General features: G+C 67.3%; 58 protein-coding genes and 2 pseudogenes (2 of these 60 running past the window's edge). 29 read left to right on the forward strand and 31 right to left on the reverse strand.

Annotation, left to right across the window (positions count from 1 at the left end; all coding sequences use genetic code 11):
• A protein-coding gene (locus J2853_RS38465) for an MFS transporter (protein ID WP_307566054.1) crosses the window boundary here: on the reverse strand, nucleotides 1-523 show its 5' end (the start). It extends 755 nt beyond the left edge of the window; the window shows 523 of its 1,278 coding nt (coding positions 1-523); its start codon is at nucleotides 521-523; its stop codon lies off the left edge, out of view.
• 76 nt (nucleotides 524-599) lie between these two features.
• Here J2853_RS38465 and J2853_RS38470 point away from each other — a divergent pair, with 76 nt between their 5' ends.
• Nucleotides 600-1,154, forward strand: coding sequence for an ArsR/SmtB family transcription factor (locus J2853_RS38470; RefSeq protein ID WP_307566056.1), 555 nt, complete (start codon nucleotides 600-602; stop codon nucleotides 1,152-1,154).
• A 271-nt stretch (nucleotides 1,155-1,425) separates the two neighbouring features.
• Entirely contained in the window at nucleotides 1,426-1,842 is a 417-nt protein-coding gene (locus J2853_RS38475; protein WP_307566058.1) for a hypothetical protein, read from the forward strand.
• 155 nt (nucleotides 1,843-1,997) lie between these two features.
• On the opposite strand, the gene J2853_RS38480 is transcribed toward J2853_RS38475, so the two are convergent.
• The 6 genes from J2853_RS38480 to J2853_RS38505 form a co-directional block, all read right to left on the reverse strand.
• Complete coding sequence (locus J2853_RS38480) at nucleotides 1,998-3,071, reverse strand: LCP family protein (RefSeq protein ID WP_307566059.1); 1,074 nt, start codon at nucleotides 3,069-3,071, stop codon at nucleotides 1,998-2,000.
• 2 nt (nucleotides 3,072-3,073) lie between these two features.
• Nucleotides 3,074-3,613, reverse strand: a complete 540-nt coding sequence (locus J2853_RS38485; protein WP_307566060.1) for an RNA polymerase sigma factor — start codon at nucleotides 3,611-3,613, stop codon at nucleotides 3,074-3,076.
• Between the two features lie 227 nt (nucleotides 3,614-3,840).
• Entirely contained in the window at nucleotides 3,841-4,758 is a 918-nt protein-coding gene (locus tag J2853_RS38490) for an oxidoreductase (protein ID WP_307566062.1), read from the reverse strand.
• On the reverse strand, nucleotides 4,759-5,271 hold the full coding sequence (locus J2853_RS38495) for a hypothetical protein (RefSeq protein ID WP_307566064.1): 513 nt from the start codon (nucleotides 5,269-5,271) through the stop codon (nucleotides 4,759-4,761).
• A gap of 222 nt (nucleotides 5,272-5,493) precedes the next feature.
• Nucleotides 5,494-6,105, reverse strand: coding sequence for a TetR/AcrR family transcriptional regulator (locus tag J2853_RS38500; protein WP_307566065.1), 612 nt, complete (start codon nucleotides 6,103-6,105; stop codon nucleotides 5,494-5,496).
• A 90-nt stretch (nucleotides 6,106-6,195) separates the two neighbouring features.
• The gene (locus J2853_RS38505; RefSeq protein ID WP_307566067.1) at nucleotides 6,196-7,422 is read right to left on the reverse strand and encodes an MFS transporter; all 1,227 of its coding nucleotides are present in this window, start codon (nucleotides 7,420-7,422) and stop codon (nucleotides 6,196-6,198) included.
• Nucleotides 7,423-7,954: 532 nt separating this feature from the next.
• On the opposite strand from J2853_RS38505, the gene J2853_RS38510 reads away from it, so the two are divergent.
• Nucleotides 7,955-8,737 carry a neutral zinc metallopeptidase gene (locus J2853_RS38510; RefSeq protein ID WP_307566069.1) on the forward strand — a complete coding sequence of 261 codons (783 nt, stop codon included), beginning with the start codon at nucleotides 7,955-7,957 and terminating at the stop codon, nucleotides 8,735-8,737.
• A gap of 200 nt (nucleotides 8,738-8,937) precedes the next feature.
• Here the strand turns inward: J2853_RS38510 and thrS are convergent, their stop codons facing one another.
• The 3 genes from thrS to J2853_RS38525 form a co-directional block, all read right to left on the reverse strand.
• Nucleotides 8,938-10,068: a threonine--tRNA ligase gene (thrS, locus tag J2853_RS38515; protein WP_370879485.1), complete on the reverse strand. Its 1,131-nt coding sequence runs from the start codon at nucleotides 10,066-10,068 to the stop codon at nucleotides 8,938-8,940.
• Nucleotides 10,069-10,174: 106 nt separating this feature from the next.
• Nucleotides 10,175-11,041, reverse strand: a complete 867-nt coding sequence (locus J2853_RS38520; RefSeq protein ID WP_307566071.1) for a hypothetical protein — start codon at nucleotides 11,039-11,041, stop codon at nucleotides 10,175-10,177.
• Nucleotides 11,038-11,589 (reverse strand): RNA polymerase sigma factor, encoded by a 552-nt coding sequence (locus J2853_RS38525; protein ID WP_307566073.1) that lies wholly within the window; start codon nucleotides 11,587-11,589, stop codon nucleotides 11,038-11,040. The genes J2853_RS38520 and J2853_RS38525 overlap by 4 nt, the downstream gene beginning before the upstream one ends.
• Nucleotides 11,590-11,954: 365 nt before the next feature.
• On the opposite strand from J2853_RS38525, the gene J2853_RS38530 reads away from it, so the two are divergent.
• The 4 genes from J2853_RS38530 (at nucleotide 11,955) to J2853_RS38545 (ending at nucleotide 14,131) form a co-directional block, all read left to right on the forward strand.
• Nucleotides 11,955-12,608, forward strand: coding sequence for a TetR/AcrR family transcriptional regulator (locus J2853_RS38530; RefSeq protein ID WP_307566075.1), 654 nt, complete (start codon nucleotides 11,955-11,957; stop codon nucleotides 12,606-12,608).
• Entirely contained in the window at nucleotides 12,596-12,889 is a 294-nt protein-coding gene (locus J2853_RS38535; RefSeq protein ID WP_307566077.1) for a DUF6204 family protein, read from the forward strand. The genes J2853_RS38530 and J2853_RS38535 overlap by 13 nt, the downstream gene beginning before the upstream one ends.
• Before the next feature lie 104 nt (nucleotides 12,890-12,993).
• Entirely contained in the window at nucleotides 12,994-13,254 is a 261-nt protein-coding gene (locus tag J2853_RS38540; protein WP_307566079.1) for a hypothetical protein, read from the forward strand.
• 25 nt (nucleotides 13,255-13,279) lie between these two features.
• Nucleotides 13,280-14,131 carry an LLM class flavin-dependent oxidoreductase gene (locus J2853_RS38545; protein WP_307566080.1) on the forward strand — a complete coding sequence of 284 codons (852 nt, stop codon included), beginning with the start codon at nucleotides 13,280-13,282 and terminating at the stop codon, nucleotides 14,129-14,131.
• A gap of 20 nt (nucleotides 14,132-14,151) precedes the next feature.
• Here J2853_RS38545 and J2853_RS38550 read toward each other — a convergent pair whose 3' ends face one another.
• Nucleotides 14,152-15,048, reverse strand: coding sequence for a glycoside hydrolase family 16 protein (locus J2853_RS38550; protein WP_307566081.1), 897 nt, complete (start codon nucleotides 15,046-15,048; stop codon nucleotides 14,152-14,154).
• Between the two features lie 737 nt (nucleotides 15,049-15,785).
• Between J2853_RS38550 and J2853_RS38555 the strand changes: the two genes are divergently transcribed.
• Nucleotides 15,786-16,535: a GNAT family N-acetyltransferase gene (locus J2853_RS38555; RefSeq protein ID WP_307566083.1), complete on the forward strand. Its 750-nt coding sequence runs from the start codon at nucleotides 15,786-15,788 to the stop codon at nucleotides 16,533-16,535.
• Nucleotides 16,536-16,555: 20 nt separating this feature from the next.
• Here the strand turns inward: J2853_RS38555 and J2853_RS38560 are convergent, their stop codons facing one another.
• Nucleotides 16,556-17,068, reverse strand: a complete 513-nt coding sequence (locus tag J2853_RS38560; protein ID WP_307566084.1) for an ATP-binding protein — start codon at nucleotides 17,066-17,068, stop codon at nucleotides 16,556-16,558.
• A 1,126-nt stretch (nucleotides 17,069-18,194) separates the two neighbouring features.
• On the opposite strand from J2853_RS38560, the gene J2853_RS38565 reads away from it, so the two are divergent.
• On the forward strand, nucleotides 18,195-19,418 hold the full coding sequence (locus J2853_RS38565; RefSeq protein ID WP_307566086.1) for a helix-turn-helix domain-containing protein: 1,224 nt from the start codon (nucleotides 18,195-18,197) through the stop codon (nucleotides 19,416-19,418).
• 62 nt (nucleotides 19,419-19,480) lie between these two features.
• Here J2853_RS38565 and J2853_RS38570 read toward each other — a convergent pair whose 3' ends face one another.
• The 4 genes from J2853_RS38570 to J2853_RS38585 all read right to left on the reverse strand — a co-directional run bounded on the left by J2853_RS38570 (nucleotide 19,481) and on the right by J2853_RS38585 (nucleotide 22,757).
• A complete protein-coding gene (locus J2853_RS38570) occupies nucleotides 19,481-20,251 on the reverse strand; it encodes a transposase family protein (protein ID WP_307554833.1) in 771 nt (256 codons plus the stop codon).
• A 361-nt stretch (nucleotides 20,252-20,612) separates the two neighbouring features.
• On the reverse strand, nucleotides 20,613-21,191 hold the full coding sequence (locus J2853_RS38575) for a hypothetical protein (RefSeq protein ID WP_307566089.1): 579 nt from the start codon (nucleotides 21,189-21,191) through the stop codon (nucleotides 20,613-20,615).
• The gene (locus tag J2853_RS38580) at nucleotides 21,191-22,168 is read right to left on the reverse strand and encodes a ParB/RepB/Spo0J family partition protein (protein ID WP_307566090.1); all 978 of its coding nucleotides are present in this window, start codon (nucleotides 22,166-22,168) and stop codon (nucleotides 21,191-21,193) included. The genes J2853_RS38575 and J2853_RS38580 overlap by 1 nt, the downstream gene beginning before the upstream one ends.
• 37 nt (nucleotides 22,169-22,205) lie before the next feature.
• Entirely contained in the window at nucleotides 22,206-22,757 is a 552-nt protein-coding gene (locus J2853_RS38585; protein WP_307566092.1) for a hypothetical protein, read from the reverse strand.
• Between the two features lie 1,198 nt (nucleotides 22,758-23,955).
• Between J2853_RS38585 and J2853_RS38590 the strand changes: the two genes are divergently transcribed.
• Nucleotides 23,956-24,732, forward strand: a complete 777-nt coding sequence (locus tag J2853_RS38590; protein WP_307566094.1) for an HNH endonuclease — start codon at nucleotides 23,956-23,958, stop codon at nucleotides 24,730-24,732.
• Between the two features lie 547 nt (nucleotides 24,733-25,279).
• Here J2853_RS38590 and J2853_RS38595 read toward each other — a convergent pair.
• A complete protein-coding gene (locus J2853_RS38595; protein ID WP_307566095.1) occupies nucleotides 25,280-26,548 on the reverse strand; it encodes a DNA cytosine methyltransferase in 1,269 nt (422 codons plus the stop codon).
• Between the two features lie 94 nt (nucleotides 26,549-26,642).
• On the opposite strand from J2853_RS38595, the gene J2853_RS38600 reads away from it, so the two are divergent.
• The 4 genes from J2853_RS38600 (at nucleotide 26,643) to J2853_RS38615 (ending at nucleotide 28,755) form a co-directional block, all read left to right on the forward strand.
• Nucleotides 26,643-27,140, forward strand: coding sequence for a very short patch repair endonuclease (locus tag J2853_RS38600; RefSeq protein WP_307568960.1), 498 nt, complete (start codon nucleotides 26,643-26,645; stop codon nucleotides 27,138-27,140).
• 121 nt (nucleotides 27,141-27,261) lie between these two features.
• Nucleotides 27,262-27,606, forward strand: coding sequence for a hypothetical protein (locus J2853_RS38605; RefSeq protein ID WP_370879486.1), 345 nt, complete (start codon nucleotides 27,262-27,264; stop codon nucleotides 27,604-27,606).
• A 106-nt stretch (nucleotides 27,607-27,712) separates the two neighbouring features.
• Entirely contained in the window at nucleotides 27,713-27,952 is a 240-nt protein-coding gene (locus J2853_RS38610) for a hypothetical protein (RefSeq protein WP_307566096.1), read from the forward strand.
• Nucleotides 27,953-28,044: 92 nt separating this feature from the next.
• Complete coding sequence (locus J2853_RS38615) at nucleotides 28,045-28,755, forward strand: HAD hydrolase-like protein (RefSeq protein WP_307566098.1); 711 nt, start codon at nucleotides 28,045-28,047, stop codon at nucleotides 28,753-28,755.
• Nucleotides 28,756-28,762: 7 nt separating this feature from the next.
• Here the strand turns inward: J2853_RS38615 and J2853_RS38620 are convergent, their stop codons facing one another.
• Both J2853_RS38620 and J2853_RS38625 read right to left on the reverse strand, forming a co-directional pair.
• Nucleotides 28,763-29,245 (reverse strand): anthrone oxygenase family protein, encoded by a 483-nt coding sequence (locus J2853_RS38620; protein ID WP_307566099.1) that lies wholly within the window; start codon nucleotides 29,243-29,245, stop codon nucleotides 28,763-28,765.
• Between the two features lie 358 nt (nucleotides 29,246-29,603).
• Nucleotides 29,604-30,011 (reverse strand): hypothetical protein, encoded by a 408-nt coding sequence (locus J2853_RS38625; RefSeq protein ID WP_307566101.1) that lies wholly within the window; start codon nucleotides 30,009-30,011, stop codon nucleotides 29,604-29,606.
• A gap of 182 nt (nucleotides 30,012-30,193) precedes the next feature.
• On the opposite strand from J2853_RS38625, the gene J2853_RS38630 reads away from it, so the two are divergent.
• Entirely contained in the window at nucleotides 30,194-32,050 is a 1,857-nt protein-coding gene (locus J2853_RS38630; RefSeq protein ID WP_307566102.1) for an RICIN domain-containing protein, read from the forward strand.
• Between the two features lie 54 nt (nucleotides 32,051-32,104).
• Here the strand turns inward: J2853_RS38630 and J2853_RS38635 are convergent, their stop codons facing one another.
• Nucleotides 32,105-32,431: a hypothetical protein gene (locus J2853_RS38635; RefSeq protein WP_307566103.1), complete on the reverse strand. Its 327-nt coding sequence runs from the start codon at nucleotides 32,429-32,431 to the stop codon at nucleotides 32,105-32,107.
• Nucleotides 32,428-32,751 (reverse strand): hypothetical protein, encoded by a 324-nt coding sequence (locus J2853_RS38640; protein WP_307566104.1) that lies wholly within the window; start codon nucleotides 32,749-32,751, stop codon nucleotides 32,428-32,430. Before J2853_RS38640 ends, J2853_RS38635 begins: the two co-directional genes overlap by 4 nt.
• A gap of 497 nt (nucleotides 32,752-33,248) precedes the next feature.
• Between J2853_RS38640 and J2853_RS38645 the strand changes: the two genes are divergently transcribed.
• From J2853_RS38645 to J2853_RS38660, 4 genes are read left to right on the forward strand one after another with little or no spacing between them, the layout of a single operon-like run.
• Nucleotides 33,249-33,614: a YbaB/EbfC family nucleoid-associated protein gene (locus J2853_RS38645; RefSeq protein ID WP_307566105.1), complete on the forward strand. Its 366-nt coding sequence runs from the start codon at nucleotides 33,249-33,251 to the stop codon at nucleotides 33,612-33,614.
• Nucleotides 33,611-33,922 carry a hypothetical protein gene (locus J2853_RS38650; protein ID WP_307566106.1) on the forward strand — a complete coding sequence of 104 codons (312 nt, stop codon included), beginning with the start codon at nucleotides 33,611-33,613 and terminating at the stop codon, nucleotides 33,920-33,922. Before J2853_RS38645 ends, J2853_RS38650 begins: the two co-directional genes overlap by 4 nt.
• A gap of 9 nt (nucleotides 33,923-33,931) precedes the next feature.
• Nucleotides 33,932-38,146, forward strand: a complete 4,215-nt coding sequence (locus J2853_RS38655; RefSeq protein WP_307566108.1) for a WXG100-like domain-containing protein — start codon at nucleotides 33,932-33,934, stop codon at nucleotides 38,144-38,146.
• Between the two features lies 1 nt (nucleotide 38,147).
• The gene (locus J2853_RS38660) at nucleotides 38,148-38,837 is read left to right on the forward strand and encodes a hypothetical protein (protein WP_307566110.1); all 690 of its coding nucleotides are present in this window, start codon (nucleotides 38,148-38,150) and stop codon (nucleotides 38,835-38,837) included.
• A 105-nt stretch (nucleotides 38,838-38,942) separates the two neighbouring features.
• Here J2853_RS38660 and J2853_RS38665 read toward each other — a convergent pair whose 3' ends face one another.
• Both J2853_RS38665 and J2853_RS38670 read right to left on the reverse strand, forming a co-directional pair.
• Nucleotides 38,943-40,100 (reverse strand): sensor histidine kinase, encoded by a 1,158-nt coding sequence (locus J2853_RS38665; protein WP_307566112.1) that lies wholly within the window; start codon nucleotides 40,098-40,100, stop codon nucleotides 38,943-38,945.
• 173 nt (nucleotides 40,101-40,273) lie between these two features.
• Nucleotides 40,274-40,915 (reverse strand): annotated as a pseudogene (locus tag J2853_RS38670) (response regulator transcription factor); the annotation flags it as partial.
• A gap of 236 nt (nucleotides 40,916-41,151) precedes the next feature.
• Here J2853_RS38670 and J2853_RS38675 point away from each other — a divergent pair.
• The 4 genes from J2853_RS38675 to J2853_RS38690 are packed head-to-tail and all read left to right on the forward strand — an operon-like array spanning nucleotide 41,152 to nucleotide 44,541.
• On the forward strand, nucleotides 41,152-41,664 hold the full coding sequence (locus J2853_RS38675) for a hypothetical protein (RefSeq protein WP_307566113.1): 513 nt from the start codon (nucleotides 41,152-41,154) through the stop codon (nucleotides 41,662-41,664).
• A complete protein-coding gene (locus J2853_RS38680; protein WP_307566115.1) occupies nucleotides 41,661-42,707 on the forward strand; it encodes a peptidoglycan-binding protein in 1,047 nt (348 codons plus the stop codon). The genes J2853_RS38675 and J2853_RS38680 overlap by 4 nt, the downstream gene beginning before the upstream one ends.
• Nucleotides 42,704-43,363, forward strand: a complete 660-nt coding sequence (locus J2853_RS38685; protein WP_307566117.1) for an ABC transporter ATP-binding protein — start codon at nucleotides 42,704-42,706, stop codon at nucleotides 43,361-43,363. Before J2853_RS38680 ends, J2853_RS38685 begins: the two co-directional genes overlap by 4 nt.
• Complete coding sequence (locus J2853_RS38690) at nucleotides 43,360-44,541, forward strand: ABC transporter permease (RefSeq protein WP_307566119.1); 1,182 nt, start codon at nucleotides 43,360-43,362, stop codon at nucleotides 44,539-44,541. The genes J2853_RS38685 and J2853_RS38690 overlap by 4 nt, the downstream gene beginning before the upstream one ends.
• Before the next feature lie 4 nt (nucleotides 44,542-44,545).
• On the opposite strand, the gene J2853_RS38695 is transcribed toward J2853_RS38690, so the two are convergent.
• Entirely contained in the window at nucleotides 44,546-44,698 is a 153-nt protein-coding gene (locus tag J2853_RS38695) for a hypothetical protein (RefSeq protein ID WP_307566120.1), read from the reverse strand.
• A gap of 161 nt (nucleotides 44,699-44,859) precedes the next feature.
• On the opposite strand from J2853_RS38695, the gene J2853_RS38700 reads away from it, so the two are divergent.
• Nucleotides 44,860-45,777 carry an NADP-dependent oxidoreductase gene (locus J2853_RS38700; RefSeq protein WP_307566122.1) on the forward strand — a complete coding sequence of 306 codons (918 nt, stop codon included), beginning with the start codon at nucleotides 44,860-44,862 and terminating at the stop codon, nucleotides 45,775-45,777.
• Nucleotides 45,778-45,894: 117 nt separating this feature from the next.
• Here J2853_RS38700 and J2853_RS38705 read toward each other — a convergent pair whose 3' ends face one another.
• Nucleotides 45,895-46,392: a P-loop nucleotide/nucleoside kinase family protein gene (locus tag J2853_RS38705; protein WP_307566123.1), complete on the reverse strand. Its 498-nt coding sequence runs from the start codon at nucleotides 46,390-46,392 to the stop codon at nucleotides 45,895-45,897.
• A 288-nt stretch (nucleotides 46,393-46,680) separates the two neighbouring features.
• On the opposite strand from J2853_RS38705, the gene J2853_RS38710 reads away from it, so the two are divergent.
• Both J2853_RS38710 and J2853_RS38715 read left to right on the forward strand, forming a co-directional pair.
• Nucleotides 46,681-47,241, forward strand: coding sequence for an RNA polymerase sigma factor (locus J2853_RS38710; protein WP_307566124.1), 561 nt, complete (start codon nucleotides 46,681-46,683; stop codon nucleotides 47,239-47,241).
• Nucleotides 47,234-48,226, forward strand: coding sequence for a CU044_5270 family protein (locus J2853_RS38715; RefSeq protein WP_307566126.1), 993 nt, complete (start codon nucleotides 47,234-47,236; stop codon nucleotides 48,224-48,226). The genes J2853_RS38710 and J2853_RS38715 overlap by 8 nt, the downstream gene beginning before the upstream one ends.
• A gap of 43 nt (nucleotides 48,227-48,269) precedes the next feature.
• On the opposite strand, the gene J2853_RS38720 is transcribed toward J2853_RS38715, so the two are convergent.
• Nucleotides 48,270-49,478 carry a metal-dependent hydrolase family protein gene (locus J2853_RS38720; protein WP_307566128.1) on the reverse strand — a complete coding sequence of 403 codons (1,209 nt, stop codon included), beginning with the start codon at nucleotides 49,476-49,478 and terminating at the stop codon, nucleotides 48,270-48,272.
• 105 nt (nucleotides 49,479-49,583) lie between these two features.
• The gene (locus tag J2853_RS38725) at nucleotides 49,584-50,039 is read right to left on the reverse strand and encodes a hypothetical protein (RefSeq protein ID WP_307566130.1); all 456 of its coding nucleotides are present in this window, start codon (nucleotides 50,037-50,039) and stop codon (nucleotides 49,584-49,586) included.
• 849 nt (nucleotides 50,040-50,888) lie between these two features.
• Here J2853_RS38725 and J2853_RS38730 point away from each other — a divergent pair.
• A complete protein-coding gene (locus J2853_RS38730) occupies nucleotides 50,889-51,542 on the forward strand; it encodes a helix-turn-helix transcriptional regulator (protein ID WP_307566131.1) in 654 nt (217 codons plus the stop codon).
• Nucleotides 51,539-52,063 (forward strand): hypothetical protein, encoded by a 525-nt coding sequence (locus tag J2853_RS38735; protein ID WP_307566132.1) that lies wholly within the window; start codon nucleotides 51,539-51,541, stop codon nucleotides 52,061-52,063. The genes J2853_RS38730 and J2853_RS38735 overlap by 4 nt, the downstream gene beginning before the upstream one ends.
• A 166-nt stretch (nucleotides 52,064-52,229) precedes the next feature.
• On the opposite strand, the gene J2853_RS38740 is transcribed toward J2853_RS38735, so the two are convergent.
• Nucleotides 52,230-52,496 carry a hypothetical protein gene (locus J2853_RS38740; protein ID WP_307566134.1) on the reverse strand — a complete coding sequence of 89 codons (267 nt, stop codon included), beginning with the start codon at nucleotides 52,494-52,496 and terminating at the stop codon, nucleotides 52,230-52,232.
• Between the two features lie 144 nt (nucleotides 52,497-52,640).
• Here J2853_RS38740 and J2853_RS38745 point away from each other — a divergent pair, with 144 nt between their 5' ends.
• Nucleotides 52,641-53,828 carry an ISAs1 family transposase gene (locus tag J2853_RS38745; protein ID WP_307566136.1) on the forward strand — a complete coding sequence of 396 codons (1,188 nt, stop codon included), beginning with the start codon at nucleotides 52,641-52,643 and terminating at the stop codon, nucleotides 53,826-53,828.
• On the opposite strand, the gene J2853_RS38750 is transcribed toward J2853_RS38745, so the two are convergent.
• From J2853_RS38750 to J2853_RS38760, 3 genes and pseudogenes are all read right to left on the reverse strand, one after another.
• Complete coding sequence (locus J2853_RS38750) at nucleotides 53,804-54,889, reverse strand: ISAs1 family transposase (RefSeq protein WP_307566138.1); 1,086 nt, start codon at nucleotides 54,887-54,889, stop codon at nucleotides 53,804-53,806. The genes J2853_RS38745 and J2853_RS38750 overlap by 25 nt on opposite strands.
• A 223-nt stretch (nucleotides 54,890-55,112) precedes the next feature.
• Nucleotides 55,113-55,313: a transposase family protein gene (locus J2853_RS38755; protein WP_307568961.1), complete on the reverse strand. Its 201-nt coding sequence runs from the start codon at nucleotides 55,311-55,313 to the stop codon at nucleotides 55,113-55,115.
• A 58-nt stretch (nucleotides 55,314-55,371) separates the two neighbouring features.
• Nucleotides 55,372-55,491: pseudogene (locus J2853_RS38760) on the reverse strand (transposase family protein) (its annotated part continues 87 nt past the right edge of the window); the annotation flags it as partial.

Raw genomic sequence — 55,491 nt, forward strand, 5'->3', positions numbered from 1 at the left:
CGCCCAGGGGCGGGCCCACGAACTGGTTCGCGGCCAGCTCGGCGGCGTGCAGGTGTCCGTTGGCACGCGACAGCAGGTCGCGCGACACGACCTGCGGCAGGATCGACTGCGCCGAGGTGTCGTAGACCGTCTCGGCGACGCCGACGCAGATCGCGATGATGTACAGCGCCCAGATCGAGCCGATGCCGACCACGACGGTCAGCGTGAGCGCGGCGAGCAGCACCGCCCGGACGGTGTTGGCGCAGAGCATCGCCCGGCGGCGGTCGAGCCGGTCGGCGAGCGCGCCGGCCTGCAGCGCGAAGAGCAGCCAAGGGAGCGTCAGCGCGAAGGTCAGTCCCGCGATCAGCGTGGGGGAGTCCGTGAAGCGGATGGCCACCAGCGGCAGTGCGATCTTGAAGATTCCGTCGGCCAGGTTGGACAGGCCGGACGACGTCCACAGCCGCCAGTAGGCGATTCCCAGAGGGGGTGGGCCGGCACGGGACACTCGCCGCTCGCCGGCCTGCGTTCGGTCATCGGTCGCCATCGATTGAGGATGGCAGATCGATTTATAAAATACAAATCGATGTGACAGATCTAAATCGATGATCTACTCTCTGACCATGGGGGATCAGGACGGCGAGCGGCGGTCTTCGGGCCGGCCGCGGCAACGACGCACGGCGACGGTCCGCGAGGCCAAGGCTCTGGCGCATCCGCTGCGCCTGCGCATCCTGCGGCTGTGCGCGCAGCAGGAGCTGACGAACAAGCAACTGGCCGACCGGCTCGGCAGCGAGCCGGGGACGATCTTCTATCACGTCCGCCAGCTGGTCGACGCGGGATTCCTGCGGCAGGCGCCGGTCCGGACCGGTGACAGCGGCGCGCTGGAGAAGCCCTACCGGTCCACGGGCCGATCCTGGTGGCTGGACGACCCGCTGTCCGGTGAGGGGCCCGAGGCGGCGTTCGCCCCGATCGAGGCGTTCCAGGACGAGCTGCGCGAGGCGGGGCCGGGATCGGTGAAGACGTCCGCGCGGTTCATGCTGCACCTGTCGCCCGAGGACGTCGTGGCGTTGGACCGCCGCATCCTCGCGATCATCGACGAGTATCTCGAGACCGAGGACCAGCGGCTCGACCAGCCCGTGCACGGCGGCATCGTCATCCTGCACCGGCTGGCCGAGTGAGGCCCGTCCGGCGAGTCGAGTGAGGCCCGTCCGGTGCGCTCGTCCCGCCGGCGAGACGAGCCGGGTCACCTGGGCGCCCGCCGAGTCGTGAATCCCGGGCGTGCCGCAGGCACGGACCGTCGCCATGGAGCGGGCCGGACACCGTCGGGTGGGCATTAGAGGTGGTGGCGCATCATTCTCGACTACCAAGAGTAGTCAATGATTTACCATTCGTAGTGGATGGCGAAGGGCTCGCCGACGCCGCCACCTCCCCCTTTCAGGAAGGACCTCCATGTCCAACCGCCGCCTCGCCGGGCTCGCGGCCTCCGCGCTGCTCGCCGGCGGGCTCCTCGCCGTGGTCGGTACGGCTCCGGCCGCCGCCGACGCCGACCTGATGTACCTGTGGAACGACGACGAGGAAACACCCCTCACCGTGATCGTCCGCGAGGGTTGTGTCACGGTCGATCCCCCTTACCGCACGCGCCGGGTGGACAACCCCACCGGCTACGCGGTCATGCTCTTCCAGGAAGGGGGCTGCGCCGGAGAGTTCTCGGCCCTGGTGAATCCCCGGCAGGAGGGCGTCTACCTGGGCCGACCGGCGGATGTGCGGTCGGTCGGATTCGTCGCCACGAACGAGGAGAACGGTCCTGCCACCGTTCACGGGTCACCCGCCGGTCCTGACGGCCTGACGCCGCCGACCGCCCGGTAGGAGACGGAGCCGGTCGACCATCGCCACGGACACCCGTGTGGCCTTCGACCGGCCCCGAACCTGGTCCGGCTGTTCACCGGAGCCGCCGCGCCGGTTCCGTCTCGCCCTGGAAGGCGCGGGGCGGATGACCCACCTTCCGTGCGCGGCGGCGATTCCTATCTGATCGCGGCGAAGAGTTGCTTGGCGGCCGGTTGAGCCCATATGACCCGATTCGGATCATCGGGGTACGGACGCCAAGGGACGGTGACGAAGCGGATGTCCTCCGGGTCGGTCTTCCCAAGGCTGACGGCGATCGTGGTCATCGTCTCCAGGTCGAACTCGGAGTCGGTTTTTGTCCATTTGGTGGCCTCGGTGAGGAAAGAGAGCAGCTGGGCCGGATTGACCAGTAGTTGCTTCGCCTTCTTCGCCAGTGCGCTCATGACCTGCTGTTGCTGCCTCAGCCGCCCCACGTCGGAGCCGTCGGTTATGGCGCGAGTCCGTACGTAGCCCAGTGCCTGCTCGCCGTCGAGCAGGCTTTCGCCGGCGGGCAGGCTCAGTTTCGCCTTGTGGTCGTCCACCGCTCGCAGCAGCTTGACCTCCACCCCGCCGAGGGCGTCCACCAACGCCGTGAAGCCGGAGAAGTCGAACTCCATCGCGTGATCGACACGCACTCCCGTCAGCGACTCAACGGTTTTCCAGGCGCAGGTCAGGCCGCCCGTCATGAACGCTGAGTTGATCATGTCGGTTCGGACGGGCATGTCCTGTCCACATGAGGGGATCCGGACGATCGAATCGCGCGGGATGCTGATGACAGTGATCTTCTTGCGGTCGGCGGGCAGGTGCAGCAGCATCATGGTGTCGCTTCGCGCGCTGGGCTGGCGGAACCGTGGCGTGCCCACCTGGCTGTCCGTGCCGATCAGCAGCACGTTGAGGGCCTCGGTCCGCTTGTCCGGGCGATCCCCCACGGGGGCCGACACGAACTGGGAGTGCCCACCCAGGAACAGTGCGGGGACGAGGGCGACGGCCGCGGTGGCCGTGGCGATCAGTCCGAGCATCGTCCAGCGGCGGGTTCGCCGGGAACCCGCGCCGCTGAAGACGCCGAGCGGCCCGAGCATCGGCCGGCGGCGGGTTCGCCGGGAGCCCGCGTCGGCGGAGGCGCCGAGCAGCCGCCGCCGCTGGTGGGCCAGCGTGGCGGGAGGGTCGTGCTCCAGGTCGCGGCCGAGGTCGCGGAGCAGCTTCAGGTCGTCCACGGTCACGCCTCCTCGTTGATCGGGTTGGTGTCGCCGAGCGCGGCGCGGGCCTTGCGTCTGGCCCTGTTGAGCCGGGAGCGAACCGTGCCGATCGGGATGTCGAGGGCTCGTGCGACCTCCACGTACGACAGGTCACTCCAGGCGACCAGCAGCAGGACGTCGCGGTCCTTGGGTGAGAGCGCGGCCAGCGTGCTGGCGAGCACCGGGCGCGAGGCGTGTGCGGTGACCCTCTCGGCCGTCCGATCGGCGGGCGACTCCAGCACGTCCTCAACCGGATTGCGCTGGAGCATTCGGTAACGGGCGGCCTCGGTGCGGCGGTGCCGGGAGAGAAGCTTGGTGAGGATGCCGAACAGCCACGGGCGGGCATCGGTGTACGTGAGGTCGTAGTGCGTCCGGCGGGCGAAGGCGACCAGGAACGTCTCGCCCACCAGGTCTTCGGCGATCTCCGGCCCGAGCCGGCGCGAGACGTAGCGGTAGAGCATGTCCGAGTAGCGGTCGAAGAGCTCGGCGAACGCTTCCGGGTTTGTCCGTGATTCACTCACGATGTCGGAATCACGAATTCTCGTGGTGGGTGACGCGGTCATCGAGGGCACCATGGCATGGCGGCAACCCTTTTTCTGCTGGGGGACACGGTCAGGGATGTATCGCCGTGAACCCGGATCCGGGTTCACGGCCGGCTCGGGAAGGCCGGACCGCTGTCGCTCCCTGGGTGGCCGGATCGGCCGGCACCGTCATGGCTTGACGGGTGCCGGCCTCGCCGAGGTTCCGGTCAGGCGAGTTTGTCCAGGGCGGCGAGGTCGTCTCCGGTGAGGTTCAGGCGGGCCGCCGCGAGGTTCTCCTCCAGGTGGGCCGGGGAGGAGGTGCCCGGGATGGCGAGGGTGACCGGTGAGTGACCGAGCAGCCAGGCGAGCGCCGTCTGGGTCCGGGTCGCGCCGTACCGGCCGGCGATCTCGTCGAGCGCCGCGAGCTGCTCGGGAGAGGGGGCCATGCCGGGCGGAGCCTGCGAGAGGTCGAGGCCGGGGCGGAGCATCCCGGCGGCGAGGGGGAAGTAGGCGACGAACGCGATGCCGGCGGCCTCGCACGCGGACAGCACGTCCGCGCCGGACCGGTCGAAGATGTGGAGGCGGTTCTGCACCGCCACCACGGGGGCGATCTCGCGGGCCTCGGCGAGTTGGCCCGTGGTCACGCCGCTGAGCCCGAGGTGGCGGATCAGCCCGCGCCGTCGCAGGTCGGCGAGTGCTCCGAACGACTCGGCGAAGGGCGTGTCATCGGGGAACAGCAGCCCGTCGCCGCCCACCCGCAGGTAGACCAGGTCGAGCCGGTCCCTGCCCAGCCGGACGAGGTTCTCCTCGACCTGCTCGCGAAGCCGCGCCGGTTCCGCGGCGGCGTCCCAGCCCTTCCACTCGTCACGGACCACGCCCACCTTGGTGGCGATGACCAGATCGTCGGGATAGGGGTGTAAAGCCTCCCTGATCAGGTCGTTGGCCACGTGCGGGCCGTAGAAGTCGCTGGTGTCGATGTGGGTGACGCCCAGCTCCACCGCCCGGCGCAGTACGGCGAGCGCCGTGCCGTGGTCCTGCGGCGGCCCCCACGCGCCGGGGCCGGGCAGCTGCATCGCCCCGTAGCCGAGCCGTCCGACGGTCAAGCCGTCCGCGAGGCGCAGATCCTTGTCGGCGGAAACGGTCATTCACGGCCTCCTTGTGGTGATCGCGGGCTGGTCGCCGCGCGAGGAGAGGCGGGCATGGATCGACGACGTGGTGACCCCGCCGTCCGAGGCGGCGCGGTCGAGCTTGCGCCGCCGCAGGAGGTCGTGGACGCCCTGGCGGGTGATGCCGAGCATCGCCGCGGCGACCGAGACCGGGACCGCGGACGCGGACGGATGCCCGGCGCGCCTGGCGACGGCCCGGCCCAGTGGCGTGCTCCACCACCCGACGGGCGGATCGAACGGCGCGTCGCTCGGGTAGAGGGCGCTCACCAGGCGGATCGCCAGGTAGGCGGCCTTCTGGTCGTCCTGGCCGAACAGCACGTCGGCCCAGGCCCGGCTCCTGGCCTCCAGCCGCTCGCGGAGACGCTCGCTCTCACTCGCGCCGAACGGGTCGTCCGCGCCGAGCAGGATGTCCAGCGGATCGAGCACCCTGCTGCCGACGATCCTCCGGAGGTCCTCGGCCAGGGCGCGACGCTCGTCGGGCCACGGTTCCATGCTCGCCCCTCTCTACTTGACGCCGAGTATCAAGTACTTGTCGTTTAGCGTCAAGTAGTGCGATGCCGAAACGCGTCCCAGGTCATGACCGCGCGGGAAAAGAGACCCGCGCGGGAAAGAGACCCGCGCGGGAAAGAGACCCACGTCATGACCGCGGAGGAAAAGAGACCCGGCTTCCCCCGCCGCGTCCCGGGCCGGGGATCACGACGGCGAGGACCGGTCCTACTGAGCGGAAGGGCCGTCCGGGTGACGCTGGGTGGGGATCATGGGGGCGGCGTCGAGGAGCGTGGCCGCCGCGGCGCGGGCGGTGGTGGCGGCGGACGGGTCGCGGTCCATGCGGGCCGACAGACCGGCTCCGTCGTACAGCAGGTGAAGCTGGCGGGCGAGTGACTCGGGGTCGGCCACGCCCGCCTCCCTGGCGAGATCGGTGAACAGGGTCCGTACCCAGGTCCGGTAATCGTCGGCGGCGCGCTCGACGGAGCTGCCGGGCGGGGCCTCGGCGCCGGCCCTCACGAACGCGCAGCCGTTGAACGCGGGGTCGGTGAACTGCTCGCCCTGGGCGTCGAAGATGCCGAGCAGGCGCTCGCGTGGGGTGCGGAAACGCGTCAGGGCCCTGGTGGTGCGCTCGTTGACGCCGGCACGGCGGCATTCGAGGTAGGCGCGGACGAGCTCTTCCTTGCTGCCGAAGGTGTTGTAGAGGGAGGCCTTGGCGACGCCCGCGTGCTCGATGATGCGGTCGATGCCGACGGTCTGCACGCCCTCGCGGTAGAACAGCTCGTTCGCGGCGGCCAGGATGCGCTCGCGGGCTGACAGCTTGGTCGTGGTCCTCGGCATGACTCACTCCTTTCAGACAGACTTGTCTAGTCTATTGTGAGCTTCTCCTTCAGGTCGTCCACGACCTCGCGCGGACGGAGGACGCCGGTGTCACGGGCGGGCCGCCGCGGGCACGGGACTGCTCGCCGGCCGGTTGGTCAGCAGGCCGAGCAGCGCCGCGAGGGCCAGGACGATGACGGCGATCCCGTACTCGCGAGCCGTGGTGAGCAGGCCGCCGGAGTGGACGACGAGCACTCCGGCGACCACGGCGGGGAAGCCCATGCCCAGGTAGCACACGACGTAGAGCAGGGAGAGGACGCCGGCGCGCTCGTGCGGCCGGGTCAGCGGCATCACCAGTTTGATCCCGCCCTGGAAGCCGCTGCCGAAGCCGACGCCCGAGATCACGATGCCGGCGTAGAAGCCGGCCGTCGAGCTCGCGGCGATCGAGACGAGGGTGATGCCCACGCCGATGACCAGGGCCAGGATCCCGACGTACAGCACGGTATGCGTCGGCGCGTTACGCAGCAACAGCACGGACAACGACGCGACACCGGCGAGGACGAACAGGCTCAGCCCCCCGTAGACGGCCGAGTGCGAGTGGACCAGGGTGCCGGTGAGCGCGGGGCCGAGCGAGCCGTAGAAACCGACCAGGGCCCAGACCGAGAACAGCACGGGGACGGCGATCACGACGGGGCGGCGGACCTGGCGCGGGAGCGCGATCTCCGGGACGAGGCCGGCCAGTGCCCCGGGCTTGGGGGACGCCGTCTCGCGCAGCAGCGCCACCCCCACCACCTGGAGGGCGAACACCGCCAGCAGCAGCAGGTAGACCAGGCGGGACGGGGCGGGCAGGTACTGGACGATCAGCGCCGAGAGCAGCGCGCCGCCGCCGGTGCCGATACCGGGTGCCACGGAGTTGGCGACGGTGCCGCGCGTCCGGTCGATGTCCAGCAAGCCCGCGCCGATCGCGCTCACGGCCGCCCCGGTCGCCAGTCCCTGCACCACCCGGGCCACCAGCAGTGCCGTGACGCCGCCGGCGGTGGCGAACACGAGCATCGCCACCGCCTGGACCACGAGCGCGGCCAGCAGCACGGGGCGCCGGCCGAGGTGGTCGGAGAGCCTGCCGAAGACGAGGAGCGCGACCAGGACGGCCACGGCGTACACGCCGAACACGACCGTGGTGGTGATCTGCGTGAAGCCCCATCGGGCCTGGTAGAGCGCGTACAGCGGCGTCGGCGCGCTGGAGGCGGCCAGGAAGGACACGATGATGGAGGCCAGGAGCGCCAGAGACGCGCCGGGCCCCATCAGATCGCGCCCCCGCCGGTGTACGGACCTGCTCACAGCTACCCCCGAAAGAAACGCCTAGACCAGTCTGTCTAGTGCGCGGATCACAATAGACAGACCTGTCTAGCTTCGTCAAACGGGGTGAACGGTCGCCGGGCGCGGCCGGCTCCGAGGTACGGCGATGCGTCGTCGTGGGTGCCTCCGTGCGCTCGCCGCCGGTACTTCTCTTCGTTTTCCCAGTTCGATGAGCTTCTCCCCTCATGGGCCGCGAATCGGGAAGGGCGTCCGTGGCTGCCCCGGAGTGCCTTGAGGGTGAGTGGGCGATCTCCTCGGACTCCTGCCTGGCGGGGTGGGTGGATTCGCCTGTCCTAAGCGATCAGACAGATTGGTATAGCAACTTTGATCCACGTCAGGCATACGCACCCGGCCGCCGCGTTCGGGTGCGGACCACGGGCTCGGCGCGAGGCCCGCACAACAACCCCTTTTTCGTGCGGTCTTGAGCGGCCACGGCAATTCTTGAGGTGAGAAGCACGCCAGACGTTGTCGTGTTCTGGCAGCGATCCGCGCGATTGCTCTAATGTGATCTTTTGTGTTCAAACCCCTCGCCCTGTTGGCCTCAGGTTTAATCGTCGTGCTTCTCACTCCCGGTACGGCCGACGCTCTGGCCTATCCCATTCGGGACTCGCCTGTTCTGACCGACAACAGCCTTTATGACAGTGGAAAAATCAAAACCTCGGCATGCTCCAATGGTGCGCTCAGTACTGACAGCAGCGCGGACGCGAAGCGCACGCTCACCGCGCTGTGGCGCTGCATGAACGCGTCATGGTCGGCGCACTTCAAGCGCGCCGAGTTGCCCTTCACCTCCGTCAAACTCGTCGTCTACACCAAGCCGACGCGGTTCTGCGGTAGAAACCTGAAGAAGGGCCTCTACTCCTACTACTGCCCCGCGACGAAGACGGCGGCGATACTGGCGGACAAGGAGTATTACCTGGCGACTCGTGTGATCTACCATTTCCAGTTCACCGCCGGGCTCTACAGTCAACATCTGCAGCACATCACCGGCATCACGGCAGGCTTCAGCGAGGCGCCGTACAACGGTGAGTCCGAGCTTCTTGAGCAGAACCGACGCTGGTCACTACAGTCAGGCTGCCTGGGGGCGGTCTTTCTGAAGAGCGTCTGGAAGACGGCAGGCCAGGGTAGCGAGGGTTGGCCCGCGCTGATGGAACTCATGAAGATGAACGGCGACTACGGGTCCAAGCCCCGTTACTACGGCAAGGGCAAGAACATCGCCTCCTGGCTCGACCGCGGTTTCAAGAGCGGCGACCCCGGCTCCTGCAACACCTGGAAGGCATCCTCCGCGCAAATCGCCTGACCACCGGGCTCTGTCCCTGTGCGTCAACCAGCCCGACCTCCCGTGGTCGCCGCCGGGGAGGTCGGTCGAACGATTCCGCCCCGAACTCGCCGGTGTCGCGCCCGCGTCCTCGTGGCGCGGGCGCCTGAACGGTCGGAGGTCGTCGCCGAGGTGACCGGTCTGCCGGTTCTCGGCGACGACCTCCGCCGGCCGTCCGTTCCCTACACGCTGATATCGGCGTCCCACAGGTCGGTGTTGTGAGCGTCGACGAGAGCGCCGATGCGGATCAGGGCCTCGGTGCCGGACCGGGCGTCCAGGCGGCGCCCGTCACGCAGACGCAGGGAGACCTGGTCGCCGGCGGCCTCCTTGGCGCCGATCACCGCCTGGTAGGGCACGAGCCGGGCGGCCCGGATGCGGGCGCCCAGGCTGCCGTGTTCCGGGCCGGCGACCCTCGCACGCAGTCCCCGGTCGACGCCTCGCCGTACGAGTTCGGCGGCCTGGGGCATCTCGGCCTCGGAGACCGGGAGGACCACCAGCTGGGTGGGGGCCAGCCAGGCGGGGAACGCGCCGCCGTACAGCTCGATGAGGTGCGCGACGGCCCTCTCCACGCTGCCGATGACGCTGCGGTGGACCATGACCGGCCGGTGTTTGGCACCGTCCGGGCCGATGTAGTGCAGGTCGAACCGCTCGGGCTGGTGGAAGTCGATCTGGACGGTGGACAGGGTGGCCTCGCGGCCGGCGCCGTCGGCGATCTGGACGTCGATCTTCGGGCCGTAGAACGCCGCCTCCCCCTCGGCGGCCTCGTACGCCACGCCGGACTCGTCGAGAACGTCGGTCAGCAGGGCGGTGGCCCGCTGCCACATGGCGGGGTCGGCGACGTACTTCCCGCCCGCCTCGGGAAGGGAGAGCCGGTAGCGGGCAGGGCGGATGCCGAGGGCGTCGTATGCCCGGCGGATCAACTCCAGCGCTGCCCGGGCCTCGTCGGCGGCCTGGTCCAGGGTGCAGAAGATGTGCGCGTCGTTCAGCTGGATCGCCCGCACCCGGGTCAGACCGCCGAGCACCCCCGAGAGCTCGGAGCGGTACATGCCTCCCAGCTCGGCCATCCGCAGGGGCAGCTCACGGTAGCTGTGGGAACGGGAACGATAGATCAGCGCGTGGTGGGGGCACAGGCTCGGCCGCAGGACGACCTGCTCCTCCCCGAGGTCCATCGGGGGATACATGTCCTCGCTGTAGTGGGACCAGTGCCCGGAGATCTCGTACAGTTCCCTCTTGCCCAGCACGGGCGAGTACACATGCCGGTAGCCGGCCCGGCGCTCGGCGTCGCGGACGTACTCCTCCAGGGCGTGACGCACCGCCGCGCCGTCGGGCAGCCAGTAAGGGTCCGTACGGCGTCAACCCGCCGTACGAGGGCGATGCCGTCCCACGCGAGGCCCCTTCACCTTCGCGGTCGCCCGCCGTTCAGCCGCTCGGGCAGCCGTACTTCCCGTTCAGCGTCCGCACCGTCTCGGCGGGCATCTCCACGTCGCTGACCAGGAGCGTCGCCTTGCCGGCCATCGTCAGGTAGCCATCCACGACGTGCATCGAGTCGGGCACCGAAGCCTTGGTCTCCACCTCCTCGTCCCGTGCCGTGCCCTCCCACCGGGTGGGACCGGTGATCGTGAACTCCTGGATGTCCAGGCCGCGATCCTTCAGCAAGGCGCGCACCTCGCCGACGGGCTTGTTGCGGAACGGCACGCAGTGCATGGGTGCGCCTGGCACGTCGAAGCCGGTGATCGCCTGGTACTTCTCGCCGGGACGGGCCTCACGGCCGAGGAAGATCTCGGCCGAGCCGGTGAAGTCCTTGCGGACCTTTATGCCGATGGAGCAGCGGAACGGTTCGCAGTCTCCGGACCGGTCGATGACCTCGATCCCGTCCGGCTTGGCCGGATTCTCAGCTCTGGTGGCCGAGGAGAGCGAACCGACCAGGCCCGGTGAGGCGGGCAGGAGTCGCAGCTTGACGTCGAGACCGGCATCGCGCAGCTGCTTGTCGTACACCTCCGGCGTGGCCAGCAGGTCCTTGACCTCGATGAGGTAGTAGCCGTCTTCCTCCTTGATGTCGAGCGCCGAGGCGGAGGCGGGGGCGAAGGCGAAGGGGACGGTCGCGGCGGCCGCGAGGGCTCCCACGGCGATCGGCAGCGCGAGCAGCGGGCGCCGCCTCCTGCGGAGGGGCTCGGGGCCGGGCTCCTCATCCATGATCTTGTACATCGTCTCCCGCGCGCCGGCGGTCAGACCGGGGCCGGGGCCGGGGGCGAGGCGCCTGACGACGTCGTCGGCATGCGGGTTCACAAGGACTCCTTGGCGAGACTGACGGCGCGGGCGCCGTACCGGTTGAGATCACCGTCGTCGGCGGCCAGTTCGGTGGACAGGCGCTTGCGGGCGCGGTGGAGGCGCTGGCGCACGGCGATGCGCGAGCAACCCAGGACCTTCGCTATCTCGGCGTTGCCGAGGCCCTCCCAGCCGACGAGCGACAGCAGTTCCCTGTCGTCGGCGGACAGCCGCATGAAAGCCGCGCGCGTCGTCTCGGGCACGAGGCTTGTCATCGGGTCGGTCCAGTCGGTGAGCTCCTCACGAAGGCGTGAGGTCAGGGCCGCCCTGCGGGACTCGCCGCGACGGTGGTTGGCCAGTGTGCGCCTCGCCACGCCGTACAGCCAGAGTCTGGCCTGGTCGCCGGAGGGTATGTCGGCGAGCCGCCGCCACGCGGTCGTGAACGTCTCGGCGATGATGTCGGCGGTGTCGTCCGGGTGGTCGGTGCGCCGCTGGACATAGCTGGAGACGGCCGCGTAGTGCTCGGTATAGAGCTCCTCAAAGCGCGGCCTGGGGTCCGGGGGTCCCACGTGGTCGTCCCTTCCGTACGAAATGTCACATGAAGGAAGATGTCCGGCCGGTTCCAGGCGTGACAGGTTCGATCAACCGCGGTACGGCACCGTGCCGACGCCCGGCCCCTGACCGGCGGGCCCGCCGTCTTCGCGGGCGGGGATCGGAACACCGGACGTGGGCCCGGTGGCGACGACGCGGGAAGCAACGGATGCGCAGGTCGGCGGTCAGTATTCCAGGCCGTGATCCAGGGCGTTCACGGAGGCTCCGGCCCGCGTGCCCGTCGTGGCGGTGCCTGCCTCCCGCCGTCCGTCTCGGAGAAAAATGCAATGGAGTTAAGTTTTGAAGTGGACTTGAAGTTTGGATGATGCTTAACTTTCTTGCCATGACCGAAGGGCTGCGAGAACGGAAGAAGCGTCAGACGCGGCAACGCGTCTCCGAGGTGGCCATCGGCCTGTTCGTGGAGCGAGGCTTCGAGCACGTCACGGTCGCCGAGGTCGCCGAGGCGGCGGAGGTGTCCGTCAACACCCTCTACAACTACTTCCAGGCGAAGGAAGACCTGGTCCTGCCACCGGACCGGGCGTCTCCGCAGCGGCTCGCCGACATCGTGCGTGACCGCCCGCCCGGCGAGTCCGCCGCGCGGGCGGTGCTGGCCCATCTGCGCGAGGAGGTGCGCCACCGTGACCCCAAGCTGGGACTGACCGAGGGGTTCGGCCGTGTCTTCGCCATGATGCGGGCCGCCCCCACGCTCACGGCCCGGCTCGGAGACCTCGCCCTGCAGATGACCGACGCGCTCACCGCCGTGCTCGCCGAGGAGACCGGGGTCGCGCCGGACGACCCGCTGCCCCGCGTGGTCGCCTACGAGCTGGGCTGCTTCCACTCGCTGATCTACACCGAGATCGGCAAACGCGTCGAGGCGGGGCAGAGCCCGGACACGATCGCCGAGGCCGTGCTGGAACTCCTGGACATCATCGAGGACCTGCTCGGCGAACGGGTCCTCACCTATGCCGTACGAGAGGAACCACCATGTTCAGAGTGACGATCCGGGGCACGTTCGACGGGCTGAGCGACGCCGGTCGCGCCGCCGTACTGGCGGCGGGCGGAGCCGCCTTCACCGAGGCCGGAGCGTTCACCCACGACGCGACCCTTTCGGCGTTCACCTTCCGCTGCCAGGTGCCCGCCGGTCCGGACGACGACGAGAACGAGGCCACCCGGCGGGCGATCGCGGCGCTGGACGCGTACGGTCACCCCTACCGGGTTCTGCGCGTCGCGGTGACGGACATGCGCACCATCAAGATCCGCCATAAGGGACGGGTCTGATGGCATCGCCGCAGGTCAGGTGGATGGCACCCGCCTGCGGCAGGTCTACGGCGTTCTGATGCTGGGCAGGTACTCCTTACGGGCCACGGCGAAAGGAGCAGACCATGCCTGACAACGTCGTACTGAGCATCCGATTTCACCCGATGGGCGGTGAAGACGTCTCCGTGATGAGCGGAGACTTCGCCGGGGAGTCCGAGGCGCTGGAGGCGATCGTCCGTGCTCTGGACGAGCACCGCAGCCTGGTGTTGACCCGGGCGAGATACGGCCTTGAGACCGAGGTGACCGGAATCGTCGTCAACCTGGCCAACGTGGTGTCGGTGCGGGTGTCGAAGCCGGACGGCGTCGAGGCGGGCCAGTACCTGTGAGACCTGTCCTGGAGGGGGCGATCCCATGAAAGTAGGTCTCGGCCTGCCCCCGGGCGACCCCGTGTCCCTGCTCGGCTGGGCCCGGCGCGCCGAGGCCGGTCCCTTCTCGACCCTGGGCCTGCTCGACCGCATCATGTACGGCAACCCCGAACCGATGGTCACCCTGGCGGCCATCGCGGGGATCACCTCACGGATCCGCGTCCAGACCGAGGTGCTGATCGCACCCCTGCGCGCGACCGCCCTGCTCGCCAAACAGGCCGCGACCCTGGACCGGGTCTCAGCCGGCCGCTTCACCCTCGGCGTGGGGGTCGGCGCGCGCGAGGACGACTACCGGGCCGTGGGCGTCGACGTCCACAGCCGGGGGCGTCGCCTGGACGAGCAGATGGCGGCTCTCCGGCACCTCTGGGAAGGCGGGCCGTACGAGGACATCGGGCCGATCGGCCCCGCGCCGGTCCGCCGGGGCGGCCCCGAGGTGTTGTTCGGAGGCTTCGTTCCCGCCACCGTCGAGCGCGTCGTCCGCTGGGGCGACGGACTCCTGGGCGCTCACCTCCCGCCGGAACGGATGGGCCGGTTCTTCGGAAGCGTCGAGGCGTCGTGGCATGCCGCCGGACGCGCGGGCCGTCCCCGGCTCGTGGCCCAGGCCAACGCCGCCCTCGGCCCCGAACCGGTCCTGGACGAGGCGCGGCGTTCCATCGGCGACTATTACGGGTTCCTGGGGGACGGCGCGAGCAAGGTGGCCGAGGAGATGCTCACCACCCCGGAGGCGATCCGGCGGGCCGTCGCAGCGTACGGCGACGTCGGCGCCGACGAGGTCATGCTCTACTGCTGGTCACCCGACGTGGACCAGGTCGACCGCATCGCCGACGCCGTCCCCTGATCTTCAGACCCCTGCCCCCGTCACCAGGCGCGCGTGCGACCGACCCACACGTTGCGGGCGCGGAAATAGGTGTCGGCGGCAGGACCCGGCTGCTCGTCCCAGCCGGGATCGCCGGGTTCGATTCCGGAGGCCCAGGAGCCCATCTGCAAATTGATGATGAGCGACTGCGGGATACCGGCCCAGCCGACTCCCCGGTGGGTCGCCTTCCAGACCCCGTCGAAGTAGTAGTCGACCAGGACGTCGTCGCCCTCTTTGGTCATCCAGACGCGGTACTTGTGCCAGGCATCGGGGTCGTGGCCGCTGACCGTCTCACGCTCGACGATCTCACCGCCGTTGCCATCCGAGTTCCGGGTGTTGAAAAGGTTGGTGGAATCACCCACGTACTCCAGGATGTCGCTCTCCGGAGGCCAGGCCGGCCAGACTCCGGTGGTCCAGAAAGCCGGCCAGATGCCCTGCCCGGTATTCGTACGGAACTCGCCCTCGATGTCGTACTCGGGGAACTGGTCGTTGATGAGAATCTGCTCCTTGGCGTGGACGGCGCCCGAGCGATACCACAGCGGAGCATACGGACTGTGCGTGCTGTTCCCGTCCGGCGCGGCCAGCCGGGTCGCCGTCAGGGTCAGCACGCCCTGAGCCAGGGAAACCTGGCCGGCGTGCATCCTGGCGGCGCCATTGTGCATGTCGGCGCCGCCGTCCCAGGGATAGAGATGGTTCCACTCCTTGTTGAAGGCCGTGGAACTGCTGAAGGAGGACTTCTCGATGATGTTCTCCCACGTGGCTTCGGCACGGCGGCCACGGTTGGCGGCCGAAGACGCGGCGCTCGCCCCGGTGGGAACGAGTGAAAGCCCCATGGACAGACCGCCGACAGCCGCCGCCGAGGCGAGGAGCTGACGCCGATTCATTCCTTGTTCGGACATGTCTTCCCTTTCTTCAATCCTTGAAATCGGTCGGTTGCCGGCGTGCGACATGAGGCCGGTCGGCTGATCGCAGGAAAGGGCAGGGCGCTGTGGACCGTGTACGGCCCGCCGTACACCTGGGTGCCGGCCTTCTTGAGCACGTGGGGCACCTTGTCGCGGGTCCGCACGGGGAGTGCCGGGTACGGCGGTGGCACCGGGTGGACCGCCCGCCGTCAGAGCTTCGGCGGCCGGCGACTCGGCAGGGATGCGGCCGACGCCACGCGATGCCGCCTCTTCCAGCGCGCCGGCGTCCGCCGGTTTCACCACAGGTGGTCCTCATTCGAGATGATGATCATGGTGAGGCGAGAACAGTATGCCGACGGAACCGAGAGATCCGCAACCAGTTGGTGCATGCCAGGAACTTTTTCCTGTTGTGTCCTTTCGGGTGTTGTGGGAATGTTGGTCGCGTTTCGCAGCACGCATACACACGGCAAGGGAATGAAGTCCATGGTCTCGGCGTCCCTCAGCGGCCGCCGTCGGCACTGACCGGTCTGCTCTTCTCGCAGCACCGGCACCCATCAGTGCCACGCCCGTCTCACGGCGGCCCCACGCGCGGTGCCTGACGCACCGCTCCCATCCCCGTTCGCAGGGATGGCCCCGGCTCGACGCCGGGTCTGACAAGCCTGCGCGGCTCACCGATCCGCCCCGTGCGGCGGGAACGCGCTCCACCGTGTCATCTACGTGAGGTCACCATCACCGTGGGCATCAACGTCCAGAGCTTCGCCGTCGCCAACCTCCGTCGCCGTCCCGTGGTCGTCCAGACCGGCGGCTTCGTCGCGGGGTTCGACCCCGGCACCACCAGCCCGTACATCAACTACGCGACTCCCATGCCCGGCACTCGGCCGACCGGCCGGGACGTCGCGGCGCTGATCGAGGCGTTCCGAGAGCGCGGTCTCAAGCCCCGGCTCGAATTCGCGCCGGATGCCGCGCCCGCCGTGGAGCCCGCACTGCGCGAGGTGGGATTCACCGTGGAGGAGGTCCACGAGTATCTGGTCTGCACCCCGGCCACGCTGACGACGCCGCCGGTCACCGGTTCTGTGGAGACCCCGTCCACGGACGAAGACTACGCGTCGATCGACGCCGCCCTGTCCGAGGCGTTCGCCGGAGTGTTCACCTCCTCTCCCGAAGGCGCGGCCCGGCTGCGCCGTACCCAGGAGAACGGCGGGGCGGTCCGGTTCGTCCGGGCCCCCGACGGCGGCTGCGCCGGTGGGGCCTCCTGCTCGGCACCGGCCGTGGGCACCGCGGAGCTGGCAGGCGTGGGCACCCGCCCCGCCTTCCGCGGCCGTGGCATCGCCGGCGCGGTCACCGCCGCACTGACCGAGACCATGTTCGCCCAGGGAGCACAGTCGGTGTGGCTGGAGTACTCGGGTGAGGGCTCGCGCCGCGTCTACGAACGCGTCGGCTACGAGCCCCAGGGAACCCGCCTGTACATGGCGCTCGAAGGATGACCTCCAGGGTGTCCCCGTCCTCAGCCGTCGGGTGAGGTGAGTTCGAACCAGACGACGGTTCCGATGGAGTCTCGGTGGAAGCCCCAGCGGGTGGCGAGGTCGTTGACGAGCGTGAGTCCGCGGCCTCCGGTGGCGTACGGGCCCGTGGTCTTGGGGCAGGGGATCTGTGAGGAGCCGGGGTCCTGGACGGTGATGAGTACGCCGTTGAGGACGAAGGTGACCGTGATGAGGAATTCCTGGGGTCTGTCGGCCGGCCCAGTGGGGTGTTCGATGGCGTTGGTGGCGAGTTCGCTGGTGAGGAGCATGGCGTCGTCGCGGCAGGGGTGGTCGTCACCGAGGAGTTCGGCGACGAAGGTGCGCGCGGGCCTGACCTGGCTGGGTATGGCGGTGAAGCGCTGGGAGATCATGGGTGTCTGTCCCAGGCGCGGTGGCCACATCCTGTCGGGATGAGCCGGGCCGGTGGTGTCGGTGGTCATCGGCCGGAATCGATCAGTGAACGCGCCGACGAGCAGGGACAGCAGTCGCGCCGCCATTGTTGTCACTCCCCTCAATCGCGATGCTGAGACTGCTTGGCCGGGTCGTTGAACTCCCGGCGTCTGCTTCAACGGGTGGCGGGCTCATGTGGCCGCTCGCGTTCGGTACGGTTCGCGCCTGCCGAACGGAGGGTGCCCGCCTGGCGGTGATTCTCGTCCGTACGGCACGGCGGAGGTCATGGCCGGTCGCGAGTGGCGTCCGCGGCTTGGGGGAGAGGCCGCGGGTGGGTGAAGCCTCGGCGGGCGCGCGGTGACGGTGGCCGGCGTGGTCGCGGGCAGTCGGCCGCACAGGCCGAGGCGGCGGCGGGCCGCCATGCGGGTACGGGTCTGGGCTGGGGTGGGCTGGTCCCACAGGTGGTCGGGGCGGTGCGGCAGGCTGACGGCGTCGTGGGTATAGGGGGGATGACCGCACCACCGGCAACCCAATGGTGATGGCGGTCGCTCGGCATGCCAACGGACCCGAATGATCCTGATGCCGCTACTAGGGTTGGACACAGGTCGCACCTCCAGAGTGCGGTCGAGGCTCTGCCGGGCGACGCCATTCGCCTGGCAGAGCCGTTTTCTACGGTGTCAACGGCCACGTTCGTGTCACGGATGGTGGCCGGGTAAGAGGCCACATCTCTCAGGGCGCATCAATCGCCACGTGCGGGTTCACACACCCGTTAAACGGGGTCACCGCGCGCTCCCGCCATCGGCTCGGACAGCGGATGTGTTTCGCGGAGTTCGGTGTGCCGGAGCGCGATCCGGCGAGCGGCTCGGTCGGGTTCCGTGGCCGAGTGCCACGCATAGTTGGCACACCTGTGTTCGGGATTCCAGCCGGCTCGCCACCAGTAATTGCGCCCGTCACACCACACGACAAGTTCGATCCACACGGACAGGAGCGCCACCCCGTCACCGTGGTGCGCGTCCGTCGCGACGCCCAGTGCTCCAAGCTCCTGCCTGAGCCGTTCGACAGCCGCTTCGGCTGTCGTGGCGACCAGGTGATGGGGGTGTCTCCTGTCGCCTCCGCGTTCATTACTCCTCACGGAAAGTGAAGCTAGGACCACGAAGAGGCAGTGACATCAGTGCCGTTGATACTTTGGCGCAGGTAGGGGCCAAGCGCGTTATGGCGGGTTACTTTGAGTTCATGGCCTACTCAGACCCGGCGGCGGAGAGTGTGGGAACACGCGTACGGCGTGCTCGTAAGCGTGTGGGCATCACCCAAAGCGAGCTGGCCCGGCGCGTCAGCCGCGCGCAGTCCTGGGTGTCCGGGATCGAGAACGACAGCATCCCCCTGGACTCCATCGCGCTGATCAACACCCTTGCCCGTGTTTTGCGCGTGCACCCCAACGAGCTCACCGCTCGCCCTTACCGGGGTGACACCCCTGCCGGGGACCGCGGGCATTCGGCGATCCCCGAGATCCGCCGACACTTGGAGCGCTACGACCTCGACCCCGAATGGGTCGGCGAGGTACGGCCGTTGCCCGAACTCCGCGCCGCAACCGAGCACTCGAGCTGGCTACGGAGAGAGGCCCGCTACGCGGAGCTGGCCGACGGCCTTCCGGCTCTGCTCTCCGAGCTTCAGGCGGCCACCCATCTCTATCCCGAACCTGACCGGAGTACGGCGTTCGGACTGCTCTCGGTCATCTACCAGACAGCGGACTCGGTGGCCTACAACCTGGGCTACGCCGACCTCTCCTTGATCGCCACCAGCCGGATCCGCTGGGCCGCGGAGCGATCGGGAGACCCCTATCACGGAGCTCTGTCTGCTTATCTGCGGATACGGAACCTGTGGTCCAGCACCTCATGGAACGACGCGCTGGCTGTGCTCGACTCGGCGTGCGCGAGCATCGATGACGAATACATCGCTGGCCAACCGGAGGCACTGGCTGTCTGGGGCGGGCTCCAGTTGCGAGCCGCGATCACTGCAGCTCGCAAGAACGACGCCGATGAAGCGTGGTCACGCCACCGTCTCGCGAGCGAAGCGGTCACCCGGCTCGGCTCTCGCCAGCGCACCAACTACTACGAGCTGTGCACCAACCAGACCAACATCGACATTCATGGCGTCGCCATCGCCGTCGAACTCGGTGACGGACCGCAGGCTGTACACCGAGGACAGGCGGTCCGGCTCCCGAAAGGTCTGCAGGCCAACCGCGTCGGATATCACCATCTCGACCAAGCTCGGGGGCTGCTGTGGTGCGGCAAGCGCGAGGCCGCTCTGGCCGAGCTGGAGCACGCGGAGAAAGCTGCTCCCCTGCTCATCCGTAACCACCCGGTGGCTCAGCAAGCCGTGCGAACACTGCTGGACCTTGAGCGGTACAGCTACCGTGAACGCATCCGCCGCCTTGGCGTACGCATGCATATCCTCTGAGGCATCCGATCTCCAGCACTCTATGAATCATGATGACACGACCCTCAAACAGTGAGCCTTTTTCATCCTTGGGCGAGCCGGTGGTTCTGAAGAACAGCGATGGCCTTGCACAGGTGTCCCGCCTTGCTGGGGCTGCAGCGGAGCTTTCGCAGGATGCGCCAGCTCTTGAGCTGGGCGTTCGCGCGCTCGCCTGGACCGCGCAGGCGGGCGTGTGACCGATTGGCCCGCTTCTGCGATCCGGGCTTGTTCTTGCCCTTGTATGGAGTGAGGACCGGGCCTTCGGCTCCCTGGTAGGCCTTGTCTGCGAGCGTGATGATCCCGGCCCGTTCCAGCTGGCGCAGGATGCCCCAGATCCGGGCGGCGCTCAGATCATGGGTCTTGCCCGGCAGCGCCCCGGAGGTCCATAAGATCGTCCCGTCTGGTGAGGCGATGACCTGGACGTTCATCCCGTGTACCCGGTGCTTACCGGAGAAGTACGGCCGGTCGGCCTTGACCCGGTCGGTGCGGATGAGGGTGCCGTCCAGCACCAGGTAGTGCAGGCCGTCCTTGCTCGCTTTGCGCAGCGCTTGCCGGAGCTTCGGGGAGCGTGTCGACAGCAGTTTTACCGTCTCCTCCACGTAGCGCCATGCGGTCGTGGTCGACACTCCGAACCCGGCTCCGAGCTCGCTGAAGGTATCGCCCTTGCGTAGGTAGACCAGTGTGAGCAGGGCCTGCTGTCCGGGGTTCAGCCGCCGCCAGGTTGACCCGATCGCCTTGCGACGTCTGCGGATCAGGCCGGCTACGTAGTTCAGCGTTGAACGCGACAAATCGACGGCGGCGCGATAGAACAGCACCCGGAGCTCCTGGTTGTGACGGGCGTGGTTGTGGTGATCAACCCGTCTACCAGGAGCTTCTCTATGTCATCAGGCGAACGGCAGGCTCGCGATCAGGCTGTGACTTGCGGACCGCCATTAGAGGATGAAAAAGGTTCAGTGAAGCAGCCCGCAAGATGTGAACCTTCACCAGCATTGAGTTCGTCGCAGATGCGCGTGTGATGAACTCCAAGGCGCGTGGTGAACTCCAAGGAAGGAAAAGTCGCGATCCCGGTTGATCAATTGCAGCAGGAGTAGAGCAAGGGATTATGGATGGAACCACCTCCCGCTCGATTTATAGAAAACGTTGGACGCCCTCAGCTGAGATGATAGTTCTGAGGTGTCACGTCGGCACCGAGGAACCTGCCAGTCGTTCGATGAGTGCAAAGATGTCATCGCGCTGTTTGCGCTGGCGTCCAAGGGCGGCTGATGTGCCGTCGCCTCGCCAGCTGGCGCTAGGCTGGCCCAGCGGAAGGGCAAGAGCGAACTGCTCACTCACGGGCTTGTCCAGGTATCCAATGCCTTTCAACGCTTCGTACACCTGGGCATAGTCGGCATACTTGTGGTTTTTCTTGGAATCGGTCAGGTATGCCTGGACCCGCTCGTGTGCGTCATGCTCGTCCCGGAGCAAATGGATCATTGCCTGCCGACGGTAGCGGACAGCGCCCGGGGATCTTCCAATTTGATGGCCGATCTCTAGGTAGGTCTGGTCCGGAGTTGCTGTGATCACGGTGACCGTTTCGATGCGGGTCCACTTCTTGCGGAATCGGTCAGCGACCTCAAGTTGGACTTCTTCTGCCATGCGCTCCCAGAAGGCGCGTTCCCCTGCAGGAATAATTTCCAGCTCATTTGGGTTGAACTGAAGTCGGCGTGTCCGGCTCTGAGGCTCATCCGCCGAAGAGTTGTTGCTCAGAGTGGTCACTAGGGCTCTTTTCTCATGGTGGGCAGCGGGGCGAGTTTCGTGTTAATGAAGCTCTCCACTTGGCTTGCGGCCTCATATAGTCGATCCGTGGCGTCACGTTTATCGGCCAACCGGATCTCTGTGATTTCATGGACCCCTTTCGAGTGAAGCTCCCGAACCGCAAGCTCTAACTGTTCAATGCGCTTGAACAGTGCCTTCACTGCTGCCTCATCGGATCCGATCAGTCGATTATGGGGTTTGGTCTGCTTAGCGCCCTTTTCTTCCTGGGATTTGGCGTGTGCCTCGTTCCGTCTCGTCTTGACAACGCCGCGGATCTCCTTCTCTAGTTCGCGGGCGTCGACAGCGGCGAGCTTGTTTTCTTGCCGGGCGACCATTTCCGCGACACGGACCTGCTCACCTGGCTTCAGGCGCCATGCTCGTTTTTCCGGGGAGGCATATTCAGCGAGAACTCTGAGGGTTGCTTCATCGAACTTATCGGGGTAGGCCTGCACGACCTGCAGCGCGTGCTCGTCGATCTCAAGGAGACTCAGAGCCTTGCGCACGCTGTCTTCTGTTTCCCCTTCAAAGCACGCAGCGACGCCTGAGTCATCAAGACCAAAGTCCTCTTTTACGGCTTTGAACATATAACCACGCTCAAGATCGATCAGCGGCTCAGCCATGTTCGCTGCGTACAGATGCTGCTGTATGAGTAATTCCCGTTCTTCTTCTTCATCTGGAGGAATGCTGTAGATATTCGCCCTCAGGGTAGGAATACCGCCTTTCAGTGCCGCAGTGTGACGGCGATGCCCATTTATCAGCTCATACGTGCCGTCATCATTCTTCAGTAGCGACACGGCGTGAATCTGACCGTGCCGTTTCATGCTGTTTAGTAGGTCGCTAATCCCCAGATCTCCCGTTTTCTTTCGAACCTTCTGTCGTGATGCCTGAATCTCGCCCAATGAGATTTCGGCGCCCGTTCTGACGACTTCTAGCCCCATTTTGATTTTCCTTTCACGCATAAGAGTCTCGGCATATCTAGGTACGGTACTGCTCCGGATTGGCGCCGAGCTCATCTATCATTGGAATGAGGGTCTTCATGACAGAGCACAGTCTCAGCAGGCCCCTGCCCCGCTGCCCGGCAATATAGATTCCCAGTCCGCTGTCACCTCGATGGACCAGCGCCTCAGCAGCCTCCGCCACCGAATCGAAATCACCGCTAAACGTCCGCAGGTTGTATTCACTCCGGCAGCTCTTGGTCCCGGACGGGCCTGTTCCCAGGAGGAGCGCGACAGTCGCCTGCAGCTTACGCGAGCTGGTGCCGTCAGCGTGTGCGCCGAGCGTGAGATTGACGCGCGTATCCACGTTCGGATGTCTAGCGGCAGCCTCCAGATGTGCAGCAGTAAGATGGCAAAGCACATCCCTGCCGATCTGGTGGCGCTGCTCTGGCCCGAATGCACGGGCCAAGCGCGCGGCCTTTTTCGCCTGGTCCGGTGTCACCCCGAGGGCCTGGGCAGCCTGGGTGTACGTCTGCCCAGCGCTATGCCGCGCGAGAACGCTGTCCCCCCGTTCGAGGACATCCTGTGCCATCTTCCTTGCCACACCTACAGGTTCGCATAAGAAGCTCCTACCCGCCATAAGTCGCTGTATCTCATGTTTTCCCTGCTCAGCGGGTGGTTGCGGGCGGCTGCGCGGGCCGTGATACGGCTATCGGCTGTGCCGCACTCTGCCGCACCGCTTACTTGAGGCCATAAGCGCACCGCCTGAAGCTGGCTTATGCCGACTTGCCCTGCACTACAAGAGCGCAGATGTCCGCCGAGTCCACAGCGGAGTAGTTAAAGGCATAGCAGCCTGCAGCCTGTATGCCTCGCTTATGCATTGAGGGATCATGGCGTCGTGGCCGGGGCGAGCAGTCAAGTAAGACGAGTCGATGCCGGTGGCCCCGCACTACGTTCATGCCTGCCACGCCGGGCTGTCCACCCATGGATGGCGCTGCCCAGTCTCTGCTCATCGTGGCTATACCACCGGCTGCTCCACTGACGACCCACCCACTTGAGTTCCCCGCCCGTCCAGATTAGCGGGACGCTCAATCCGTCCGGTGCCGAGCGAGCCGACTGGCTGGCCGGCCCTGCATGTTACCCCGCATAACAATTGCATGCCTGGACCCTCGTACGGCGAATCCCGCTTCTGTTCCATGCCGGTTGCCCCTGATCGGCGCGAGCAGGCCCAGCACCGGGATCGCGGTCGGCTTCTGGTGGAAGCGCGCCCATCCCGCTATCGCCCGCCACCCGCGTGTACAGCGATCATCCACTCTGACCAGGGTGTACAACAGTTCACCTCACGAGACCTTCGCCCAGCGCGTCAAGGACTCCAGGCTCGTGCCCTCAATAGAGAGCGTTAGGATCTGCTACGACAGTGCCATGATTGAGGTGTTCTGACCCCAGATGCAGGTTGAACTTCTCGATTGCTAGCACTGACGCATCTGGGGTCAAGCTCGCCCACGCAGTCTTTGACTATCTAGAGATCTGGCGGCGATGCTGGTCGTAGACGGTCTTCCAGTTCCCGTAACACGGCGGCAGATTACGCCAGGTGATGGTGGTCCGGCCCCAGGAAACATCCCGTTGATGACTGTTCGCTGATCGGGCCAGAGGCACCAGCCGTTCCTGCTCCACATTAGACAGGTCATAGCGGTTCAGGTGGTCATCCACCACGCTGATCTACACTAAACCACCATCAAAGATTACAGGATACGCCCCCAGCAGTCACCGCCCTAGGTAATAATCTAGGCATGACAGACCCCTCCGACGAGTACTCGCGATTCGCACCCGATGGCAGCGAATGGTGGAAGCTCAAGACCACACCTGGCGGCAGACGTCCCTTCGGCGGAGAAAAGCGGATTGCCGCTTGGCTTTGGTTCAACGCAGAAGTTAGCGAAACATTCACCATGAGGCAGCTACGTCAGTCGCTAGGCGATGGCGATGGTGAAGCCGAAAACGCCGAACAGCTGAACCGTAGACTGCGGGCTTTGCGCCCCGATGATTGGGTTATTACCTCATACAAGGACGACCGAACTCTCCCACCTGACACATATCGCCTCGATAAGAAAGGTGTGAAGATATGGCTAGATAAAAGGACGGGGAAAGCCGCCGTTTCGCAACGGACACGTCGCCTTGTTATGGAACGTGACGGTTCTCGTTGTAAAATTTGCGGAGTAGGAGATGGTGAGCCGTACCCTGACGAACCTACGACGAAGGCAAAGCTGACGATAGGTCACAGAATACCTGAAGCCCGCGGAGGATCTCGGGAAGAAGGAAACCTTCGAACTGAATGCGCACGTTGCAATGAGCCTGTACGTCATGAGGCCATAGATCCCGAGACGTACGATGAGGTCTTTGCCGAGGTTCGTACGCTCAGAAGCAGCGATATTCGGTCTCTTCTAACATGGCTGCAATCCGGAGAGCGGACACGCTCTAAACTCGATAAAGCACACGATCGCGCCAGAAAACTCTCCTCGCACGAGATCGACCGACTGATCATCGAACTGCATCGAATGCTCGGAAACTAAGTGGTAAGGCCTGGAGTGAAGTTCTAGCTCCAGGCCTTACCACTTCTTAATCCATCGCATAAGGCTTGAGCTGGGATTCATCCGCAGATGCCACGTGGTCCGGTAATGATTGTTGATCAGCCCATTGGGCGGCTTCTGACGGGACGATACTCTGAGCGTCGTGGTCGAGTAGTTGCTGCCAACCTGCTTAAGGGCCGTTCTCGCCGCCTGCCTCTGGCGTACCCACAAACGCGGCGTCTCACCACCACCATGCTCGCCCTGGCCTTTTTCGCCGTTGTGCGCTCCGCCCCGCTGGCTGAGGGCATCGATGATCGGAGAAAGAACGCCTACTTTAAAAGACACCGCCCTGAGTCTCGCACGTTTGATCCGTCCCACACGTGCCGAAATACGCTGCGGCCTGGCCCAGCTGCTCATTCCCGTGGCCAACGCGAGCAGTCAGGTCCCGGCCTAGTCTCACCCCCGGCAGTTCGACCAGACCCGCACCCTGATCAGCTGCTACGGGAGGCGCGGGGATCTACTCCTAGAAGATCCATAAATATGGTACACATCAGCTTATTTTGGCACGATAATGCTCAAACTGGTCATGGCGAATGTGATCTTCCTGGCCGAGGAAGGCTTTGAACTGGCCCAGCTTGTAGGCCGCCGGAGCCTTGCCGTTGCTGATCTCGATATGGAAATCACGTCCGAGGAGGCTGATCCGGCGTTCTAGCTCGTGGGGTTCCAAGGGGAGTTTGATAGCCCGGGCGATCTGAGCGGCAGTCATGAAGTCGCCCTTGTCGCGGAGCACTCGATAGATCGGGTCGTGTGCTGTTTCCAGATCGCGCTCACGCCGCTCGGCCGTATGGTTGAGCGCGACAGCAATGGCAACGCCGAGGGCCTTGGCAACTGGCGGCGGGAAAGCATTGCCGATCTGACGGTAATTGGACGTCTTCTTGCCAGTGAAGATCCACCGGAACTCCTTGTCGTCCCATCCCTGGATCCGCGCAACCATCTCGCACGTAAGTTTGGGCCCCACGAGGAACTCGTCCTCGGGGTTGGGGGCGTGGTTGGCGACTCCGAGTGCGTCCACTCCCATTTCTGCCCAGGCACGCTTGGCCCGGGTAGGCCCGAGGTCCGCGCCGCCGTGCTTCTTGGATCCGCCGACGATGGTAGGTGCGATGTCATTAGCTTCCTCTGCCCACCTCTCCGCGCCCTTCCATCCATTGGCAGAGACAAGAGGCAACAAGGTTTCGCCGACGGTGGGGGCTTTTCCGATGGGTTCAGGCCAGTGGAAATGGGCGAAGTCCTCAGGCGCCATCGCAACAAGGACGAATCGGGGCCGTAATTGCGGAACTCCATAGTCCGAAGCATGCAGCAGCCGCCATTCGGCGGCATATCCGAATTCGCGGAGCCGATCAAGAACGTGCTGACGGTAGCCGGCAAAGCGAGGCATACTCAGACCGCGGACGTTTTCCAGTAGGAGGGCGCGTGGCTGGACGGTCTTGACCTGCTCGACAGCCCATGCAAAAAGATCACGTTCATCAGTGGCCCCTAGTTGCTTGCCCGCGATGGTGAACGGCGGGCACGGGACGCCGCCGGCAAGTAGGTCGATGGGGCGACGGTCTGGCCCTGGAGCATAGTCGGCTGGATCCCAGACGCTGAGATCTGCGACGTCGCCCTGGGCTACCTTCCAATCGGGCCGATTGTAGCGCAGCGTGTTGACTGCGTTCTGATCCAACTCGATGGCGAGTTCGTGTTCGAAGCCGGCCTTTTCGAGGCCGAGGGCCTGGCCGCCTGCTCCAGCACAGATCTCAATGACGCGAAGTGGCTCGGTCACGGGGACCCCTTTCGATTCCTGGATGCAGCGCAGACGAGTTGCCAGCTGTATCTTCGTTTGAAGAACAGGGAATCGTGCGCTTACCGGTGTGGATGTGTCTGACAGTCAGAGAGATCGAGCTCGCAAGCAGGCTCATGAACGAGGCCTTTACCCAGCCCCGCTCAACGAGGGCCGGTCGCGGAACATGCAGGCTAACCGCCGGACGAACACCAAGCCGGAGGTGGCTCTGCGCAGTGCGCTTCACCGGCTTGGCTATCGCTACCGCAAGGATTTTCGGCTCGATCTTAAAGAGGTAAGAGTTCGGCCGGACATCGTCTTTACGGCACGGAAGATCGCGATCTTTGTGGACGGTTGCTTCTGGCACGTCTGCCCTGAGCATGGTCGGCAACCGACCACCAACGAGTGGTATTGGACGCCCAAGCTGCGGCGAAACATGGAGCGCGACCGCGCTGCCGATGCTGCTCTTCAGGATGCAGGCTGGCAGGTTGTCCGTTTGTGGGAGCACGAACCGCTGTCCACCGCCGTGGAGGCGGTGGTGGCTGCGCTGAGCTACCAGTCCGAACACACGAGCGACTTTAGCGGAGTTGACTGACAGGAACGTCCAGACTTCCTGATGGTCATGGCTGATTCGTTGGTAAGGATGAGCAATTGCTTGAACTCTGTGGATCTGTCGTGGAGGGGTGTACCTTCCCGATGATCATGTGATCTCAAGCATGACCGACGTGCCAATGTCGGTCGGGAAGGCACACCTGTTGCTCACCGTAGTCCCTGACCCCGCCGATGGCGATCGCTCTGTCGCAGACAGCTCCGCCTCGGCGTCGTTGATCGGTGAGATCGTGCACGAGGGCGCCCGCCGGATGCTCGCCGAGGCACTGAAGGCCGAGGTCGACGCCTGCATCGCCCGGTTCGCCGACGAGCGCGATGAGCTCGGCCGCCGCCTGGTCATGCGCAACGGCTCCCACCAAGCGCGGGAGGTCCTCCACTGCGCTTCCCCTTCTACCGTGGAGACCGAACCTGAGGTGAGGTTGGGTCATGGGAGTGACCAGACGCAAGTTTGATCCAGAGTTCCGGGCAGGCACGGTGCGCATCGTCAAGGAGACCGGCAAACCCGTCTCGCAGGTCGTGTGAGACCTCGGTATCAACGAATACACGCTGCACAACTGGATGCAGATGGATCGGCATGCCGGCGGGCAGGTCGGTGGCAACGGCGGTGGGAGCGGGAAGCTGAAGGAATCCGAGCAGGAGGAACTGGCCCGGCTGCGGCGGGAGAAGGCCGAGCTCGCCCGGCAGCACGCCAAGGAGAAAGCGGTTTGGGAAAAGGAACGCGCCGAACTGGAAGAAGACGAGCGTGATGTGCTCAAGCGTTCCGTGGTCTTGTGGATCAAAGAGGCGATGGGCCGATGAGCGTGGCGGCCTCTATCAGCTCCCAGAAGACCGAGCACGGCATCGGCCTTGCCGCACCCCAGGGAAAACAGGTGCCTCGTTAAGCTTGTGAGGTGAGTTCCGAGAGAACGCTTGTGCTGTGGGACATCGATCACACGCTGGTCAGCGTCGACGGGGTCGGCAGGGACATCTACGCCGAGGCCTTCCGCGTGGTCACCGGTCGGTCGATGCGGCGGGTCGCGGCCATGGCGGGGCGGACCGATTGGGCGATCACGGTGGAGACGCTCCAGATGCACGGCGTCGAGGTGTCGGAGCAGCTCCTGGAGTCCTTCGGCGCTGCCCTTGCCGAGGCGTTCGTCGTTTACGAGGCGGCGATCTCGGAGCGGGGCAGGATTCTGGCCGGGGCGCGTGAGGTGCTCGACGTGCTGGCGGGCCGGGCCGATGTGATCCAGTCGGTGCTCACCGGGAACATGGAGCCTCTCGCGATCGGCAAGCTCACGGCGTTCGAGCTGGAGCACTTCGTGGACTTCGAGATGGGTGCCTACGGCATGGACCACGAGGACCGTGCCGCGCTGGTGGGTCTGGCGCAGGAGCGGGCCGCCCGGAAGTACGGGGAATCCTTCGCCAGGCACAACACCGTGCTGGTGGGGGATACGCCGAACGACGTCCTCGCCGGTCACCTGGGCGGGGCGAGGGTGGTGGCCGTCGCCACCGGCTCCAGCGACGTCCGAACGCTGAAAGACGCCGGTGCCGAGCTGGTGCTGGAAGACCTCACCGATACCGCTGCCGTCGTGCGGGCTGTACTCGCGGCAGGGGATCAATAGTCGTCCGTCATTCAGTGGTGCCGGACTTCCCGAGCCGGTCGCCGAAGACAACAAGAAGGACGATGAGGAGGAACGCGACGAGCCCGGTGACGGTTCGCACGACGTGCCACGCCTCCCACCGTTGCAGGATCGCCGCGTAGTCGGCCGGGGCCGAGGAGACGGCCCACTGCCTGATCTGACCGTTGATGGGAACGTTACCGAACCGGGTGACCAGGAACGAGGTCACCACCAGGGCGCCCGCGCCCGCCGCGAGAAGCCGCGGGAGAGAGCGCGTCAGGACGGCGAGCAGGGACGAGCTGACCACCGCCAGGGCCATCATCGTCTGCATGACGAGGCCGTTCACCCCCATCAGCGCCGTGTGGAACGTGAATCGCACATCGAGGGGAACGGCCCGGAACGCGTAAACGACGTTCACGGCGCCATAGCCGAACGCACCCGCGAGCAAGCCCGTGGACAGAAGCGCGAACGTTTTGACAGGTCGGACCAGCATGACGAGATCTCCTGTGAGGATGAGGATGAGGATGAGGAAGAGGGGTGCGCCCGGCGGTCTGGGCCGCCTTGATGCGGCGGCTCACCACGTTCTCGCGGGCGGCACGCCGCAGCGATCGCCCCCGAAGAGATCACGCGGCTCCCCCGTCGAGGATTCCGTCTGAATCGTTCTCATGCCGAGATCGTTGCTTCTGTCATCGTTCGCGGTCGTCCTGCCCGGGGCGACTTTTCCGGCTACGTCGCGGAACGCAGAAACGGGTGGAACTACCGCGCGGGGAGTAGCGCGGATTCCAACCTGGTGCGGAGGAGGGCGACCGGCGTGCGTGCCGCCGTCCGAACCGGAGTGAAGGTGAGCGTGGTCACGTGCGGGGGCGTTTGGGCCTGGGCGGCGGGCCGTAGGCCCGGATGAGGGCGTCGCGGACGGCAAGGCGTCCGGCCATCCGAAACGACCGGTCGCTTGAGTCGATGAGGTGGACGCCGATGCCCCGCAGGACGACCGCCACCGCCACGGTGGTCCCGGTTCCCTGATCGGCCAGTTCCTCGCCCATGCCCGCGGCGACCGCCGCGTGGAACCCGTCCAGCTCGTCCTCGAAGTGAGTGCCCTTGACGACGGCGTCGCCGGCGACCTCGAACGTGAAACCGTCCTCCCAGGGTTCGAAGTCCGCGGTGACCTCCGCGAAGTCGGAGGGGCACCCGGCTTGGCGGGCGTACACCGCCCGGACGCCTCGGATCGGACGGGGTGGGAACGTCCTGGGCTCGAGGTCCATGAGGAAACGGTAGCCCGCCGAGCGCGAACACGGCGCGCGGGCCGGTCGGACGAGAACCGGCAGCGGACGGCTCCCCGTACGCCGCTATTGGACCGTGCCAATTGATGACCTTGATATCCGCTTATAGGTTGATCCGCGCCATCGCCGGGGGAGCGATGCGCGTAATCGGAGGTCAACGGGTGTTGGTAAGACGAATTTCACTTCTTCTCACGGCAGGGCTTCTTGCCGCCACGGGGCTCGTCGGAGGTGGTCTGGCCGCCTCCCCCGTGGGAGCGGCGGCGATCGCCCCGTGTCCCGGGGTCAAGGGCCTGCCCGATCCGGCGCTCTGCAGCACCCATGAGGACATGTTCCCCGGCGCGCGGACCGGGGTGCGGACCGGCCCGGAGGCGGCCGGGCCTCGGCTCACCGCGCGGCAGGCCGACGCGGCGGCCGATGCGGCGCCCGCCCAGATCGCCTGTGAGGGCGACGGGGTGAGCGGCAAGCGCCTCCAGATGCTGTACGTCCGCGAGCCGAGCATGCCCGACCGCTACAGCCAGTTCATGCCCGTGTTCCAGGCGTGGCTCGCCAGCGCCGACGACGTCTACAACGACGCCGCCGCCGAGAAGGGGCAGAGCAGGCACATCCGCTTCGTCACGAAGGAGGTCCCCGGCGGGTGCCAGATCGTGATCGAGCCGGTCGTGGTGCCCGCGGGCTCGCTGGCCACCTTCGCGAGCGGCAACGCCGCGGTGAAGAGCCTGGGATACAACCTGCCGGACCGGAAGTACTTCATGCTCACCGAGTCGACCGCCATCTGCGGAGTGGCTCAGCTTTTCCAGGACGATCGGCCCGGCCCGGAGAACTACAACAACTACGTCACCAGCTACGGGCGGGTTGACGCGACCCCCAACTGCTTCGGAGCCAACGCCTTCACCCACGAGCTGGGCCACGCGCTGGGCGCGGTGCAGTTGACCGCCCCGAACAGCGACGGCAAGGGGCACTGCTCGGACCTGTACAGCACGATGTGTTACGGCGGAACCCCGACCTGGTCGTGCCCGGAGTGGAAGAGCAACCTGGTCCCCGACTGCAACCACGACGACTACTTCAACATGGCCCCGGAGCCCGGCAGCTATCTCGACACCCACTGGAACATCGCGAACAACGACTTCCTGATCAAGGGGAACACCGCCGAGCCCGCCTCGCACCCCACGATCGGCCTCACCTATGTGATCACGAACGTGTCGACCGGGGGAGCCATCGAGCCGGTCGGCGGCTCCGTCGCCAGCCTGAGCAGGCTCAGCCAGCGGGCCCGGACCAACACGCCGAGCCAGAAATGGCTGATGGGCTACAAGACCGGCCTCCAGTTCGTCAACGTGAACAGCCGGATGTGCGTGGACAGCGCCTACGAGGGGACCGTCCCCGGGACCCAGACGCTGCAGTACGGCTGCAAGGGCTCGGACGCCATGCGGTGGACGTACCTGTCGCACGCGGACGGCAGCCACTCCATCATCAACTGGAAGTCCGGGCTGGCCCTGACGGCCGTGGGCGCGTATCCGGCTCCGTTGGAGCAGCAGCCCTACACCGGTGCGGCCAACCAGCGGTGGAGGTTCGACCAGATGGCCGACGCCGGTCCGGTCGACGGCGCGACCTACCACCTGATGGGCACCGGCACCCGTGAGAACGTCGAGGTCCTCAACGGGTCGTCGGCCTCCGGCGCGGCGGTCACGCACGCGGCGCCTTCGAGTGCGAAGAGCCAGCAGTGGACGTTGCGCAAGCAGGCCGCGCCCGGCGTCTGGAGGCTGGTCAACGTCAACAGCGGCATGTGCCTGAACGTGCCGCGGACACCCGCGACCATACCGCCCCAGGTCGTGCAGACGGCCTGTGGCGCGGCGTTGTCCAAGGACCTGTGGACACTGCGTCGCGTGGCGGACGGGACGTACCTCGTCGTCAACGCGGCCACCCAGCTGGTGCTCAGCATGACCACCGGCGCGCTGTCCACCCTGACCCAGCAGGCCCTCGCGGCCGACCAGAGCAGCCAGATCTGGGCGCTCAGGCCGCTGTAGCGTCCGGCACCCTTCGGCGCCGTGGAGTGAGATCGCTTCTCCGGGCGGGCGTTCTCACTCCACCTGCAGATCACACGGCGTCCTGGCGGGCAGCTGGGATCGCCGCGCTCCCGGCGCGACGGTGTCCGAGGCGGTCGGCTTCGCGCGGCCGCGCCGTACAGGGCGGCTCACGTCGGCTTTCTCTAGCATCCGGTCCAGGGCCGCGTCGACGAGTTCGCCCAGCTCCTCCACGGACCGGCGCTGCCGCAGGGCCTCCTTGGCCTCCCAGTCCTTGATGGCGGCCTCGATGTCGCCGAAGCGTCCCGGGGTGACCGTGATCTGTTTCCCGTTGATCTGCCGCAGGGCCACGCCGCCTACGATGTCCCAGTCGCGCACGCTCATGTCTCGTCACCCGGCTGAGCCGCGCAGATCAGGTTCGCGACCCTTTCGGGCCGCTCGCGCCTCACCGTCTGGGGGTCGGAACCGTTCCGCAGGGACACCAGGTAGCAGCCCGAGCGTGGCCCCATGGTCACCGTGGCGGCCGCCGATCCCGCGGCGTCGTGGACGGTCAGCTCGGGGGCATGCAGGATGTGGTGCCCCAGGGGGTACGGCCTGCCGTCGCCGAACAGCTTCAGATCGACCGTGTGAACGACACGGGAGCGCACTTCTCGCGCCTTCAACAGCCGCTGCACGACAGCCAGGTCCCTGTCGGGTCTCTTCACCGTCGCGTCCGTCACCGCATCGTCTGAGGGTGCTTTGTCGGATTGTGTAGTCGTCTGTATGGAGGTCATACGGCGACGGTAGAAGTCGGCGGTCCTGGGGCTCAATGATGTTGGTTGAAGTTGCCCTATAACTCTTAAAACCGTCCAATACGGCAGTAATCAATCACCTCGCCTCGCCGATCGCCATGAGTGGCGTGAGTGGACAGTGCCGCGAGGATGACGACCCCGATTGCCACGATTGCCACGCCCCGGGTAGCGCCCACCAGGACCGGCCGCAGCGCGTTCGGTTCCGTTTGACCTCCGGGAAGAGGCGAGAGGCGTTGGCGTGGCCCTCGGTCCGGCGTTGGCGCAGGTAGGGTTCGAATTCGTCGCCGACGCCGGTGATGTGTGGTACCCCGCCTTTGCAACTCGCGAGTACTTATGTGAACCCTTGAATAATGTGGTGTTAATCTTTCCTGCATGGAACGGGAAGTGTTCGAATGACGGATGCGTTCCAAATGACCGTCGAAGGACTGGCTGGTCAGGTCAATCAGCAGGTGGAGCGCGTGCGCGAGACGTACGAAGCGCTCAACTCGATCGAGTCCACGATGGGCTCCTCCGACGGGATGATCAGCGTGGTCGTGGGGCCGCAGGGCCAAGTCCGCGACATCGAGCTGGACCCGCGCGTTTACCGCAAGCTCTCCGCCACCGAGCTGGCCGACGCCATCATGGAGCAGATCAATCGCGCCGCGGCGGCCGTCTCGGAGCAACGCCGGCACCTGCTGGAGCCGCTCATGCCCGACGGGCTCCGCTACGACCAGGTCTTCGGTGAGAATGTCACGCTCGACGCGTTCCTGCCCTCCCCCGTGGATCCGGACGTATGAGTGACCCCTACGGCGGCTACTACGTCCGCCCTGACGCGCCGCGCCGGCAGGCCCACGTCTATGACGAGCAGCGCGTCAACGTGACGAAGGTGCGCGACGAACTGATGGCGGCCTTCGACCGCGACCGGAACACGCTGGGCAACGACGAGTACGGTGCCGAGTTGGCCAAGAAGCTCCCCGGGATAGAGGAGCGCATCTTCTCGGACCTGAAGGCCTTCATCACCAACCTGGAAGGCGCGACCTCCGGCCTGCACACCACCGCCGGCAATTACGAGCAGGCCGAGCCGCCCTGGGCCTCCGGCTCCTGATCATCGTCCATGGGATTCGACGGGCTACTGGTGCCGGACTGGGCCAAGCCGTACGTCGGCTGGGTCGTCGGCATGGACTGGCCGGAGGGCGACGAGACCGGCTGTTTCCGGCTCGCCGACGCGTGCGTGACCGCCGCGCACCGCATCGTCGAGGGCACCGCCGCCGACCAGCCGTGGACCGCGGACAAGATCGGCTCTGAGTGGGACGGCGCCGCTCACCTGGCCTTCACCGAGCACGTCAGTAAGATGGCCGGCCGGCAGGTCGCCGATCTGGTCAACCGGCTGATCAACACCGCCGTCGCGCTCAACGGCGTGGGCGTACAGATCCAGTACGCCAAGTACATGATCGAGGTCACCGTCTGGTTGCTGATCGCGCAGCTCGCGTACCTGATAGCGGCCGCTCTGGCCAGCGGCGGAGCGAGCCTGGCGCTCATCCCGCCGCGCGTGCAACTCGCCCGCATGACGGTCGCGCAGATCGCCAAACGGACGCTGCTCAACATCGCGCTGTTCGCTGGGATCGTGGGCGGCATGGACGGCGGCATCCAGCTCACACAGATGGTGCAGGGGCGCAGGGATGAGTTCGACCTGCGGCAGCTCGGGGTGTCCGCGCTCAGCGGCGGCGCGATGGGCGGGCTCATGGGGCTGCTGAGCGGCGGGCTCACCCGGCTGGCCACGCCCGCCCTGCGCGCGGGGCTGACCAGGGCGGAGATGGACATGGCCGAGCGGCTGCTGGCGGCCGCCAGCTCCTCCATCTATGGGCAGGCCGCTCAGTACGCGGTGACCGGCGGCATCACCACGGCCGGGACCATGCTGGCGCAGGGCAACTTCAGCTGGGATCTCCTGGCCAAGGGCATCACCTCCAGCGCGCTCGGCGCGGACGGCCAGCACCTGACCGCGGCCCTGCCGACCCACGGCGGCGGCACACCGTCTCCCAACGGCGACCCGTCCCCCGGCCCGTTCAATGGTCCCGACCCCGGCCCGTTCAACGGTCCCGACCCCGGCCCGTTCAATGGTCCCGATCCCGGCCCGTTCAATGGTCCCGATCCCGGCCCGTTCAATGGTCCCGATCCCGGCCCGGGCTCCAGCTCACGCCCGGACGCCGATTCGCGTCCGAATCCGGACCAGGCTCCCCGGAGCGGCGCGGATCCGGTGCCCGATCAGGGAGTGGGACCGCGCGTGGAGCCCGGGTCCGACCCCGGTACCGGCTCCGTCCCCGATCGCGGCACCACGCTGAGCCAGGTGGCCGATACCGCGTCCACGGCCGGACCCACCACCGGACCTGAGGCCGCCCGCCAGGGCTCCGTCCCGCACGACCTACCGGATCGGCAGGCGCAGGGGCCGCAGGGAGAGGCTCGGACGCAGGCGGCGCAGCAGGGCCCGATGCCCGTGCACGGTGAGGCGCCACCGCGCCCTCGAATGCCCGAGCAGAGCACGCTTCCCCCGGCTCGCAGCACGCCGGACCACGCGGCCGACGGCGCACCCCGCCAGCCGGGCGATCGGGCGTCCGGTGGCGCGCCTGACCGGACGCAGGGTGGCACGTCTCACGCGGCGGGGCATCCGGTTGGAAGCACACCGCATCAGGCGCCGGAGCGTGCCATTGGCGGCGCGCCTCCGCATCAGACGCTGGAGGGGACGGGCGGTGGCGTGGCACAGCCGGCGAATGAGCGTGGGCCCGGGAGCTCGTCCGCCGACACAGCGGGACGTAGCGGCGGGGCCGAGCCGGGCGTGCCGGTGCGGCAGGGGACGTCCGGCGAGACGCCTCCGGTGAGCAGGATCGAGGGGCTGCTCAACCACGTCCCTGATTCCGGCGACACCACCCCATCACCCCAGGCACCGGACCGGGCCGGACAGGCGGCCGACGGCACACCGCCGCCGCCCCGCCCGGGCTACCCCTCGGCCGGGCCGTCCCAAGGCGGGCCCGATTCGCCGAACAGCACGTCGTCGCGGGTTCCGTTCGACTTCCAACGCTTCCACAACGACTCCCGCTGGACGGCGGAGGCCACGAGGTTCGAGCAGAGCCTGGGCGCGCACTACTTCAACAACCCGCAGACCGTGGACGCCGCCCGCGCCGCGCTGGGCAAATTGCGGGACGTCCTCCTGGACCTCACTTCGAGGCAGCCCGGCGAGAGTCCTGAGGCCTTCGCCCGCCGCGTCGAGAGCGTCTTCTTCAAGGACGACGCGGCCAGCGCCGGTCAGGTGGGCACCCGCTCTGGCGTGACCGTGGACGACCTGATCGCACACGGGAACCTGCGCGAGTTGGTGACGGCCTTCTACAACGGCGCCTACTACAACCGCGCCAACCCGCTCATCTTCGGCAACGCCCTGCTCAACATCATGGACACCGGCGGCTGGGACCGGGCTCGCGAGGTCGGTCTCGACGTCGGCGAGGTGCAGCGGGCGCACCACCAGCTCGACGAGCGGCCGCACCGCTCGCGGCTCGGGCGGCTGGAGGCCAGGTTCATGCCGAACATGTACACCTTCAACCGCGATCCGTTCGGCACGGGAAACGTCGGCATGCTCTCCGAGCGCGGGGCCAGGGATGTGGCGGAGATGATCCAGAGCCAGTTCAGCCGGCAGGACCGTACGGAAGCGCAGATCCAGGAGCTCGGCCTCAACACGACCCCCGGTCACTACGACCGGTTGGGGGCGCCGTTGGGCAGGTTCGAGCGGGCGTTCGTGGAGGAGAGCGTCCACGGGCGGCTCGACCCGGACGCGCCGCTGCCCTGGCGGGAGGGCGTGACCATGCACGACACAACGGGAAGCCGGTGGGCCAGGAAGATCACCAGCGAGGGTTTCCCCGTGATCGACGGGGTCTCCGGCACCACCGCCAAGATGCTCACCGCGGTCAAGTTCCTCAACCTCGGCCCCAGCACGACCGAGCACTTCCTGGGCGCGCTCATGGGATGGATGCTGCCGAGCCTGGACCACTCCCTGTTCGAGATCGCCAGAGGCGCGCAGATCGCCGATGTGGGCGGGATGAGGCTGGAGCCCGGCTCTCGGCCCAACGTGGTGGACTTCTACCGGAACCTGCCCGGCATGGACCTCGCCACGCTGCGGCGAGAGATCCTGTCAGACGGCATGTTCCCGCACGAGTCCAGATACACCGTGAACGCCAGGGACATAGCAGGTTTCTCCGAGACGCAGCATCCCAAAGTGGGCGAGACCGTTGACCGTCTCTGGCCGCAGCTCGAAAGCGGCCGGGTCACCGATCCGGATCTCGCCGGCTGGTTGGACCGCTCGGGCATCGACCCGAGTGACCCGGCCCAGGTACGGGCGCTGGGCGAGCGGCTGTCACCCGCACACGTGATGGCGCTGACCGTCTACACCAGGCACGGCCACTACCTGATCAACAATGTGACGCGTACCCAGCTCTGGACCGGCGGGGTGTCGGAGTCGATGGTCCGGAACCGCATGGTGGACAAGGTCAACCAGCTCGTCGGTAGCTACCTGGACAACCTCGCCGCGAACACCAAGGCCCTGCCGCTGCCGATGGCCCTGCGCCCGCTGCTGCACGTGGGCGACGGTCATCTGGACTCCAGGTCGCCGCTGAACGCGCTGTCCGACTCCTACGTCGACGCGGCCCGCCGTACGGAAGAGGCCAAGCAGCGCTTCGCCGAAGCGCGGGACGAGGGCCGCAAGGACGAGGCCAGGCAGGCCGGGCAGGACCTCAGGCAGGCCCGGCGGGACGGGCAGGAGGCGTGGAAGGCACTCAAGGAGCAGCTCGGCCGGGCCACGCCGCGACTTTGGGACGAGATGCGCTGGCACGCCGACATGGTGCACGACGCGATGGCGCAGCTTCCGGGAGTCGGCTCGCCTGAGCGGCCCGTGCAGGCGTACCGCGGGGACTGGATGACGCCGGTGCACTCGCCGATCTACGGCTCCAAGTTGCACCCGTACGGGACGGCCCGCGAATTCCTCAGCGTGAGCAAGCTGCTGGAGGTGGCGATCAGGTTCATGGCCGAGAACCCGGCCAGTGACCGCAAGGTCCTCGTGGCCTACCAGCTCACCGGGCAGCAGGCCAAGGACATCTCGATCTTCTCCTCCTTCGCCGAGGACCAGGAGGCCGTCTTCCCGCCGCATTCGCGCATGCACCGGGAGAACTCCCCGGAGCTGGCTGCGAGCCTGCGAGACGAGGTGGACCGGCTCGCGGCGGACATGGTCGAGCGCGGCGTCATCCCAGAGGTGCCACGCTCGTATGAAATCATCGTGATGGAGGAAGGCTGACGTGAGCGCCGAATGGGCTGAGCTGGACGACAGGGCACGGCAGCTCTACGGGGGCGTGCACCGGCTGCTGCTGCGACTGGCCGGCCAGCTTCCGGACGAGCTGATCACTCGGGCCCGCACCATGCTGGCCGAGGGCGACCTGGCCTACCTGCCCGACGCGGTGATGATCGCCGCGGCGGAGGGCGGGGTCGGGCTGACGGCCCAGGAGGTCGGGGTCCTGCGCGAGGTGTTCGCGGCGCTCGGCCTGGAGGGCGAGCCGACGGCAGCCGACGAGGTCACGCTCACCACGAGCACCCCCGTGACCGGCCACACCTTCTCCCCCGAGAAGGTCCGGCCCGCGCGCGTGCCCGCCGGGCTCGACCTGACGGACGGCGTCCCCGACGAGCTCGCCGACCTGGAGGACGACCTGATCGACCTCACCGACCACCTCGTGGTGGACGCGCTGAGCGAGCACGCGGGCGTCGTCGCGGTGCGGCGCGCCTGGCGCGACGGTTCTGGGGAGACGCGGCGGGTCTATCTGACCGAGGTGGATCCGGGGGTGCCCGCCTGGGAGCTGGCGCTGGAGGGGCAAACGGAGGCGGAACAGATGGGCGAGAGCGATCCGCAGGTCGAGGTCTATTGGAGCGGCGACGACCTGCCGCCCTACCACCGCTCGGCGATCGAGGCCGCGACCCTCTTGTGGCGGCGCTAGGCGCTGTCCAGGCTCGGGCGGGTTCCACGAATGTACCCACTGCATCGGCCGCCTTCGCCCTGGCCCCTGAGATTGCCGCGACGTACGGCGGCAGCCCGTTCACTTTCACGTGCTGAAGCCGTGAACCGGACCGGCCACCGCGGGCGAGGGAGAGAGCAGGCCGACCGTGACGCGCAGGCCGCCCTCGGGACGTGCGGCGGCGGTGACCGTACCGCCGTGGGCGTCCACGATGGCGCGGACGATCGACAACCCGAGCCCCGCGCCGCGTGCGGAGCGGACGCGGTCGCCCTGGAGTCGTCTGAAGGGCTCGAAGAGATCCTCCACCTCGTACGGCGGGACCGGCTGTCCGGTGTTCTCCACGACCAGGCCGCTCTCCCCGCAGGAGATCCAGACCTGCCCGTCCCGCACGTTGTACTTGATCGCGTTCTCCACCAGGTTGAAGACGGCGCGCTCCAGGAAGAGCGGGTCGCCGTCGACCGTCACCGGGCGCAGGTCCCGGTGGATGGTGACGGGTCGTTTGCGAGGTTGCAGGTCGAGCTGGTCGAGGGCGGCACGCACGACCTGGTCGAGCTCCAGGGACTTGCGCGAGGCCGGCTCCTGCTCCGACTGGGCCAGCAGGAGCAGTCCCTCGATCATCCGCTCGTAGCGGGAGTTGGTGCCCAGCAGCGTACGGGCCAGCGCCTTGAGGTCCGGTGAGGCGTCGGGCTCCTCCAGCGACACCTCCAGGACCGTGCGATTGATCGCCAGTGGGGTGCGCAGCTCGTGCGAGGCGTTGGCGATGAACCTGCGCTGGGCGTCGAACACCTTGTGCAGCCGGTCGAGCATCGCGTCGAAGGTGTCGGCCAGCCGTTTGATCTCGTCCTGGGGCCGCCCGCGAAGGGCGATCCGCTCGTGGAGGTTGCTCTCCGACAGCCGTTGCGCGGTCTCGGTGACCCGGTCGAGAGGGCGCAGCGCGCGGTCGGCGATCAGGTAGCCGACCACCACCGCGACGATCCCGACGAGCACCATGATCAGGAGTGAGGAGCGCAGCATCTCGTCGAGGACGCCGGTCGCCCGCTCCTCCACGTCCTTCTCCAGGATCCGCATGACGGTGTCGGGAGGCAGTTCCCCGGTCGGGAGGGCCGTCTTCCGGCTCACCACGGTGAACCGCTGGTTCAGGGTCTTGGCGGTCAGCAGGTAGGTGAACCAGACCAGCATCGACCCGGCGACGAAGAACAGCGCGCCGTACAGCAGGGTGAGCCGCATGCGCAGGCCGAGCCTCACAGCCGGACCCCCTCGCCTGACGCGTCCGCCGGCACCGCGGGTTTCACGGCCGGTGCCTTGCCGGACGCGTTTTCCAGCACCGTGGGTTTCACGGTCGGTCCCTTGCCTGACGCGTTCTCCGGCACCGTGGGTTTCACGGTCGCTCCCTCGCCGGGCGCGTTCTCCGGCGACGCGAGCCTGTACCCCTTGCCGGGTACGTTCTCCAGCACCGCGGGAGCACCGAGCTTCCTGCGCAGCGAGGTGATCGTGACGCGCAGCACGCCCGTGCCTCCCTCCGCGTACTCGTCCCAGACCCTCCTGCGCAGCTCGGCGGAGGTGACCAGGGCTCCGCCTGCGTCCAGGAGCTCCCGCAGCAGGTCGAACTCCTTGCGGTTCAGGGTGATCCGCCGCCCGTCCCTGGTGACCGTACGGCGGGCGGGGTCGAGCCTGATCCCCGATCGCTCAAGGGCCGGCACGACCGTACGGAAGGAGCGGCGGGCCAGCGTCCTGACCCTGGCGACCAGCTCGGCGAACGCGAACGGCTTGACCAGGTAGTCGTCCGCGCCCAGGGACAGCCCGTCGATCCTGTCGCGGATCTGCCCCGCCGCGGTCAGCATGAGGATGCGGCTCCTGTGCCTGAGCTCGCCGCACACGTCGTCGCCGTGCACCTCGGGCAGGTCGCGGTCCAGGACGACGACGTCGTAGTCGACGTACCCGGCCAGCTCCAGCGCCTCCTGGCCGTCGTAGGCCACGTCCACGGCCATGGCGTGCAGCCGCAGGCCCCGCGCGACGGCGTCGGCCAGCTGTTCCTCGTCCTCCACGATCAGCACTCGCATGCTGCTGAGCGTGACGCACCGGGTGTTAGCACCGGGTAAGGCAGAAGGCTCCCGATCAACGCTCCTCAGCGGCTTATCCGGGTTTAGCACCGCCTCCGTTGAAGTTGGCCTCGCAACCAACCCTCGTAACCAATACCCGGAACCAACCCCACGACCAACCCCACGACCAACCCTCGTAACCAACCCCGCGATCAATCCTCGCGGCCAACCTCGGTAACCGACCAAGGGAGAGCGTCATGAAGGCTCGACTGCTGTTACTCGCCGTACCGCTGCTGCTGGCAGGGTGCGGCGCGGCTCCGACCACCTCGGGCGTCGCCAGCGTGGGAGACGCCGGCCGGCCCACCGCCTCGGCCTCGGCCTCGGCCCCGGTGGATCGGGCGGAGGCGCAGTTGAAGTTCGCCCAGTGCATGCGCGAGAACGGCGTCGACATGCCCGACCCCGGTGACGACGGGACGGTTCGCATCCAGACCAGGAAGGGGGAGGGGGCCAAGACGGAGAAGGCGATGGAGGAGTGCCGGCACCTCATGAAAGACGCGGCCGGCGACAGGAACGCGGCCCCCGACCCGAAGCGGCTCGACGAAATGGTCAAGTTCGCGCGGTGCATGCGGGAGCAGGGCATCGACATGCCCGACCCCGAGCCGGGCGGCGGAATCAGGCTCACGATGCCCAAGGGCGGAGAGCAGAAGATGCGGGCGGCCCAGGAGGCCTGCGAGGAGTTCGCACCCGAGATGAAGAAGAGCGGGCAGTGAGAAGAGGGCTCGTCCTGTCGGGGGCGACTCTTCTCGCGGTCGTGGCCGCGGGGACGGTGGCGGCCGTACTGGTCGATGGCGGCACCGGGGTGGCCGTGCCCGTCCGGGCGAGTGTCGCCGCCACGGCGGCGATCACCAGGCAGGACCTGGTGGACACCAAGACCGTGACCGGCGCGCTGACCTACTCGGGCCGGCGCGGGCTCACCGTCGGCGCGGCGGGAACGGTGACGTGGGCGCCTGAGGAGGGTGCGGTCGTACGGCGGGGCCGCTCCCTGCTCAAGGTCGACCGCGAGCCGGTCACCCTGATGTACGGCGCGCTGCCCCTCTACCGGCCGTTGGGCGTGGGCGTCTCCGACGGACCCGACGTCGAGCAGTTGGAGCGCAACCTCAGGGTGCTGGGCCACGGCGAGGACCTCACCGTGGACGACCACTTCAGCTACGCCACCTCCCTCGCGGTGCGGGAGTGGCAGGACGACCGGGGGCTGACCGAGACCGGGCAGGTGGACGACACGCAGGTGGTGTTCCTGCCCTCGGCGGTCAGGGTGACCGAGACGAAGGCGGTGGTCGGCGGCAGGACCGCGCCGGGACAGCAGGTTCTCGCGGTCAGCGACCTGAACCGGCTGGTCCACCTCGACCTCGACAGCGCCGACCAGACGCTGGCCGAGAAGGGCGCGAAGGTCACCGTGGAGCTGCCGGGCGGGGAGAAGGCGGCAGGGAAGATCACAGAGGTGGGCACGGTGGCCAGGAGCAAGGAGGACGGCACGACCGTCGACGTCGAGATCGCGCTCACCAAGGACCCGAAGACCAGGCTGGACCAGGCCCCCGTCGAGGTCGAGCTGGTGAGCGAGCGACGCGAGAACGTGCTCGCCGTACCGGTGGAGGCGCTGCTCGCGCTGCGCGAGGGCGGGTTCGGCGTCGAGATCGTCGAAGGCTCCGGCACCCGGCTGGCGTCGGTGGAGGTCGGGGCGTTCGGCGGCGGCATGGTCGAGATCACCGGCGACGGGCTCAGAGAAGGCATGAAGGTCGGGGTGCCGTCGCAATGAGCATCATCGAGCTTCGCGAGGTGACCAAGACCTACAACGGGCACGTCCAGGCGCTGCGCGGAGTGGACCTGCTGGTGGAGGAGGGCGAGCTGCTGGCCATCATCGGCCCCTCGGGTTCGGGCAAGTCCACCATGCTGCACATGATCGGGACCCTGGACCGGCCCACCTCGGGGACCGTCCGCATCGCGGGCCACGACATCGCCGCGCTGTCGGACCGCGAACTGTCGGCGCTGCGGGCCCGCCACCTCGGGTTCGTCTTCCAGCAGTTCCACCTGGCGCCGGGGGTGAGCGCCCTGGACAACGTGGCCGACGGGCTGCTCTACACCGGGACGCCGCTGCGGGCCAGACGCGACCGGGCGTCGGAGGCTCTGGAGCGGGTGGGCCTCGGGCACCGGCTCGACCACCGGCCCAACCAGCTCTCCGGCGGTGAACAGCAGCGGGTGGCCCTGGCCAGGGCGATCGTCGGCGATCCCCCGCTGCTGCTGGCCGACGAGCCGACCGGCAACCTGGACTCCGCCTCGGGGTCGGAGGTGCTCAAGATCCTGCGTGGGCTCCACGAGGGCGGGACCACGATCGCGATCATCACGCACGACGACGAGATCGCCGAGTGGTGCCCGCGGCGGGTACGGGTCCGGGACGGGAAGGTGCTGACGTGAAGCCCGCCAGGCTCAGCCCCTCCGACGTGCTGCGAGTCGGCGCGGCGGGGCTCAGGAGCCGCCCGACCAGGGTGATCCTGTCCGCGCTCGGCATCGCCATCGGCATCGCCACGATGATCGCGGTGATCGGCATCTCCTCCTCCTCGCGGGAGGATCTGCTGCGACGGCTCGACCGGCTGGGCACCAACCTGCTGACGGTGGCGCCGGGACAGACGATCTTCGGACAGGAGGCCAGGCTTCCCGAGGAGGCGGTCGCCATGGTCAAGCGCATCGGCCCGGTGAGCACCGCCGCGGCCACCGGACTCGTCGGGACGTCCGTGCGGCGGACCGGCTACATCTCCGAAGCGGTCACCGGGGGCATCGCCGTACAGGCCGCCACCACCGAGTTGCTCCGTACGCTGGAGGGCGGCGTCCGGAGCGGCACCTGGTTGAACGCCGCCACCGAACGGCAACCGGTGGTCGTCCTGGGCGCGGTGGCCGCCGAGCGGCTGGGCATCACCAGGACCGGTGTGCAGGTGTGGATGGGCGATCGCTGGTTCACCGTCATCGGGGTCCTCGGCCCGGTGCCGCTCGCACCCGAGATCGACCGGTCGGCGCTCGTCGGGTTCCCCGCGGCGGAGGAACTGCTGGGCTTCGACGGTCACCCCACCACGCTCTACGAGCGGTCGGCCGAGGAGGCGGTGACGGACGTGCGTTCCGTCCTGCCGCGTACGGTGAACCCGGAGAATCCCTCGGAGGTGAATGTCAGCAGGCCCTCCGACGCGCTGGCCGCCAGGGCCGCCGCCGACGGGGCCTTCACCAACCTGCTGCTCGGCCTCGGCGCGGTCGCACTGCTGGTCGGCGGGGTGGGCGTGGCGAACACCATGGTGATCTCGGTGCTGGAACGGCGGCGGGAGATCGGCCTGCGCCGTTCCCTGGGCGCCACCCGCGGACAGGTGCGTGTCCAGTTCCTATCGGAATCCCTGCTTCTATCCACCTTGGGGGGCATCGTGGGGGCCGCCCTGGGCGCTCTCGCCACCGTCGGCTACGCCCTGTACCGCGACTGGCCGGCCGTCGTGCCGCCGTGGGCGATCGGCGGCGCGGTCGGCGCCACCCTGGTCATCGGCACCGTCGCCGGGATCTACCCCGCCATGCGCGCCGCCCGCCTGTCCCCGACCGTCGCGCTGTCCACCACCTGACCCGCTACAGGGAGCCCACCAGTGCCACGGCCTCGCCGAGGCGTTGTTTCTCGGCCTGACTCAGCGTCGGATTGGCGGCCCGGATCGCCAGAGCCCCTTCGAGGTCGATCGCCTGGTCGATCTCCCTGAGCAGGGAGGCCAGGATCGTGCGGGCCATGGACGCCTCGACCCGCGGCGGGAGAGTGTGCAGACGACGCACAAAAAGACACAGCGGCCGAGCGTGCCTGACCGTCCGGCGGCACTCTACGGATCACCACCGGGTCGTCGCCGAACGCGGCGGCGGGGAATCATCGTCTACGGCCCGTGGTTCCAGCGGGTATGAAGGCAGTCACGATTAACGCATACGGGGAGTCCCCGCAGGTCACCGAGCAGCCCGAGCCCAAGATCGGCCCGGACTCCGTGCTCGTCCGCATCAAGGCGGCCGGGGTGAACCCGGTGGACTGGAAGATAGCGGCGGGTTATCTCGACCAGATCATGTACGTCCACTTCCCGCTGATCCCCGGCTGGGACCTGGCCGGAGTGGTGGAACAGGTCGGCGCCGCGGTCACCGAGTTCGCCCCCGGTGACGAGGTGATCGGCTACAACCGGCAGGACACCGTGCAGAGCGGCACCTACGCCGAACTGGTCGCCGCACCCGTTCGCACGCTCGCGCGCAAGCCCGCCTCTCTGAGCTGGCAGCAGGCCGGGGGACTGCCACTGGTCGGGCTGACCGCCTACCAGTCGCTGCGTGCCGTGGGCGTCGGGAAGGGCGACACGGTGCTGGTGCACGCGGCGGCGGGCGGTGTCGGCTCGCTCGCCGTACAGATCGCGGTCGCCTGGGGGGCGCGCGTGATCGGTACGGCGAGCGAGTCCAAGCACGACTTCCTGCGTTCGCTGGGCGCGGAGCCCGTGGCGTACGGCGACGGGCTCGTCGAGCGGGTGAGGGCGCTGGCTCCCGAGGGCGTCGACGCGGCCCTCGACTTCGTCGGCGGCGATGCCATCCCCGCCTCCTTCGAGCTTGCCACCTCCCCGTCCCGCGTGGTGTCCATCGTCGACGGCGGGGTCAAGGAGCACGGCGGACAGTACGTCTTCGTCCGGCCCGACGCCGCAGACCTGACCGCGCTCGGCGACCTCGCCGACGAGGGGAAGCTCACGGTCCACATCGACACGGAGCTTCCGCTGTCGGAGACGGCCGAGGCGTTCCGGCTCAGCGCGGAAGGCCGTACGCGCGGGAAGATCGTTCTGCTGGTCCCCTGAGGCCGGTCGAGCCCGGTGGCAGCGGCGGCCCCGGTCGTCCTGCCGGCCGCCTGGGACCGGTCGAGCCCCGTGGCAGCGGCGGACCCCGCCGGAGGCCGGGCTCGGTGAGGAATCTCCTCACACTTTCCGGAGGTGGGCCAGGGCGGTCCGCACGTTGCCGGTCAACGGAGCGGTGGAGTCGAGCACAAGGCGATCCTCGCGCCAGGCGTCGAAGCTCGCGCGTCTCGACTCCACCGACGCCCAGGCCGGCTCGACGAAGCCGTCGATGTCACGCCGGCGGCCTTCGAGCCGTCGCCGGTGCAGAGCCCGATCGGAGCAGACCACCTCGATGTGGCGCAGTGCCACGCTCCGGCGGACGGCGAGACGGCGCCACTGCTCCCGTGCCTCCTCCGCGTCGTTCACCGCGTCGACGACGACCGTCTGCCCGAGCGCGAGAACCTCGGAGGCCAGCGCCTCCACCACGACGTAGGCGGCCAGCCCGGTCGGCTGGTCGCGGTCGACCCCCGCCCTCCACATCGCGGCCTCCACCGGATCGACCGACAGCACCGGTGCCGGAAGCAGCCGCCCCAGCTCCTGGGCCACGGAGCTCTTGCCCGCACCCGGTAGGCCGCTCATCACGATCAGCATGGCCGGAACACTGCCACACGGATCCGACCTCATCCGAGATCAGCGGTTGGACGGTGCCGTCGGGGGCGTGGATGTTCTCCTCCGCGATCAGGTCCCAGGCCCGCGTCAGCGCGAACCCGGGCGAATCTCAAGCGTGTCGCCCTACCGGATCCAGCTCCGGAAGTGAGGGGACGCGTGCCCGGCCGATCCGGCGGGGCGAGCCACCGGCGATCGGGAAAGCGAATCGGTCCATCGGGTGATATCCCATGACCGACATTCGCCCACGAGGGGTTCTCGATGACAACCACGCCGGTCGAACGGCCGCCGGACCGGTCGCTCGACGACTTCTCCGCCGTCTTCGACGCCTACTCCAGAGAGATTCACAACTACGTCACCCAGCGGCTCGGGCACGGACACGCCGATGACGTGGTGGCCGAGACGTTCCTGACGGCGTTCCGCAAGCGAGCGCGATACGACCCCGCCAGGGCCGGCATCAGAACCTGGCTGTACGGCATCGCCACCAACCTCATTCACAAACACCGCAGAGCCGAGGTCCGCGCGCTGCGCGCCATGGACAGGTACGGTCCCCCGGCTGACTCACCCGGCCACGAGGAACGCGTGGCGGCGCGGGTCAGTGCCGAGAGCCTGCGCCCCGCTCTCGCCGAGGCCATCGCCCGTCTCAGCCGGGGCCAGCGTGACGTGCTGCTCCTGACGGCCCTGGCGGGACTGAGCCACGAGGAGATCGCCGCCGCGCTCGGCATCTCCTACGGCACGGTCGGCTCGCGGCTGAACCGTGCCAGAACCAAGATCCGCGCCGCCCTGGGCGACGCCGACCCGATGGGGGCCAACCATGGATGAACTCACCAGGGTCCGCGAGCTGTACGGCTCGCCCGACCACGACCCGTTCATGAAGCCCAGGGTGCGGGCGCTCATGAGCGCGGCACCCAGGCGGCGCCTTCCGTGGCGGGCCGGCGTCGCGGGACTCGCCGCGGCGGCCGCGGTCGCCGCGGTCGCGATCTCCGTACCCGGCCTGGTCGCCTCCACCGCCGCTCCTTCTCCCTCTCACGGGCACAGCGCGACCTCCCTGTCCGGGCACTCGATCCTGCTGGCTGCGGCGGACAGAGCCGAGGCCGCGCCCGAAGGCGCCTACTGGCACGTCAAGCGGCTGTACTCGATCCGGTGGGCCAAGCCGTACGGCAAGCCGGGCGACACGTACCGGCTGGAGAGCTCCAACATCATCGAGGACTGGATCTCCGAGGAGGGCCGGGCCTGGCTCGGCTCCAAGAGCCTGGCCATCCGTCCCCTCGATGCGGAGGCCTGGCGCCGCGACGGCTCGCCGACCGAATGGGAGGGTTTCGCCACCACGCCGACCGAAGGGATTCTGATCCCGTACGAGGGCAACAAGAAGTTTCAGCTCGGCGGCGCGGCGCTGACCCTGGAAGAGGTCAAGGCGCTGCCCTCCGACCCCGAAGCTCTGACGAACCGGACACTGGAGGCGATCCGCGCCAACGAGGACCTCGTGGACGACGACCTGCCGAGGGTGCTGGCGTCCCTGCTGTACGAACTGCCCACCACTCCGGAGGTGCGGGGCGCCGCCTACCGGGCGCTGGCGGCGCTGCCCGCCGTGCGGGTCGAGGGTGACACCACGGACCCGCGGGGCAGGCCGGGCGTCGCGATCACGTACCCTCTCCAGCAGGGCCAGGGCAGGTTGATCATCGACCCGGGCACCTCGATGGTGCTGGCCTTCCTGGTCACCGGCATGCCGGACAAGGACGTACGTACCGAGGTGATGCTGGAGGCCGGCTGGACCGACTCCAAGCCGGTGGCGCCCTCGGACGAATAGGGGGTCTGCCCGACCTCGTGGTCTCGGCCTGAGCGCGGGGCGCTCAGGCCGAGACCACCTCGCCCGCCTGCACGACGTGGCGGAGGTGCTTGGGGTCGGCGAGGACTCCGATGTCCCGCAGAGGGTCGCCGTCGAGGACCAGCAGGTCGGCGTGGGCGCCCACGGCGAGCGTGCCGATCAGGCCGGCCATGCCGACGAGGTCCGCCGCGTTGACGGTCGCCGCGCGGATCACGTCGATGGGCTCCTGGACCTCGCGGCGCAGGCGGAACTCCTGGTTCTGGTGCCGGTGCATGCCGCCGAGCAGGTCGGTTCCGAAAGCCAGCCGCACCCCGCCGCGGGCCGCGCGCTCCAGCGCCTCGACGCCCGCGCCGAGCACGTCGTCGACCTTGCGCCAGTTCGCCTCCGGCAGCCCGAAGGACCTGCCCTCCTCCTTGAGCGCCCAGTAGGTCACCAGGGTCGGGACGAGGTAGGCGTCGTGCTCCAGGAACAGCTCCACGCTGCGGTCGTCGATCAGGTTGCCGTGCTCGACGGATCGCACGCCCGCCTCCAGCGCGCGGTTGACGGCCCGCGCGGTGTAGGCGTGCGCGGCGACGTAGCGGTTGGACGCCTCGGCCTCCTCGACGACCGCCCGCAGTTCGTCCATGGAGTACTGGGTGGAGTCGATCCGGTCGGTGGGTGAGCTGACACCCCCGGACGCCATGACCTTGAGGTGATGGGCGCCCTTGCGCAGCTCGTCACGGGCGGCGACGCGGACCGCGTCCACGCCGTCGGCGACCCGGCCGAGACCGGCGCAGCACGGGTGGTCGTCGTGCTTGTTCGTGCCGCGGTTACGCGTGTCGCCGTGACCGCCCGTCTGGCTCAGCGCCTTGCCGCAGAACAGCAGCCGAGGCCCGCGGACCAGGCCCTCGGCCTGCGCGTCGGCGAGCCCGTGATCGGCGCCGGAGGCGTCGCGGACCGTGGTGAAGCCGCGGTCGAGCATCTGCCCCATGATCCGCGCGCTGTGCGCGGCGACGTAGGACGGGGACAGCGAGGTGAGGGCGGTGAGATCGGCGGTGCACGCCGTGACGTGCACGTGCGCGTCGATCAGGCCGGGGACGACCACGGCGCCGCCGACGTCGATCACTCGCGCGTCCGGCGCGCTCAGGCCGTGGCCCGACTCGACGATCCGGCCGTCCTCGCAGCGCAGGTCGCCCTCGGCGTAGTCACCGCTGACCACGTCGAGGATCAGGGCGTTGCGCAGAAGCAGGCTCACGTGCGACCTCCGTGGGTGAACTCGCGCGACCCGGGGACGGCGAGCGTGGCGGGGGGAAGGGGAGGCGGCCGGGGCCGCGGGTGCCCGGCCCGAACCATACACCGGCTACGGCAGGCGTTCGTGCCCCGACCAGACGCTGCCTCCACGCCACGCGGACCCGTCGTGGACCTGCGCGTAGGCCCGCGTTCCGTAGAAGCCCGGCCCGCATGACGACGAACCGCCGTAGTCGAAGACCTGGCTGGGTCCGTAGGGGCCGCCGACGTCGCCCCCGCTGATGCCGGTGGGGCCGTACTTCCAGGCGGTGCTTCGGCACACGTTCCAGGTGGATCCGTTCCACTTGAGCACTTCGAGCCGCACGCGGGCCGAACCGTCCGGCTTGGTCAAGCCGGTGCCGCACCCCCCGCTCCGCGCGTAGGTGTTCGCATATGCGAGGTTGCCGGAAAAGTTGCCGGGAATGCGATGGTCGATTCCCGCGGTGCCTTGGACGCACAGGCCTTGGCCGTTGTACACGGTGACGTTGCTGGCCCAGGTCCATGCGTATGCCGGCTGAGTCCACGTCACTGCGAGCAGCAAAGCGAAGATCCCGGGAAGCGTGAATTTCAGAGCCGGGCGAGATTTTTTCATGGTCTCCCTGTTCCTTGGGTTGCCTGAAGTTCGGAACGATGAGGGGAAGGAGGTCGTGTCCGGCGAAATGGCATGCGTGAAGTGGTCTCCGTATGATCCATTTCCGCAGGCCGGACGGCTGGTTCTTGGAGTCGGCGATTTCGAGTGTTCGTGATATCGCGCGGCTCCAGAGAAGAAAGTGCTCCTTGACATGGAATTATCTTGATGATTCTGCAGGCTTGTACTCGCCTGGAGGATACAAAACGTTTTCCCCGGATGTTCGCAAACGCGATCTGGATCAATGGTCAAAGCCTGTGAAGTGATCCCAATGATAAATAAAAGGCCAAGTGGGATTTTAAGGATAAAGCGGATTTATCAGGACGCGCCGGAGATTAGCCGGTTGTCGTTGCTTGGGATTCATCCGATTCGCCTCGGCCGGACCAGGGTCGAAGGCTCTTGCTTCATGAGACCGAGTAGCTGAAAACCGTCTGCGGGATGGCTGCGGTAGTGATCGGTAGCGGCGGCGATGTTGGTCCAGCCGATCAGGCGGGCCAAGCCGATGACCAGGTTCCAGAAGCCGGCCTCGTCAAGCCCGCGTGTGTCCCACCAGCCGAGAACGCTTCGGCCCTGCCGTATGAGATGACACCATATTTGACACCCACAGGGCGTAGCCGGGGTGAGCTGGCCAGCGCCCCTATTGCCCTTTTTCGGGCTAAGGGAGGTAATTGCCGCAGATATCTCGGATAGGAAGGCGTTGACGAACGTCAACACCCCTGGGAAGCTCGAAACAAGAGGTGAGGAGGAGCGATGGAGTACGAGTTCCGGTTCGTAGTCACAGGTGCATCCGTGGACGACGTCGGGATCGTAGACCTGCTCTGCCGTGATCTTGACGCGATGCTGTTCCGCGGGGGAGGCGTTGATCTGCTCGACATCGCCATGAACGGGGAGAACGTCCTAGAAGCTGCGATGGCGGCTGCTCGAACGGTTGTCGAACTTGTACCAAGTATGCGCTTGCTGCATCTCCATAGGGATCTGGTCGGCATACCCGAGATCGCCGAGCGTGTTGGGGTAACGAGGCAAAATGTTCACCAGTGGGTTAATGGTGAGCGACGCAATGACGCCTCCCCATTTCCATCGCCCGAAGGTACGGCAGGCCGCGCATCGGTATGGCTCTGGGTAGAAGTAAACAACTGGCTGAAGCAGCACAGGATGGGCGACGAGGTCAACCTACCAAATCGTTACGAGATGTCCGATATCGATTCGGCGCTTAATCATGAACTGCATCTCAGGACCAAGCTCTCCATAGATCGATGGCGCCGGAATCGACTCTTTGGCGTAGCGACCCTCTATAGCGCGAATCTAGAGATCGACGAAACCGAAGATGAGCTTCAAGTCGAAGATGAGTTTCAGCTGACATGGGGCGTCGACGCATCTGTTAAGTATAAGGCTGCCATGCAATGAGCGCCGAGGGCAACGCAAGGAAATTAACGGCAGAGGAGCTTGAGTCAGTACTTGAGCTCCGACAGATTTACTTCTTCGAAATTTCCAGCCGACGCTGGGGGTCGAACCCAGGGTCCGCGGAAGTTGCACCCGAAGCCGACGAACACAACCTACAGGTCATGAATAAATTAGAAAAGGAGCGCCTATCCGTCCGGGCCAGAATGGAAATCAAGACTACGCAGGCCCAGATCATTGTTGACGTTGCCGCAATCTTCTCGCTGGAGGAGGGCGGTTTATTCCTATCTGCGGAAGAAGATGGACCCGACGAGCCCTCCGAATCTGACGTCTTCCTAGAAGAGGAGACCCTCAAGCAATTCATGGAGGAAGTGGGAGTTCCGGCACTGTTTCCGTTCATCAGAGAATCTGTCCATAGTGCGGCAAGGAGAATCGGAGTAAAGGCGCCCATAATTGGCCTGTTGAAGCCTGGTGGAGTGACGCTGAAAGCAAACGCTCTAAAACATGATTTAGATTCATTGTCATGATGATTGATTCAAATCAAACTTTCCTGCCAGAACCTCAGTGCCTGTACACGGGCTCTTCCCGCCCTCGCAGGTGAGCTAATCCGGACTAGCTATGAGTGGGCACCGTACCCTGCATGGCACCAGGGCCCCGGCGTATCGAGGATTTGATGCGTTGAGGGTTGGTTGTTCATAGGGAGAACAGGGTCAAGAGGCGGTGTGGGGCGTAGCCGTAGTGGCGGCGGGCGTGTGCGATATTGCTGTGGCCTTGTTGCCGGAATGCGCCGATGACCAGGTTGCGGATCGCGGCCATGACGTGCGGGAGCTGTCCGGTGCGGACCTGGCCGGCGTCTTCGCCAAAGGTGACATCACGGACGTAATGCTCGCGATTTTCTACGCCCCAATGCGATCGGACGTAATGATTGAGGTGCTCGGGTCCGGCCAGGTCGGCGGGCAAGGCTGAGGCGTTCTCGGCTGCTGAGACGGTCGCAGCCCTGCAGCGGGCTGGCAGTAGAGGCCACCCCGATGCGGAGATGACAAACGCGACCCCTGATGATCGTCGGTGTCTAGCCAGTCGATCAAGAACAGGGGCCGCGTTCGCGTGCCATCATTCCCGATCAACGTGCTCGCCCGCCACTTGGAGCACGTCCCCGCTTTCGACCCATCGACCGATCTGCCCGCGCTGGCCGAGGTACTGGGCACCCTGCCCGACCCACGCAGCCACCGCGGACGTCGCTACCGACTCGGCCCACTGCTGGCCCTAACCCTGCTCGCCGTACTCAGCGGAGCCACCTCCATAGCGGCGATCAACAGATCCATCCACGGATACGACCCGGACATCCTGTCTCGTGCCGGGCTCCCCGGCACCGTTCGCCTGGCCGCCAGCACCCTGCGGCGACTACTCGCCCGCCTGGACGGCGACGCCTTCGACACCGCGACCGGCACCTACCTGGCCACCCTCGCCGCCGGCGGCCCGCCCGCCACCGACCACCCCGAAAGCCGACCACCGCTGACCGGCCTGGCCATCGACGGCAAGACCCTACGCGGCAGTCGCACCGCCAACGGCACGGTGCACCTGCTGGCCGCCTTGCGCCACGACACCCAGACCGTCGTCGCCCAACGCCAGGTCACCGCCAAGAGCAACGAGATCCCTGCAGTTGCGCCCCTGCTGTCCGGCCTGGACCTGTCCGACGTGGTAGTCACCGCCGACGCCCTGCATACCCAGCACGCCCATGCCCGCCAGATCATCGACTCCGGCGGCCATTACCTATTCATCGTCAAAGGCAACCAGCCCACCTTGCACCGCCGGCTCAAGGCTCTGCCCTGGCGCCACGCCCTGCTCAACGACCGCACCGATACCCGCGGCCACGGCCGCCGCGAGATCCGCCGCATGAAGATCTGCACCGTCCGGCCCGGCCTGCCCTTCCCCCACGCCGCCCAGGCCATCCAGGTCAAACGCCGCCGCACCGACCGCCGCACCGGCAAAACCACCATCGTCACGATCTACGCGATCACCAGCCTGCCGCCCGGCCGCGTCACCCACGCCCACCTCGCCACACTGATCCGCGGCCACTGGAGTATCGAGGCCCTGCACCACATCCGCGACGTCACCTACCGCGAAGACGCCTCACGCGTTCGGACCGGCACCGCCCCACGGGTCATGGCGAGCCTGCGTAACCTGGCCATCGGCCTGGCCCGCTTGATCGGCTGGACCAACATCGCCGCCGCCACCGATCACTACCGCAGCCACCCCACGGACGGTCTTCAGCTACTCGGTCTCACAACATGAGAACGCTTCGGCCCTGGGTCGGCGGGCAGGCTGGTGAGCCCGAACACGACCTCCTTGCTGATACGGACCCCATCCAGGCCACCGCGATAACGCAGGATCCGAAAGAGTTGGGCGGCGCCGGGGAAGCCGACATCGACAGCGGGCGCGGTCCGGATCGTGCGGGTCTCGGTCCGGCCATGGCCGCGATCGGTCATCGTGTGAGTACGCGTGGCGAAATCGGTGTCGGTCCCGCTCAGTGCCCTGATCGCCGCGGCCAGCAGGGTGGGCTGATTGTCCTTGAGAAGCAAGACGTAGTGGGCGCGGTGGTCGCCGGTCAGATGCCGGGCGCTTTCGCGGACGGTGTGCAGTGCGTCGCCGGTCAAGACCATCCCGGCCAGGTCGAGTCCGGTCAGCAGCGGCGCCAGTTCAGGCACTTCGGTGCTCTTGGCCCCGATCTGCCGCTGCGCCACGACGGTGCCGCCGGTGGTGTCGAACAGCGATAGCAGGCGGACCTGCCCCCCGCCGGGCAGCCGCGCACCGCGCAGTACCTTGCCATCGAACGCCGCTGACGGCAACAGCCCCTCGGGCATGAGCTGTCGCCGTTGCCGCCGGGCGGCACGGCGGGCCTCGCGCTCGCGCGGCATTGGTGAGCCGGGCGGGTCGCCGGCAGGTTGTCCTTCCCGATCATCGGGCGATTCGGCCAGGTAGGCGGCGGCGTGCCGGTCCACCTCGTTGCCGTCGACGTCGGCCAGGACCCGACGCAGGGTCCGTTCGCTGGGCGGCAGACACCGGCCGGTGAGCGGATCACGCCAGCAGCCCAAGGCGGCGAGCACGTCCTGGGGTGCCTCATGGGCCCAGTGACTGATCGCGGTGATCGAGTTACCGCCGACCGTGGCCGAGCCGAAGGCCATCACCCCCAAGATCGCCTCCAGAGTGTGCCGGACCTTGCTCGCGCACCGGTTGTCCTCGATCGAGGAGAATCTGGCCAGAAGTCCAGGCCGATGCCTGACCCGCGATCGCGTGTCCTTGGCAATCTCGCCCTCTCCGGGCGTATGGATCAGTGATGATGGGGCGACGGGCACGGTTTCCTCCGAGGATCGCACGGCGTAAGACACCGCTGATCTTCAGGGACCGTGCCCTTCCTCATGCGCGAACTGAGCCAGCCATTACCCAGCCCGTACCGCCGTTCCTGGCCCGCGCCTCACGCCCGGCTATGCCAAAGAAATCAAACCCGGACGAATTCTCGATGTGCCGGGGCCCTGTGCATGGCACCTCGCACCGTATCGCCATCACACCGACGTGATCTCAGTGAATCCCCGGTAGGTGGTTGTGCTCGAAGTGGGTGAGGACAAGCGCTGCGCGGGCGAGGTCGCTGATTTTTCTGGGGCTGATGGTGATGTGCTGGAGGGTCCGCCAGCGGCTTTTGAGCAGGGCGAATCCGCGCTCGCCGAGACAGCGCAGGGCGCGCGGGAGCCGGTTGTAGGTGCGATTGCCGGGGCTGAGCATCTGGTTGTCGGCGGGGTTGTCTGATCGGCGTGTGGACGCCGACTTCGGCGCCGTCGTAGCCGTTATCGGCAAGGGTGGGCAGGCCGCGCGGCAGCGGCGTACAACGCGACCAAACGTGCGTCAGGGCAGCGGACAGGTCATGGACGGAGCCAGGCTCGACCTCGGTGATCCACAAGGG

This window comes from Streptosporangium lutulentum, from assembly GCF_030811455.1.
Classification (GTDB): Bacteria; Actinomycetota; Actinomycetes; order Streptosporangiales; family Streptosporangiaceae; genus Streptosporangium; species Streptosporangium lutulentum.

What these genes read in the sequence shown, in the direction of transcription:
- J2853_RS38580 (WP_307566090.1), bottom strand. Translation starts at nt 22,168, where the DNA reads ATGGGGCTAGAAGTCGTCAGAACGGGCGCCGAAATCTCATTGGGCGAG.
- J2853_RS38490 (WP_307566062.1), bottom strand. Translation starts at nt 4,758, where the DNA reads ATGACCGTTTCCGCCGACAAGGATCTGCGCCTCGCGGACGGCTTGACC.
- J2853_RS38590 (WP_307566094.1), top strand. Translation starts at nt 23,956, where the DNA reads ATGACAGACCCCTCCGACGAGTACTCGCGATTCGCACCCGATGGCAGC.
- J2853_RS38495 (WP_307566064.1), bottom strand. Translation starts at nt 5,271, where the DNA reads ATGGAACCGTGGCCCGACGAGCGTCGCGCCCTGGCCGAGGACCTCCGG.
- J2853_RS38730 (WP_307566131.1), top strand. Translation starts at nt 50,889, where the DNA reads ATGGAGTACGAGTTCCGGTTCGTAGTCACAGGTGCATCCGTGGACGAC.
- J2853_RS38620 (WP_307566099.1), bottom strand. Translation starts at nt 29,245, where the DNA reads ATGCTGGTCCGACCTGTCAAAACGTTCGCGCTTCTGTCCACGGGCTTG.
- J2853_RS38560 (WP_307566084.1), bottom strand. Translation starts at nt 17,068, where the DNA reads ATGGCGGCGCGACTGCTGTCCCTGCTCGTCGGCGCGTTCACTGATCGA.
- J2853_RS38695 (WP_307566120.1), bottom strand. Translation starts at nt 44,698, where the DNA reads ATGGCCCGCACGATCCTGGCCTCCCTGCTCAGGGAGATCGACCAGGCG.
- J2853_RS38550 (WP_307566081.1), bottom strand. Translation starts at nt 15,048, where the DNA reads ATGTCCGAACAAGGAATGAATCGGCGTCAGCTCCTCGCCTCGGCGGCG.
- J2853_RS38645 (WP_307566105.1), top strand. Translation starts at nt 33,249, where the DNA reads ATGACCGTCGAAGGACTGGCTGGTCAGGTCAATCAGCAGGTGGAGCGC.
- J2853_RS38635 (WP_307566103.1), bottom strand. Translation starts at nt 32,431, where the DNA reads ATGAGCGTGCGCGACTGGGACATCGTAGGCGGCGTGGCCCTGCGGCAG.
- J2853_RS38755 (WP_307568961.1), bottom strand. Translation starts at nt 55,313, where the DNA reads ATGCTCAGCCCCGGCAATCGCACCTACAACCGGCTCCCGCGCGCCCTG.
- J2853_RS38625 (WP_307566101.1), bottom strand. Translation starts at nt 30,011, where the DNA reads ATGGACCTCGAGCCCAGGACGTTCCCACCCCGTCCGATCCGAGGCGTC.
- J2853_RS38530 (WP_307566075.1), top strand. Translation starts at nt 11,955, where the DNA reads ATGACCGAAGGGCTGCGAGAACGGAAGAAGCGTCAGACGCGGCAACGC.
- J2853_RS38545 (WP_307566080.1), top strand. Translation starts at nt 13,280, where the DNA reads ATGAAAGTAGGTCTCGGCCTGCCCCCGGGCGACCCCGTGTCCCTGCTC.
- J2853_RS38540 (WP_307566079.1), top strand. Translation starts at nt 12,994, where the DNA reads ATGCCTGACAACGTCGTACTGAGCATCCGATTTCACCCGATGGGCGGT.
- J2853_RS38605 (WP_370879486.1), top strand. Translation starts at nt 27,262, where the DNA reads ATGACCGACGTGCCAATGTCGGTCGGGAAGGCACACCTGTTGCTCACC.
- J2853_RS38650 (WP_307566106.1), top strand. Translation starts at nt 33,611, where the DNA reads ATGAGTGACCCCTACGGCGGCTACTACGTCCGCCCTGACGCGCCGCGC.
- J2853_RS38715 (WP_307566126.1), top strand. Translation starts at nt 47,234, where the DNA reads ATGGATGAACTCACCAGGGTCCGCGAGCTGTACGGCTCGCCCGACCAC.
- J2853_RS38500 (WP_307566065.1), bottom strand. Translation starts at nt 6,105, where the DNA reads ATGCCGAGGACCACGACCAAGCTGTCAGCCCGCGAGCGCATCCTGGCC.
- J2853_RS38735 (WP_307566132.1), top strand. Translation starts at nt 51,539, where the DNA reads ATGAGCGCCGAGGGCAACGCAAGGAAATTAACGGCAGAGGAGCTTGAG.
- J2853_RS38475 (WP_307566058.1), top strand. Translation starts at nt 1,426, where the DNA reads ATGTCCAACCGCCGCCTCGCCGGGCTCGCGGCCTCCGCGCTGCTCGCC.
- J2853_RS38710 (WP_307566124.1), top strand. Translation starts at nt 46,681, where the DNA reads ATGACAACCACGCCGGTCGAACGGCCGCCGGACCGGTCGCTCGACGAC.
- J2853_RS38700 (WP_307566122.1), top strand. Translation starts at nt 44,860, where the DNA reads ATGAAGGCAGTCACGATTAACGCATACGGGGAGTCCCCGCAGGTCACC.
- J2853_RS38565 (WP_307566086.1), top strand. Translation starts at nt 18,195, where the DNA reads ATGGCCTACTCAGACCCGGCGGCGGAGAGTGTGGGAACACGCGTACGG.
- J2853_RS38585 (WP_307566092.1), bottom strand. Translation starts at nt 22,757, where the DNA reads ATGGCACAGGATGTCCTCGAACGGGGGGACAGCGTTCTCGCGCGGCAT.
- J2853_RS38675 (WP_307566113.1), top strand. Translation starts at nt 41,152, where the DNA reads ATGAAGGCTCGACTGCTGTTACTCGCCGTACCGCTGCTGCTGGCAGGG.
- J2853_RS38535 (WP_307566077.1), top strand. Translation starts at nt 12,596, where the DNA reads ATGTTCAGAGTGACGATCCGGGGCACGTTCGACGGGCTGAGCGACGCC.
- J2853_RS38655 (WP_307566108.1), top strand. Translation starts at nt 33,932, where the DNA reads ATGGGATTCGACGGGCTACTGGTGCCGGACTGGGCCAAGCCGTACGTC.
- J2853_RS38685 (WP_307566117.1), top strand. Translation starts at nt 42,704, where the DNA reads ATGAGCATCATCGAGCTTCGCGAGGTGACCAAGACCTACAACGGGCAC.
- J2853_RS38705 (WP_307566123.1), bottom strand. Translation starts at nt 46,392, where the DNA reads ATGAGCGGCCTACCGGGTGCGGGCAAGAGCTCCGTGGCCCAGGAGCTG.
- J2853_RS38610 (WP_307566096.1), top strand. Translation starts at nt 27,713, where the DNA reads ATGCAGATGGATCGGCATGCCGGCGGGCAGGTCGGTGGCAACGGCGGT.
- J2853_RS38470 (WP_307566056.1), top strand. Translation starts at nt 600, where the DNA reads ATGGGGGATCAGGACGGCGAGCGGCGGTCTTCGGGCCGGCCGCGGCAA.